This is a genomic window from Flavobacterium soyae (assembly GCF_021245985.1).
GTDB classification, from domain to species: domain Bacteria; phylum Bacteroidota; class Bacteroidia; order Flavobacteriales; family Flavobacteriaceae; genus Flavobacterium; species Flavobacterium soyae.
The window spans coordinates 57,672-115,342 of record NZ_JAJQXA010000011.1 but is presented as its reverse complement, the minus strand read 5'-3'; the positions used below and the strand labels follow the sequence as shown (position 1 = coordinate 115,342).

The window sequence follows — 57,671 nt, the reverse complement described above, 5'->3', positions numbered from 1 at the left end:
CAGATTATTTCGTAGTAAATAATCTGGAAACAAATTTAACTAGTATTTATCCTGATAAAGTTTTCAAAACAGTTTTTGTTCAAAACAATGATTTTAAAAAATTTAGAAAAGAAGAATTGTTACTAGAAATTTATAATGGAAATGAATATGAACAAACTAAGAATATAGATTTATTAATCCCCATCTCTGCATCTCTTGTAAAGACAAAAGGGAGTAAGATTCGGTTTAGTTTGCCAGTAGGGAAATATTATGTTGTAGTAAAATCAGCAAACAATCAGAGATTTAAATTTGACAATTTTGAGGTTAAGTAATGTCTGTTTTTTTTCATTTTATAAACAAGCAGATTTTAAGGATTGCGGTCCTACATGTTTAAAGATAAAATATTTGTCTTAATTTTCCGGACAGGGAATTTGGTGTTTTAAAAGGCAGAATTCAGAACATTTCTCTGGTTCCGGATAAAGACGGAAATCTATTGGTTGATGTTGCACTGCCAGACGGACTGCATACTTCTTATAACAAACAAATTTTGTTTCAGCAGGAAATGAAAGGAAGTGCCGAAATCGTAACCGAAGATTTACGCTTAATCGAAAGAATCTTGTATCAGTTTAAAAGTATTTTTGAGCAGATATAAATTCATCAGAAATTAAATATATTGTAAATGAAAATTAACCTATTTTAAATTTTATTATGAAAACTATTTTGACACGGATTGAAAATTATGTGAAAGTACAGCCAAATAAATTTATAATCTATGTTATAATTACAGCCTCTGTGCTTTTTTATTTCGGATTTATTTTTGGAAGATCTTTTGCAGATTTATCTTAAAGTTACAGGCCGAAAAAAGTTGTGTACAATACAACTTTTTTCGGCTTATCAAAAATCATTTTATTAAATAAAATAGCAAGTTTTTATTTTATTACTTTGGTTATATTTTGTTGCAAACATTATCAATAGAAATGAAAACTTATTAATGTTTTTATTACCAGATGGGCTAAAAATAGCGTACAAAAAGAAGATAATTGTATCTGGGAATATAATTATATTTGCAATTATTTTTTTATCAAATCAAAGCCTTTTGTCAGCAGTAAGGAGTTTATTAATTAAAGCCAGTACAGTTACTTTATACTTCCGCATATTATCTCATCCTTTATATAATTTGTTTTGTGACGAATAATTTCCGTTTTGTGTCATTTTTTTATAATTGATTTTCTGTCTCCAGTAATTTAGACTTATGGCAGTGCTTTTTTATATTGTTCTAAAAGTACGTCTGTTTTTTTGAATACCCGGATTTGCTAATTAAAAAAAAATAAAACTATGCTAAAACGAAAGAACCTTGCTGATGGGATAAATTTACCTCATATAGCTGAAAATTTAAATGTAAATAAAAAAGAACTATTATCTGGAACTGCAAAGGCAAAGGGCAGTAAAGGAATATTAGGGGATTTGATGGATGGATATACAAAAGTTCAAATTGAGGATCCAATCAGGGCTTTTCATGAAAATAATCTGCAGCAAATTGTAAACAATGTAGATTACGGTGTGCTGAAAGTATTACAAGGAACCTGGGTGAGCTACAATCATAACGGACAAAATGATAGAAAATTAACAGGAAGCGGTATACATACCACCATTATGCCGTCGCCGGGTACAAATGCAGGAACGATTCCCGGAAAATATAGTTTTGAATGTGAAGAGTATATAGAAAAACTAACATTTGATTTAGTGCCGGGAGGAGTTCGTAATCGCGGGGGTGCAAACGAACAATTTTGCGGAGCTGTTAAATATGAGCAAAGTATAAAAAGCGTCAATACTGTACCGGGTGATGAATCTTTAAAATATACTCCAATTCACGAAGAAAACGGTATGTACTTATGGTTAAGTGATATATTTAATTATGCAGCCACCGAAAAAACGATTAAAGAAGACCGCGGTGTACACGCTGTATCACCAAAAAATCCGAATAAAAATTTATATAAAAGCGGCTATCAGGACGAAACTCTTTTTTTGATTGTAAATGATCTGGGCAAGAAAGAATATGTAACGCTGGAAAATTTAAACGGAAGACAGTATTCTGAAATTATAGCATCTAAAGAACTTAAGCCCGGATCCGGTCAAACAGGGCCTTATTTTATACCTGATTATTCTATTTCACGAAGCGGCGTAATTCCGCATGGAAGTACCATAACTTTATTAGGAGATATAAGTCCGGACAATTCAGGTTATTTAATTGAAGGCGCTCCTCAATTTCCACATGGAAATGCAGCCTGGAAATACGATCATCTTTCCATTTCAAGAACTATGGGCGGAGCGGGTGCAAGCGAAGCCAAACCTATAAATTTAGATCAGCCGCCTCCTGCCTGGGTATTTGAAAAACTTAATGATAAAAATGATAAGGGAGAGAATAAAATCTATACACAGAGAATATTGGCCCATTCTTTATATCCTTATTCAGTAAGACCTGATTTACGTCTTCGTGATTCCATTAAAGGAGAAACTATAAAAAATCATGTACTTATTGAGTTATCATCCAAAAATAAAACAGGGGCGCAAGGGGGTATATTAAATGTTCCGTTTGTAAATCGTTTTGTTAGTACAGTTGAAATGAACATGAGAATGTGGATTGAAACAGTTGTAGAAAACGGAAAAGAAATCCTTCAGCTGCAATACGAACAGATTATATTTTTTGAATTTGATTTTGGAGATGACGGCGGTACTACAAGCTGGCCGCACATACAAGTAAATACGCTTCGCAAATTAGAAGATGTTTCTCCTGATCAAAAACGTTTAATCGAAGAGCAGTTTCCAAACCCTGCAATTAAATCTTCTGCTGTAAGTGGATCTTCTGCACCATCAGGATGTCCTTATCATAAAGAGTAATTTTAAAAAGCCACGGTATTTTGTATTGAAATGCCGTGGATTTTTTAATAGTTGTAAAATTACTTATGATGTCTTACTTACTATTGTTCAGTCAATTCTAACTCATCCAAAGTCCCTTTTACAGATTTTAGTTCCTCTAACTTTGTCTGGTTATTTTTAATTTCGTTATTAATTTGTTCTATACTTATTTTTGGCATCTCGATTTTTTTTCCATTAGGAGTTAAGGCCAGCACAGTAACGTTTAATACCAAATCATAATCGGATAGATTTGGATTATCAACGGGATATTTTTGAGCATTCCATAATTTAGGATTGGTTTCTTTGGTTTGCCCTAATAGAATATTTTCGGTTATTACCTCTCCATTTTCCAATATGCTTTCACTGTTTCCATTAACAATAATTTCAGATTTAAGAACTTCGTTATTTGATTTTTTTCTGATTTCAAACTGGATTGTTTTAGGACCGATGAGTTTATTTTTACCAATGTATTGATAACTGACTTCTAATTCGGGAACCATTTCATCAAAAAAACTGGTTTTATTTAATTTCGTCTCGCTGATTCTAAATAGATTTAGTGTCTTTTTAGTATTTGCGATTTCGTTTTTTTGAAGAGTTAAGTGATCAATTTCATTAGTTAATTTTTCAACTTCCTTTTTGTTCCGGGTTTTTAAAATATCTTCTGCTAAAGTTATAACCGAAGAAAATGATAAACCATCAATCATTTCCAAAGAAATTTTGTTGAAAGATTTATTATAGTACTTTTCAGGAGCTTCCCATTTTAATTTCATTGCTTCTAATGCGATCACGCGCAGCGCTTTTTCTAAATTAATTTTTTCACTTTGGCTGAGATTTTTTTCGATTTTCTCTCTCGAAGTTTTAAAATCCTGCTCATTTTTTCCGTTGAATTTTTCCTGGCAGCCATTAAAAATAAATGAAACGGATAGTAGCACAATAAAGCATTTTAACTGCATGAAGGCTGGTTTATTTGTCATTGTCAATTTTAATTTTACAGATTGGATTTAATCCTGTTTAGGATCTGAAATTTATAATATTTTACTGTTTATCGCCAAATTGTCTAAAAAGTTCATCCAGAAAAATTTTATAATCGAAACTTTCAAAAGTTGGCGGTGATTCTAATTTTATAGTATATGATTTTGTTGTTGACGGCATCTCATCTTCCATTGTATTAATAGTGGTTTCTTTAAGTATGCCGTTGGTTTGGTTTTTTGGAGTATAAATATATTCTGTATGTGAGCCTGCTCCCATAAAATAACCGGTAAATTCATGTAATTGTAAATCGTTATTTTGAAAAATAAATTCAAAAGAAATATGTCCGTTTGGACCAACGGCATATAAATCAAAAATTATTTTATTCTTTTCGATTTCGACATCTTCTGTATCAAATGCTTTATAATTATCATCATTATATTCAGGCGGCATTATGGTATAACTTTTTTTGTACAGTTCAAAACCTTGCTTTTTGCCTAATAAAATAATAGTAAGCCGCTGAAGGGATTTGCTTTCTTCATCGTTTTCCTGTAAGATCAAAACTTTGTCTTTAAAGTTGTCCTTATTTAGAAAACCAACAGCTTCATATTGAATCATATAATTGTTCTCTTCTAAAAATTGAGTTATTTCAGCATCTAAAGTATCTTTTTTTGGTACTGTTGATTCTAATTGTAACTGAGCCGCCTGTATATCTGTTGATTTTGACACAGGCATTTTTTTTATGGTGGCAGCTGATGATTTCCTGTTTTGACAAGCAGGTACCAATAAACTCAGGCAAACACCAAGTATAAAGTTTTTATAGATCATGATTTGTAATGAAAAGTAGAAATTACGGCATACAAATCTTAGAAAAAAAGTATTGTAAATTCAGGCAGATATAAATTCGCAGCAAGCTGCAGGAGATTCGGTGCTGTCTTTTTTAAATCCGTATCGATTTAAATAAAAAAAATCAGGCACAGCAGGGTTATTCAAAAGATTGAAATAAAAAATTATATATTCGTGCCTTAAATTTTATTCAAATGAAAGAAATCAATTCCTGAGTAATAATTTATTAACCACTATTCCATAATATGAACAAAATACGAACCCTGATTATTGAAGACGAGCCAGCGATAAGAAAAGAACTCCAATGGTTAGTTTCACAACAAGAATCCTTAAAGTTAGAAGCAATGGCGAGTTCAGTAAATGAATCATTGCAAATCATAAAAAATACAGAATTTGATTTGATTTTGATGGATATTCAGCTGACAGATGGTACGGCTTTCGATATTTTGAATCAGTTAGAACAGCCTTCTTTTCATATTATTTTTATCACAGCTTATAATCATTTTGCCATAAAAGCCATTAAGTACGGCGCACTGGATTATCTTTTAAAACCCATTGACAGTGATGAATTTGCAGCTGCAATACAAAAAGTCAGCAAAGTAAAACAGGTTGATTATATCACGCAGCTTAATTTTTTGAAAGAGTATAGTGCTGCAAAAACTATTGATATGAGTTCCAGTATTTGTATCACATCTTTAGACTGTATGCAGATAGTCCGGCTGAATGAAATTATATACCTTTCCGGCGAGGGGTCTTACACCCAAATTCACTTGGAAAATAAAAAAATAGTAACCGCTTCTAAACCTTTAAAATACTATGAAGATATCCTGCCAGGCGATTTTTTTATAAAAACACACCAGTCATATATTGTCAATAAAAACTTTATAGATAAATACATGAAAACAGGCATAATAGTTATGAGAAATCTTGCTGAAATTCCTGTTGCAACCCGCAGAAAAGATTTTGTTATAGATCATTTAAATCCTTTGAGATAATGAACAAAATTGTATTTTTTTTGCTGCTGTTTGTAATTTCCTGTCAGCAGAAACCGGGGAAAACAGTGATTAATCAGGAAAAAATGCTGGAGAATTTACAAGTAATGAGCGATAGCCTGGATCAAAATCCTCAAATCGACAAACTTGCTTTTTGGTCAGGTAAGCTCAAACAAAAAGATTTCTCAAAAACGGGTTCGGCTCTAGCTTATATACATTATAATCTGGCTAAAAATTTGGCAAAAAGCAATATAGACAGTTCCAAAAATCACATCAATATTGCTTTAAATTTAATAGAAAAAGAAAAAGGTTTCAATGCCCTTAAATTTACTGTTTACAATGGGGCCGGGTTAATTTCAGAACATGAAGGTAAGTTTTACCAATCGGTTTATTATTTTAATAAATCGGCAGCCATAATTATGAATGACGATTCGCTTAAATGCAAACCATTGGCAAAAGTGATCTGTTTACTTAATGCGGCTCAGGACAATAATAAAATCAGCCAGTACCCAAAGTCAATTGAACAAAACCAGCTTGCTTTAAAAATTTTAAAAAAAATGCCCGAAGATCATTATAAGTATAATTTCAGGGCATATTCGCAGTTGTTTACAGCCTGCGAAGAAAGTAATATTTACAAGGCAGATTCACTTCTTTTTTATCTCAAAAAGCTGAAACATATTTCTGTGAAAACTAATGATCCTATGCAGATTAGATTTACTAATGAGCATACGGCACACTATTATACATTGAGCAGTCAATATAATGAAGCGATACATTATTATAGTTTGGTAAAACAATACGATGCAGGAATTTTATCAGCCGATCCTGAAAGCCCGGTAGCGATTAAAAATCTTTACACGACTATAGCCAATCTTATTGACCTGCGTGTTCATGCTGAACAATTTCCTGAAGCAGAAGTCTTAATTAAACAGGCTGATAAAATTGAAGGCCGGCATTTACAGATATTATCTTATTATGAAAAATGCCTTAATAAACAGGCAAAACTGCACTATTATTTAGCTAAAGGAGATAATTTCAGAGCTCAGAACGAAACCAGCGAGGTATTGGAACTAAAAGATAATATCCTGCGAAATTCCGGTATTCAGGCTACAGAAGAAATGGCTACTATTTACGAACTCCAGGCCAAAGATAAATCTATTTACGGACTAAATAAAACTATTGATTATACTACAAATCGTCTGGAACGTAATAAGCTCTTGCTGTTTATTGTTGGTTTACTGGCACTGCTGGCAGTTTCATGGGTATTGCTGCTTTATTTTTTCCAAAGACAGAAAAGACAAAAACAGGAAAAAGAGAAAGTTTTATTGCAGCAGCAATTGCTGCGAACACAAATGGAACCCCATTTTATCTTTAATACTTTGTCGGCATTACAAAGTTTTATCAGGTTTGATGAAAAGGAAAAATCAATAAAATATTTAAGTCAATTCAGCAAATTGCTTCGAAGTTCTTTAGAATTGAGCCGAAAAAATTATGTTCCGCTCGATCAGGAGCTGGAGGCTATAGAAAATTATTTGAGCTTGCAGCAAATGCGCTTCGAATATGCATTCGCTTACGAAATAATAACACCAGATACAGATACTTCAGCATTATTAATTCCTCCTATGCTGATTCAGCCTTTTGTTGAAAATGCGATTATCCATGGTATTGGAAATCATTCTGATAAGGGGGCAATAATAATAGAAATCTTTTCGCAGGAAAACCAATTGCTGGTAAAAATCACGGATAATGGAAAAGGTTATGAGAGTACATCTAATGCAAAACCTAACCATCAGTCTTTGTCAGGAACTATAGCCAGAGAACGTTTGGCGATATTAGCGAAAGAAAACGCAATAAAGACAAATATAGAAATTATTTCTAATGAGAAGGGAACTGTTGTTTTACTTACACTCCCTGTAAGAAACCAGAGGTATTAATACGAATTTAAGAAGGATCTTTACGAATATCGATTTATCTCAGGCTAATCTATATCTACTTAAATTCACATTATCGTTTTTTTAAAATTTGTATTCTAAATATGATTATTAGGCTTATATATTTCTTTTTTAAAGATAAGTCTAAAAACGTAAAGAAGTATTTAAAAACAAATTAAGAAAACAAAAAATTTATGAACCCATTATTTTTAATTCCAGTTATATTGGTAATTGCAGGTGTATTTTTTATGATTTATATGAATAAAAAACACAAGGCTGCAAAATCAGAAATTGATTTAGATTTTGAACGAACTAAATATGACCAATACAAACAAGAACTGTTGACTCAGGATTTTTCACAATTAAAACAGTGGATGAAAGGTAAACCTATTGATGCGTTTACTTCTGCGTCTGTGCCTCAATCGACAAGTAGTAAAGTTCAGGAAATCGTAACTGATGGTATAAAAAATGCAGCATTATCTGCAATTGGTGTAAAACTTAGAAGAATAGAAACGGACTGTTTTTGGGCTTTGAGCGGAAACGATTTGCATTTCTTTAGTACTAATACAGCAGGCGAATTAGATGAACATATTGTTTTTGATAATTTCAGAATTGAAGATGCCAAACTTGAATATGGCGGTATCCTGAAATCGCAATTAGGTGTTTATTCCAAATCTTCGGAAGAATACTTACCAAAAACACATATTATCACTTTTAATATTGACGGTAGTCCGTTATCACTTGAAATTCACGACAGGCTTAATTATAGAACCGACCCGGCAGATATGTTAAATTTGAAGAAACAATTAGAAACAAGGGCTAAATATCAAGTAGTGGGCGAAAAATTTATAACCATTTTACAAAATAAAGTTCCTAATTTAAAATAGTGTAAATAGTTATGGGATTTTTTTCGAAAATTTTAAACTCATTTGAAGACATAAGATTAAACAAAAAAAATGAGGTAAGAGGTTATTTATTAGACCATTTACTTATAGGTTCAATGTATGCAGAACAACAATCGGCATACCTGAATTCTTATGAAACAGGTTTAAATAAATCTGATGTTGGTAAATTAGTCGAAACCTACTGGGGGATATATAATCAAAACCAAGCGATTGAAATTCTTCAAAGCCTGCACAACAGGAATCAAGATGAAAATATGAATATTGTTTACAAAGCATTTGAGGATAGAGAAAATTATGTTGACATTTTAAAATCAAACCTGCCAAACGAAAACGACATATTTGAATATTATTTGAACCTGTTTAGAAAGCTAAATAATATTGTTCCAGAATTAATCGAACAGAAAATTATCACAACTTTTTCCCAGCTAAAAAAGACAAAAGACAGCGGCTGGAATTATGGAAGAGGTGTTTTTTTAGCACGCTGTTGTTATGAATTGGGTTATCTTTCAGAAAATGAACTTAAAGAATATTTGGCAAAATCTTACTCCGATTTAAAAAAATACTGCAGCACCTGGCAGGAATACACAACGAGCTATATTTTTGGAAGAGCAATTTGGGGTGGTGCAAATAACAATGGAATGGTGCAAATTGCAAATGACTTGCTGCATAACGACAATAGTCCGCTTAAAAATAAAACGTACATCTAATATATCAAATTAAGAAATCATGAAAAATATTGACATTTATACAGATTATCATTGAGAAGATAAATATCAGTAACAAAATCCCAAACTTCGCAAAGCCGCAGGACGTTAGTGTCATTTTGAAAATACACACCATTATCAATGAAAAATATGAAAGAAAAATTATTTGAACACATATTTTGGAGAACAGTTACAGGGCTTATTCCTCTTTTTTTGTTTGCCATGATTATTTTTAGTGACAAACAAAGCGGAAATGATTTCTTAGGTTCAAACTTTGTGCAAATGATTTTAGGTTTTGGAAGTCTTATTCTTTGGAGTGCCTGGATTATTATTGAGGCAATTATATTATTTTTTAAAAAGCGAACACCTTTTGTTTATGCAAATATTATATTATTTGTCATAGTTATTTCAATCTATATTTTAGAACTCTATATCAACCATAATTACTGATTTAGGATGAATAAAATTTTATTACTGCTTGCAATTTTACCGTTTTTGATTTCTTGTCAAAATAAGAAAGAACAAAAGGATAATAATTTAGAAAAACTCCAAAAGCAAGTTCAGGAGTTAATGAAAAATCAAATTGATTTTTTTATGAATGGAACACCAAAATATTTTTCTGCGAAAACCGTAAACGGTAAGCTATTTAACTCTCAGGATTTTAAAAACAAAAATTTGGTGGTATTTATCTACGACAAATCCTATTTAAAAAAGAGTGACACATATGATATGACTAAAGAATTAAATGAAATTTATAATTCATATAAAGACAAAATCAAGTTTGTTGGTATAATTGAAGGCTATGTTGAAAACCAAAACGAACTGAATGAATATTTGAAAAAATCTAAAATTTTATTTGAGCAGATTGATAACACAAAATCGCATGACAAACCTGAAATCTTAAATTATAATATGTACTGCAGTCCGGCAAAAATTCTTATTAACTCAAACGGAAAAGTAATTCATTCTTCTTGTGGCGGCGGAAACAGTTATGAATTAATACAAAAATTAGACAGCATAAAAAACTTCCGCTAACAAAGGTTTGATATCAGGAGAGCTGAAGTGCAAAGCTTTTCAATTGAACTTTAGTTATAATATCATTTTTTAGGTTTTGATTTTCCATCTGAACGCAACGCACCAAAATGTTCCCTAAAGCTTTAAAACCAATATTTCAAAATGAAATATACAGTCTTTTTATTCGGCTTTGTTTTTTGTCTCTTTCCTTTCAAAGATTTTGATATACAATGGGTTGAAAATCTTGATGGTGATTTTTCTTTTTCACGAAAACATAGTTTGAAATGTGAAGCCTGGTGTTATGAGTATGCAGGTGCCGACGAAATGAAAGCAAAACGATTGAGCAAAGACACTATTGAATGTTATACTCTCGCAAATACAGCTACCCATTCTACGTTAAACTTTTATATTATTAATAATGTCGTCAGCAATCCAAGAATTGAACTGAATAGCATCGTTGATGGAAAACTAATATATGAATGTAATGAAGGCAATATAAAAATTGACAAAAAAGCGATGCAGAAAGGAATTTTAAAAGCTGAATTTGATATGAAGTTTGACCATCCTGAAAATCCGGCTAAATTAATGTTCTGGAAGGGGAAAATCTATACGAAGATAAATTAAGCCCAACTGATATACTATGGTTTTATTGACTCTTCTGGTAAAAAAAAAACAGAGCTATTAATACGGATTTAAAAAAGATCTTTACAAATATCGAATCATCTCAGGCGAATATATATCTACTTAAATTCACATTCTTTTTTTATTAAAATTTGTATTCTAAAGATTTAATTTTTCAGCCAAAGAATGCATAGTAAAAACGTCAGACTTAGCTCATAGATACTTACAGAACTGAATTATTTGAAAATTATAAATACATGAAAAAAAGACAAAATATCTTGTTACTCATTTTGTTAACATCTTTAAGCGTATTGGCTCAGGATGTACAGCCTTATCTTGGATGTTATCGTGGTTCAGGAAATGCCCGTTTGATTTTAGCAGAAAATAATGCTTTTTATATAATTGCCTATGCAACTTTTATACAAGGTTCCTGGCACAAAGAGAGCGATCAGATCATATTGAATCCCCAGAATCCTGAGCATTTTTTTGAATTATACGGGAGATATAACCCTAATATCAAGGAGGGCTGTAAAATAAAATTTGATGGTTTTGACGAAAAAGAAACCTTTATAGGAAAAGCTGATTCAGATGCAATGCAGCGGGTTTTCAACAAGAACCCAAATTGCTTTAAAAGTGAGTATGTACATTATTTTAGTAAAGGAACTGATGCAATTTCTTTTGTTGATATAGTTTCAGAGAATATCAGGGATTATGACAAAAGAAATACTTTTAGTTTTTTATTAAACAAAAACAATGATTTTATTGCTGTTTACAATGACCCGGAACGTTACTATTACGAAATGATTTTTTCTATTACTAAAACTACAGACGGAATAATTCTGAATGGCAGGCAAAGGTTTGAAAAAATGAAAATTGATGATAAACTAAAAAAAGAAATGAAAGAAATTATGGAGATGGGTGAAACGCTTAAAGAGAAAAACAGCTTTTACTGCAATCCGTCTTATGGTGTTTTTGACGAGTCATCAATGAGTATACCACAGAATTACTCATTTAACAAATCTAAAAATGCCTATATCTCAAAGTATAATTACGAAAAAAATGAAGAGCTGTATCCCGAAAAAAAACAAGATGCTTATCATAGTATTGGAATCTTATATAAATATGATAAAATTTCGCCTGGTAAAATTTTGGTTAAACCATTTACAATAATAGAAAAAAGTCTTTTTACTGCTAAATGTAATGGTGAGTAATAAATTAACGGTTATGAAATTAAAATACCAAATTGTATTAAACTGTACTTTTCTTATGTCCTGTAATCAGTAAAATAAAATAGTCAACAAAAAAGAAATCCATAGTGAGAGAGGCTAAAAAGGGGGTTTTTAGACAAGAAAGAAAACGTCTGGATATGTGGGGATATCCAGTATGCTGCAAATTTTTTTGAAGATATTTTTTCTGCGAAGGCATCTGTAACGAAAATAGATGCTGGAAAATCTCTTGCTATGGGTCTTATTAACAGATAGATAAGTTATTAAAAATGAAGGATAAGTTTACAAAAAACTAATACAGAAGATTATATCATTTATAAAAATGGAAAGGCTGAAAAAAAAATAATATTTTGAAAATTACAAGAAATTTAATCTGTATTGTATCATGTTTGCTATTATTGTCAGCATGTTCTAAAAAGCTAATTACCAATAGTCCAGAGCCTGATGCTGCGCTTTATGAGATTAATAATAAAGAAGAAGTAACCTTGGTTTTCTTTAGTTCCGGAGAGGTTAATGAGCCAGGAAAGCATTTAGAGATATATAAACGATTTGCAGAAGCTTTTGAATCAATAGAAGAGGTACATGTACTTCGTATTAATGAGAATTGTGCTCTGGAGTTTAGGAATTATGGTTATTACTATTTTAACAATAATAGCGTTAAACTCAAATTTGGAATGATATTATCCAACGGTGTCGATGAACCAATTATCGAAACCAATCCAAATAATTATATTAAAGCATACGAATCTTATTTTAAAGTTCTATTTAATGACAAAGTTTATTATACAAGTATGCGAAAAGCAGAGGCAGCAAAGCGTCAGAAAGAATCACGACAAAAATTAGAGGAAAAATTTAAAGTGAATGAGAATTATGCTACTCTTTTGATAAAAAACTCAAACACCTCATATTACCCTAAAAACTCATTCAATTTAAGCTGTCTTAAGGGAAAAGTAATTGCTGAAGTTTTTACAGATAGTACCAGAAATACAAAGAGTATTATGCAATTAGAAACCGTGTATGACAAAAACGGCTTAACAAAACAATACTCGACCTTTATCAATGATGCGCTGTACTCCGAAGATGTATATTATAGAAATTCGTATAATTTAATTGACAGCATTGTACATAGAAACGAAAAAGGTGTGAAGTCCAAAGCTGTTTTTAAGTATGAGAAAAATCAATTCGCCATCATTTCTGTAGATGAAAAAGATGTAATGATTTCTAATATTTTTCATCTAAATGACAAATTTCAGTGCATAAAGAGCGAAACGGTAAACGGGAGCGGAGATGTAGTCCTTACTAATTTTTTTGAATATGATAATTTGAGGAGGATTATAAAAGAGACCGGTTCGACCCAAAAGATTCTGTACGAATATAAAAATCAACAAGAAGTTTTTTATTCTAATTTGAAGGTTTACAGCCTAAAAGACAATGTATTACTTTCAGAAAACATAAGATATAAAGAAGGAAACAAGGACATTTTTATATCAAAAAATAAAGATAAGCTTTTATCAAAAACTATATCATTAAATAATTCTAATGACTGTACTAAGATGGTATACAATTATGATTCGAATAAAAAATTGATTAACGTTTTTGAATATTTCTATAAAAATTAATGAAAAATGAATGACAACAAGTGAAAAACTAAAATTACTTAAAGTTATTAAAATCATTTTACTGATATTTTACACTTCGGTTATTTTGTTCTATTTAGGACTTGTTTTACCTCAATATTTAGCTTGTTTAAATTGCAATTCTGGCGAAGCAATGGAAGTTGATATTTGGGGTAATGAAGTTTGGTGTTTTGGAGAAAGCAAAGAGTTTGTTGAGTTCTTCTTTCAATTTTCTTCAATGGTAACAGGCGGGCTCACATTTGCTCTTCTAATTTGCTGTTTCCTTATTCATTATTTAAAAAAGGTACCTGTATGAGTATTTTTATGAGAATTAATTTTTTGCAATCCGGGCAGTCAGCCAGAGTAAAGAAGATAGAATTGCAGCGTTTTTTAAACTATTTAACCAATCACATAACAGGAGTGATAATGCTTCTGTTTTTTTTGACAAGCTGCTCACGGATTAACACCACTAATACAAATGATATTTATAAATATTGGGAAGGAACAAATCCACCGTCAGATATTAAACTATTGCAAGGACAATATTGGCAGTCAGATCATTGGACGGGTGAATATATCATATACCTTAAGTTCAAATCAACAGATGAGTGGTGGGATAAGTTTTTAAAGAAAAACCACCTGTTAATAGACAAAACCAATTGGATTAAGCCTGCTGATGCTCCAAATTGGTTTAAACCTTCAAACAATTCCATTAGGTATGGTAATGCTGATGATTTTGATCAGGGTTCAGGATATTTTCGCGATCCACTTACACAAGTTTGCTGCATATATGAAATTCAATTATAAATAATACTACTTATGAGGCTTATATTTTTTATGTTTCTTGTCTTTACTTCCTTAACAGCTGCAGGACAAGATAAAATTCAAAAAGAAATCAATTATATCCGCAGTTTCCGCAAAGAACCCAATAGAATTGTTGTGGAGTTGGGAGTTAAGCCAAAACTATGTTTTATACCGGTAAAAAATAACCCTAATTATACCAAATACAGTACATTATTGCAGCCATACGATAAAAAAGAAAATTTATTCGAGATAGGAATTGAAGAACTTACGGGTAATATAAAATCACTCAAAGTTTTGACCAAAACGGAGGCAGTACAATACGATTACCTTAAACCATTTTATGATGCAGCTGTTGCAGCAGTTTCGGCCAGTGTGATACCTGAAAATTTTTATGATACTGCGCTTGAACTTTATAATCAGCAGCAATACGAAGATGCAATTTTAACAATCGATAAGGCGATAGTAATAAATACTCAGAATCCTGAATATCATCAGCTAAAAGCGCTTTGTCTGGCTCATCTAAAGCAATACAAAGAATCCTCGGATGAAGTAAAGTATGCACTTGAAATGGATAATGCCAATCCTGAATTGTATGAGTTGATGGCAAATAATTATTATTTTTTAAGAGATAATGAAAATGCTGTTAAGAACTATGAAATGGCTATTCAATATGACAGGAACATTATCATTAGAATTTACCATAATTACATAAAATGCCTAATTGAAATTCCCAATCCGCAAAGAGCTGTAGAAATTTACAAACTCTATCGATATCGCTTAGACAGCCCAAATAACTATGGAGATAATTCCGGTGATTTTGCTGATGACTTAGAATTCTATGCTGGCCAGGCTTATCAGCAAATAGAAGACTGGAAAACGGCTCTTGAAATTTACGACAGGTTAATTGTTATGCATCCAGATGTTTATGGTTATCGTGCACAGAGAGGAAGACTTTATCAGCAAAAAGAAGACTTTTTAGCAGCAATAAAGGATTTTGAAATAGCACTAAAACTAGATACAAACGAGGATATTTTATTGACAAATCTGGCACTCATATATCAGCAGCTTCATGATTATAAAAAGGCAGAAGCTGCTTATAAGGAATATCTAAGCAAAAACGCTGACGATGCTGTACAAATGAGTAACTATGGATATCTATTATTGGATGAAGAGCGTTACAAAGAGGCACAGGTTAAATTTGAAATGTCTTTTAAAATTGATGAAAAAAATATAGATACACATATCGGGCGGATACTTACAGCTTATCTGCTTGGCAATACCAAAGAAAAGAAACGGTTCATTGCCAATACAAAATCTCAATTTCCCGAAATTGAGATTAACACAGCAACCTTAAACGCACTTATAAGAACAGGTAATTATTACTATTCTGAAAAAATTATAACCATTTGGGAAGATGCAATTGATTAAAGTTTCTATATACTTATTTATAATTTTGGCTTTCTCTAAGCCCGAAGAAAAATCTATAGCAGTTATGCATTATAATACTGCTCAGGAAATTACCGGTGTCTATGTTCTGACTTCTTGTGAAAATTCCAGATTTAAAATTAAAATCGAAAAGAAAGCAGGAGCATATTTCTTTTTAATTTTCGACAGGGATAAAATAATTTCAAAAGGCAAACTTAAAGAACAAAAAAATGATGATGTTATCTATCTGGCTTTTGGAAAAATTGGGGGCGTATACAATGAAAATAAAATCCAAATCCAGAATTATGGAAATTCAATGAATGAATATGAACATTTTACGCAGTGCGATGAAAAATATTTATCATTTATAAAATCATAATAGTACAAGACATTTGTTTGTTTTTATTTTGTGATATTTTGTCTCTCTATTTCCCGATACAGAAATTAGCAGTCCTTATTTTAATAGTGTTTTCTACTTTAGTGATACAATTATGGTCCGTTTTAAAGCAAACTATCGCAAAACAAAACAAAGTATCCTTATTGAGATAAGAAAACTCATGGGAGTTGTTTAGCACAAAAACAGTACAAATTTTGATTTTTTTTGTAGAATATTTAGAAAGGTTACCAGGGTATTCCTATCAATATAAATCCATCGTAGAGCTTCTTTTTTAACAGCTTATTTGAGTAATAGATATAAACTTTAAATGCCAATTGTTGTTTTTAGTTTTAAAAAAACAAAGCTAGGTTCGCAGCAATACAATTGTCATAATGCAGCACAAGATTGTAACTTCTAGTGTGGGTGGTAAGATTATTTGTTTGTTAATTATTTGATTTTGTGTTTGTTATTAATTGTTGGTAGAATAATAGTTCCTCCTTCTGTTTAAAAGTAGATTATTTTAAGAACCTGGAAAAGCATAGGTACAGATCTGAGTAAAAAAGTTGTATTTTTTAGGTGAATAAATTCAATTTCATAGATGTAGATTTAGTAGTCTTTTTTTATCTTGGTATAAAATTGCTTTATGAATACATCTTTTAATATTCTTGTTAAGATACTTAAAATTCTCACACAAAATTATAATATGAGTTATACTTTAGTTGAATTGAAATTGACTAATGTTGTTACACCTGATTTTTATTTATCAGATGAAAGAAGAAACCAAGCAATGATTTTAGAAGCTTTGATATTGCTTAATGATATAAACTGGGTGGTTCTAAATTCAAATACTGACGAAATTTCCTTAAATATAAACAGTATAAACTAACTTTTTTTTATATTATAATGTGTTGTTTGTGTTTAAAAAATAAAACATGAATTATCCCCAAGCAGTTTTCCTAGTTCTTCTTGGTTTTTGGCAGTACCTAAACTTATTAAGATTTTAAAGATATTTTAATTCTTTGTAGTTCAGTCATTGTTGCTGTTTTTCTTCCTTACAAACTTCAATCTGTTTTTCTAAAATCATACTTTTTTCTATCTTTTTTTATTTATGGGATTTAAGTTTTTGTTTATCAACTTTTCTGACACCTGCTCTTATAAAATGGTCAGCTTTATCATTTTATAGTTATTTGAATTGTTTTTATATTTTAAAGAATTAGGTGTTCACTTTGTTCAGAATGTCCATAATGACCCACTGCATGGTTTAATTTTTTAATAATATGCGGTTGATAATATCATAAAAAATTATGATATTAAATGTTTTAATAAAATAAATATCAGTCTTTTTTTATTATAAATATGATAATAGTTACAATTAGACCCTTATTTTAATACAAACAGATCCTTAGTTTGGCTGGGTTTTATTGTTAATTTGCTTCGAGTCTCTGTGGATTTTCTGAAGTGATAAACTAGACATCCATAATGGGGTTAAAAAACAATAATAGTAACAGAAATAATGGTTTTTCTGACCGCTATGTAGAGAACGGCTCTATAAAAGATGACTTTAGACTATTCTTTTTCTAGTGAACTGATTCAAAAATTGCCTATAGTGTCACTATGGCTGTATGTGAATGTCAGCAATCCTTTTCCGATTACAAGCTATAAAGGTATGGATTCTGAGGTCGGTTCATGGAACTCTTTGCAGGCGGGAATTGATAATGGTTTTTATCCTCAGTTCCGAACATTTACATTTGGAATTAATGCAGGATTAACCAAAGTAAAAAATGAAAAGAAATAATATGAAGGCAATTTATAAAAATATCATTTTAAGCCTGCTGACCAGTGACAGTGATCCTGATTTTCCAGACAGTAGAGGCGTATATCCTATTTTAAACCCAGGGGTACTAAGCGCAGGAAACGATTCGGGGTGAGAAAATGGACAATGCATTAATATTGAGCTAGCTCAGCACTGAATCCAGCCCGATGCCTTAAAATTGGATCTTAGCCAGTTTGCCTTAAAATTTGAAATTAACATTGCAGGAACTTGGAAAGGCAGTTTTATTTTTATCGTAAAGGATTATAATTGGATGTATTTAGTGAGATATGAGTCGTGGAAAACTTCTGGAAGCAAAGGTATAACTGCTGAAGCGAAATGGACCACCGTGACAATTCCTTTAATAGAGTTCCGCATTAAAAAGGACAATAAGGATAGAAAAAGCGATTCCGCAGCAAGCTTAACAGAACTAGTTGGCAGTTCATATACAGGAGGCATAAAATTCTTTGTTATTAATGATGTCGTTACCGCAGCACCTGGGGATTTCAGAGCTGCAGTTGATAATATCATGGTGGTGAAGATCCTTGATAAGACAGGTCAGAATTAAAAAAATAAGAATCTCACTGCGGGACTTTGATGCCAGCACAGCTGTGTCCGCAGTTTTGATTGTAACCCTTAATCCTTAAAACAATTCAAATGAAACACAAATTTTTGTATCAGATGCTGTTGCTCTTTATTGTCAGCGCATCCTTCCTATGCTGCTCCAAAAGTGCAGAAGAGGAACCCTATTTAACAGTTTCGGTCCAATCAGTCTCTTTTATGCCCGATGGTGGAATATCTGAACCAATTACCATTGCGGCAAACAGTAAATGGACCATAACAAATTCTGCCTCATCCTGGCTGCAGTTAAGTAAATCAAGCGGGATTCAAGGCACAGAGAAAACAGCATTCACTGCCTCTGTTAACAACAGCGGGTTCAGCCGTTCGGCTGTGCTGACCGTCACAGCGGATAACGGACAAGCCAGGCTCATCACAATAACACAGACTGCCAATTTATATCCCAGCTACAACACATCTCCCAAAGCTCCAGACGCTGCTGGAATGGGCAGCACGGCTTCAGTACTGGCTGCCAAAATGACTTTAGGAATTAATATCGGCAATACTATGGAAGCGCTTGGCGGTGAAACTGCTTGGGGGAATGAAAAGATCACTGAAGATTATATAAAATTTTTAAAAAATAGTGGTTTTACTGCAGTTAGAATTCCCTGTTCCTGGGTTAACGGCTACCTAAGTGATGCTTCCAAAATGAAAATTGACCAGGCATGGCTCAGCAGGGTAAAGGATGTAGTGCAGTACTGTGTGAACAACGATATGTATGTGATACTCAATATTCACTGGGACGGTGGATGGCTGGACGAAAACATCACTCAGGCAAAAAAGGAAGTGACAAATGCAAAGCAGAAAGCGCTTTGGGAACAGATTGCCACCACGATGAGGGATTTTGATGAACATCTGATTTTTGCTGGGTCTAATGAACCACCAGCAGACGATGTTCAGGAAATGGAAATTCTAAACAGCTATCATGAGACTTTTATAAAAGCAGTTCGCGAAACAGGAGGAAAGAACAGTTATAGAACATTAGTGGTTCAGGGGCCGTCTACCAATGCGGGACTTTCTTATGAACTGATGAACAAAATTCCTTATGATCCTGTACCTAACCGGCTTATGGTAGAGGTTCACGAATACACACCATCCCAGTTCTGTTTTCTGGATGAAGATGTCAGCTGGGGAAAAATGGTTTTCTATTGGGGTTCAGGTAATCATTCCACTCTTGAACCAGACCGAAATCCTACCTATGGGGAGGAAGATGCCATCTTAGAATCGTTCCGAAAACTCAAAGATAAGTTTGTCAGTAAAGGAATTCCTGTTGTATTGGGAGAATATGCGGCAATGAGACGCACGGTAAATGGAAAACACCAGCCCAAGGATGTAGAGCTGCATAACAAATCGGTGGATTACTGGACTACTTTTGTGACAAGACAGTGTAAGATCAATGGTGTAGTGCCGTTCTATTGGGAAGTTGGAAATGTAATAGACAGAAAAAATAATTCAATACGGGATCAGGCTATGGTTACTGCGTTGAAAGAAGGTATTAAATAAGAATCACAAAGAATTTGTAAAGCATACTGCCGCATTTCTTGTGCGGCAGCTCTTATCATTGTCAAAGTGCTCATAACTTAGAAGCATTGGCTCAGGTAAGAATAGATTGTAAGGATGATAATAGTTTAAACTTTTAAAAACAAATCAAGATGAAAAAAGCTTACTTATTATATGTATTAATTTTATCGGTTTTCGTTTCCCAGGCCCAGAGCGTTTGGAAAAATGTTCAGATTGGGGGTGCAGGTTTTGTTACAGGTATTATTCCTAGTAAAACGGATGTTAATTTAAAATATGCCCGTACTGATGTGGGAGGAGCCTATCGATGGGATGCATCGGCAAACAGATGGGTACCATTGCTGGACTGGACCAGTGTTGACCAGCTGGGATATCAGGGCGTAGAATCGTTGGCTATCGACCCTCAGAATAATAATGTGGTTTATATGCTGGCGGGAACCGATTATTTTAATAATCAGAAAACAGCGATTTTAAAATCAACCGACAGAGGTGCTAATTTCACTGAAACTATAGTAACCTCACAATTTAAGGCACATGGAAACGGTATGGGAAGATCTAATGGCGAGCGATTGGCTGTAGATCCCAACAATTCTAATGTGCTTTTCTGTGGAACCAGACGTGATGGATTGTTTAAAAGCACTAATGGCGGTTCGACTTGGTCTAAGGTATCGTCATTTCCGGTTACGGCAACAGCAAATGATAACGGAATCTGTTTTGTAATTTTTGATTCTGCATCGGTTTCTGGAGGCATCACCCAGACTATTTATGCTGGCGTTTCCAGAACTGGAGCGTCTAATCTTTATAAAAGTTCGGATGCTGGAAATACCTGGACTGCTGTTTCGGGAGCAACAATAAATTATATGCCTCAGCGTGCAGTGCTGGATTCAAACAGGGCTTTACTAATCACTTATGCCGATAAAGAAGGGCCTTGGAATGCCTCTTCAGGACAGATTTGGAAGCTTTCAAATGCAGGGATTCTAACGAATATTACACCATCAGGTTTTTCGGGTTCTTTTGGCGGGATCGATGTTGATCCTTCCAATCCGCAGCGTCTTATAGCCTCATCTATGAATACCTATATGGCGCAGTATACTAATGCGGAGGGCAGGATAATTTATGCAGACCGCTTTTTTTTAAGTACCAATGGCGGGGTGTCATGGAGGGATCTGGTTGGAAATTCGGGAATCAATGTATTAGATAACGGCTGTACCTGGATTTCAGGATCATCAGCATCCATCCACTGGACTGGTGATATCAAGTTTAATCCGTTTAACACCAATCAGGCAAGTATAATATCGGGAAATGGTATTTTTACCTGTGATGATCTCAACGCTTCAAAGACCTCGTGGAAGTTCGATGCTATTGGCCTTGAAGAGAGCGTGCCGCTGAATTTAATCAGCATTCCTGGAGGGGCTTTAATGAGTGTCATTGGAGATTATGATGGATTTAAACATAGCGATGTTTCGGTATATGCGCCGCAATATAAGCCCACAATGGGAACCACATCAGGGCTTGCCTATGCATCAGGAAATACTAATAAAATTGTCAGACTTGGTGAGAAAATGTACTATTCAAACAATCAGGGTACTGACTGGATACAGACATCCGCAACCTTAGCAGGACCACGCGGAACGGTAGCACTTTCTTATGACGGAGCAACCATTTTGCATTGTCCAGAATCTTCCAGCTCATTATACCGTTCTACCAATAATGGTGCTAGCTGGACGACCGTAACAGGAATTAATTTTAACACGATTGCAGTATCTGATGCAGTTACGAACAATAAATTTTATGCCTACAATAGAGGTAACGGAGATTTAAAAGTAAGTACAGACGGAGGTGCCACTTTCAATACTGCTTCTAACGTTGGAGCAGGAGGATCCAGCCTAATTAGAACAGTTCCTGGGTATTCGGGACACTTGTGGATCGCTAAGAATTCTGGTGGACTGATTAGGTCTGTTGATGGCGGAGCCACCTTTACCGCGCCTTCAACAACTGTAAGTGCTGCTTCAGCAATCGGAATCGGCAAAATGAAAACTGGCACTTCTTATCCAACAATTTATATATGGGGTACTGTGAGCGGTGTTACGGGAGTTTTTCGTTCTGTTGATCAAGGCAGTAACTGGACTCGTGTTAACGATGATGCCCATGAGTATGGAGGTACCGGGAATGGAAACTTCATAGTGGGAGACATGAATATCTACGGACGTGTTTACATGAGTACAGTTGGAAGAGGGATTGTTTATGGGGATGATATTGCTGAAAGCGCAGCCTATTATACCATTGCAAATAGAAGTACTGGATTATTGATGGACGGAATGAGCAGAACTACACAAGGAAGTAACGCTGGGCAGTGGAACTACAGTGGAAGCAGTGCTCAACAATGGTCTCTCGAGTATAGTGGTAATGAGGTTATGATTAAAAACAGAGCTACTGGATTGTATATCGACGGAATGAGTAGAATAGCAAATCCATCGGTGGCAGGACAATGGGGCTATAGTGGAAGTGAAGCACAGAAATGGATACAGGAAGATGCCGGTTCGGGTTATTTCAAATTTAAAAATAAGGCAACCGGAATGTACTTGGATGGTTTAGGAAATGCAGCTAATGGAGCAGATTTAAGTCAGTGGAGTGTCAGCTCAAGCTATAACCAGCAATGGTCTCTAAATGCAGTATCTGGTGCACTACTAAAGCTGAGTGCTAATACAGAAAGTTTAGAAGAGCAAAATTTTAGTGTAATCTGTTCTCCAAATCCATTTACGAGCAGTTTTAAAATTGAAATAAATAATTATACTGAACCTATACGTGTGCATATTTTTGATATCAATGGTAAAAATGTTGAGTCTCTGCAGGTTTCAGACCCAGACCAGTTATCAATGGGAAGCACACTTGGGGCTGGATTTTATATTGTGCAGATAGAAGGAATTGGAGGTAATGTTCTCCAATCATTTAAAATGATTAAAAAAGCCAGATAGATTGATAGAAGTCCTAATAGGAGAATAGCTTCTGTTAGGACTTTCTATGGAATATGCACTTGCTCTAAAGAAATATAAGATTCCTTGTGAACTCCATAGCTGCAAAAAAGGAGGGCACGGTTAAGGACTTGGCAAATCTGGCGGAACAGAATCTGATTGGAGTCTGGCATGCGGCAGATGGCTCAAAGCAAAAGGTCTAATCAATTAAAAGAAGATATATTTAGTTTCAAAGCCACTATCTGTTTTTTGCAGCAGGATCTTTTTTGGAAAGTCATAGAGCAGATTCATCCTTATGCTTTTAAAATATGATGATTATAACAATTATTGCCCTTTTTTAATACAAAGCGTACCTTATTGAGATATTTTTTCTTGTCAAATTTGCCGTTGAAAAAAAACTTTGAAACTATAATTCAAAAAGCACCAATATTAATTGATGCAGTTGGATGCCAAAAACAGCCTTCTAAAAAGACACAACGCATACGCGAACTTTTTAACGTTTTTTTCAAAATATGCCGAAAACTTATAATTACTAATTACAATAACCAACACATCAAATGAACAGGATTTTATTACAGGCAGTTATTTTTATATTTTTATCAGTAAGCGGATGGGCGCAAGTGCTTCACCTCAAGTCTCCAAACGGAAAGATTGAGATGGACTTAGAAAACGGCACCAAAATCCGATGGTCTGTGAAACATAAAGATACAGAAGTCGTTGCTCCTTCTGCTATTTCATTAACCTTGGGCAGCGGAGAGGTTTTAGGAAACAATGCCAAAATTACAAGCACTAAAAAATCGGCTTCTAACACTACTTTTGAAACGCCTGTTTATAAGAAGAAATCGGTTGTGGACCAATACAATCAGTTGATTGTTAGTTTTAAAGGAGATTTTGGTTTGATATTAAGAGCTTATAATGATGGTGTAGCTTATCGTTTCTTTACAAACAAGAATAAAAAAATGGTCATTACATCTGAAGAAGCCAGTTTTAACTTCAGCCAAGATCATAAAGCTTTTGTACCCTATGTTCGCGATTTAAGAGAAAAAGACATGTACACTTCTGCTTTTGAAGCACTTTATGATGAAATTCCGCTTTCTAAATTTGTCAAAGATACGTTGGCTATTTCTCCGCTTCTTGTAGATTTAGGAAATGGAAAAAAAGCGGCTATCATTGAGGCCGAACTAGAGGACTATCCGGGTATGTTTTTAACACGCAATATTAAGGCACAATATGGTTTGCAGGGGGTATTTGCTTATTACCCAAAACAGGAGCGTTTAGGAGGCTATAATAAAATGAACTATATGGTGGCAGAGAGAGAAGGTTACATTGCAGAAACAAACGGCAGCCGTAGTTTTCCTTGGAGGGCAGTAATAATAAGTGAGAACGATAGCGATCTCTTGAATAATGACATGGTTCAAAAACTTTCTTCACCTTCACAGATTTCCGATATAAGCTGGATAAAACCCGGCAAAGTTGCTTGGGACTGGTGGAATGACTGGAATATATCGAAAGTCGATTTTAAGGCAGGAATCAATACGCAGACTTATAAATATTATATCGATTTTGCTTCTAAAAACAATATTGAATATGTAGTGATAGACGAGGGATGGAGTGAAGAAACCGATATCTTGAAGATTTCACCTGCTATGAACATTAAAGAACTTATCGAATACGGAAAACAAAAAAATGTCGGAATCATTCTTTGGGCTTCATGGTATGCTATAAATCAGGTTTTAGATGATGCGTTTACCAAGTATTCTAATATGGGAGTGAAAGGCTTTAAAATAGATTTCATAGACCGCGATGATCAAAAAATGGTAAATTCTCTTTATAATATTGCTAAAAAAGCAGCTTCTTACAAACTTCTTATTGACTATCACGGAATGTATAAGCCAACTGGCATTCAAAGAACCTATCCTAATATCGTAAATTTTGAAGGAGTTAAAGGATTGGAAAATGCCAAATGGACGCCAAATGATGATATGCCGCATTATGAAACAAGCATACCTTTTATAAGAATGCTGGCCGGCCCTATGGATTATACACCGGGAGCGATGCGCAATGCGACAAAAGCAGATTTTCGTCCAAGCAATTCCCTGCCTATGAGCCAAGGCACAAGATGCCATCAGCTGGGAATGTATGTTCTTTATGAGGCACCGCTGCAAATGATGGCCGATAGTCCTACGGCTTATATGAAAGAGCAGGAAAGCACGACTTTTATATCTCAAATTCCTACCACTTTTGATGAGACTGCTGCGTTGGATGGAAAAGTTGGAGAATATGCCGCCATTGCCAGAAAAAAAGGCAGTACATGGTTTATAGGCGGTTTAACCAATTGGTCGGCTAGGGAAATAGAACTCGATTTATCTTTCCTTGAAAAAGGAGCCTTTACAGCAGAAATTTTTAAAGACGGGATGAATGCCGAAAAAGATCCAACAGATTACAAGCGCGAAATAATTAAAGTAACCAATACCAGTAAACTGAAAGTGCAAATGGCTCCTGGAGGCGGTTTTGCAATTATAATTAATCCAGAAAAGTAGTTAAAATTTCTCAGAATGATTCTTTTGTCATTGGAGCAAATATTATTCTGTAACCCGATAATTAATTAGAAAGTATACAATAATGAAAAAAAGAAATATCACCGTTTTACTGTTACTATATTTTTTTCTGCTGCCGTTTTTTGGATGGGCACAATCTCCTCTTTATTTAGATGAAAGCCAGCCAATAGAGGTTCGTATAAAGGATGCTTTATCGAGAATGACAGTAGAAGAAAAAGTGGCACTATGCCATGCTCAGTCAAAGTTCAGCTCTAAAGGAGTTCCGCGTCTGGGAATACCAGATGTATGGTCATCAGACGGATCGCACGGAGTGAGTGATGAAAAACTATGGGATGAATGGAACTCAGCACAATGGACGAATGACTCATGTTCTGCTTTTCCGGCCTTAACATGTCTGGCGGCAACATTTAACCCAAAGATAGCACAGCTTTACGGCACATCTATTGGAGAAGAAGCCCGATACCGAAATAAAACCATGCTGTTAGGGCCTGGAGTCAATATTTACCGTACGCCGCTCAATGGCCGAAATTTCGAATATATGGGCGAAGATCCTTTTTTGGCTTCGCAATTGGTAGTTCCGTATGTGCAGGGCGTGCAGTCTAATGGAGTCGCGGCGTGCGTAAAACATTTCGCCCTGAACAATCAGGAAATTGCTCGTGGTGAAATTAATGTCAACATAAGCGACCGCGCCTTGCACGAGATTTATCTTCCAGCCTTCAAAGCTGCAGTTCAGGAAGGAAACGTATGGTCTATTATGGGAGCATATAACAAAATATGGGGTGTACACTGCTGCCATAACGACATTTTGCTCAACCAAATCTTAAAAACCGACTGGAAATTTGATGGTGTGGTGGTTAGTGATTGGGGAGGTGTCCACAATACTGACGAAGCGGTCAATGGCGGACTTGATATTGAAATGGGCACTTATACGAACGGATTGACTACACAAGGGCATTTTCCTTTTTCAAGCTATTATTTAGCCGATCCTTTTCTGAAAGGAATTAAATCAGGCAAATACGACATGTCAAAACTTGACGATAAAGCAAGCCGAATTCTACGAATGATTTTCCGCACTACGATGAGCGCTAACCGTCCTTATGGCCGTTTTGTTTCGCCCGAGCATAGCGACGCAGCTCGAAAAATAGCACAGGAAGGAATCGTATTGCTTAAAAATGAGAAACAATTTTTACCTATTCCCGAAGGCAGATACAAAAAAATTGCTGTGATAGGTGAAAACGCCGTAAAAAGCTTGATCGTTGGCGGCGGTTCTACGTCATTGAAAGCGGCTTACGAAATTTCTCCTTTACAGGGATTAAAAAATAAATACGGCGAAAATAATATTGTTTACAGTATGGGATATGCTTCGGGGCGACCGCTTTATGGTGCCGAAGAACCATCTAAATTAAATCTTGATTCTTTGCAAAATGCAGCAATTGAGACTGCCCGCCATGCAGATATAGTTGTCTTTGTTGGAGGGTTGAATAAAAATTATTTTCAGGATTGTGAAAGCGGAGACCGTAAATCACTTAGTCTGCCGTTCGGACAAGATAAGCTTATTGAAGAAATACAGAAAGTAAATAAAAATGTTGCAGTTGTTTTATTGAGCGGAAATGCAGTTTTGATGCCTTGGCTTAATAAAGCAAAAGCCGTTCTACAAGGGTGGTATCTTGGTTCGGAGGCAGGAAATGCTTTGACCGATATTATTTCTGGTGAGGTAAATCCATCAGGAAAGCTCCCTATTTCATTTCCAAAAAAACTTGAAGACGTGGGAGCACATGCTTTTGACAAGCTTTGTTATCCAGGAGATGGAAACAATGTATATTATAAAGAGGACATTTTAGTAGGATACCGTTGGTATGATACTAAAAATATCTCTGTGCTTTTCCCATTCGGATATGGACTAAGTTATACAACATTTCAATATGGGAAACCAGCCGTTTCATCAAAAACCATTACGGCTGGCGAGTCATTATTGGTGACAGTTTCAGTAAAAAATACAGGAAAAACTGCAGGAAAAGAAATCGTTCAGATGTATGTTAATGATGAAGTATCAAGCCTGCCGCGTCCTTTCAAAGAATTAAAAGGGTTTGAAAAAATTTCGCTTGAACCGGGAGAAGAAAAAACAGTGCGTTTTACCTTAACAAAAGAAGATCTTTCTTATTACGATGATAGTAAAAAGGAATGGATTGCAGAACCGGGCAAATTCAAAATAATGATTGGAGCTTCAGCTTCCGATATTAGAGGAGTAGTAGATTTTAATTTGAAATAAAGCATTGCAATAATTTAAAATATGAAAAGAATAATTATCCTATTAATCAGTATCATTGGATGCTGCCATTTCTTGAATGCACAAGGATACAAAAATCCGGTTATTTCTGGATTTCATCCCGATCCAAGTGTTTGCAGGGTAGGAGATGACTATTATCTGGTTACCTCCAGCTTTGAGTACTTTCCTGGAGTTCCGGTCTTTCATAGTAAAGATTTAATCAATTGGACCAAAATTGGGCATTGCCTCACACGCGCTTCTCAGCTCAAATTAGACAAATGCGCTCCTTCGGCTGGTATTTATGCTCCCACAATCCGTTATCATGAAGGCCGTTTTTATATGGTCACCACTAATGTATCAGGTGGAGGAAATTTCTATGTATATACCGATAATCCTGCGGGTGAATGGTCAGAACCGGTTTTTGTAGATCAGGGAGGTATAGACCCTTCCTTATATTTTGAAGATGGAAAATCATATTTTGTATCAAATTATAGCGGCATTACTATCTGCGAAATTGATATTAAAACAGGTAAAAAGCTCACCAAGGGACAAACAGTGTGGAATGGGACAGGAGGGCGCTATCCTGAAGCGCCCCATATTTATAAAAAAGACGGCTGGTATTATCTGCTTATTTCAGAAGGAGGCACAGAATACGGCCATAAAATAACCATAGCGCGAAGCAGAAATATCTACGGACCCTATGAATCCAACCCAGCCAACCCCATTTTGACCCATATCAATGAAATCGCTCAAAATAATCCCATTCAGGGTACCGGACATGGTGATTTTGTTCAGGCACATGATGGTTCCTGGTGGATTGTCTTTCTGGGTTTCCGTCCGCAGAGTCTGCTGCACCATGTGCTAGGTCGGGAAACATTTTTGGCTCCTGTAAGATGGGATGCAGATGCTTGGCCGGTAATAAATGGCAATGGCACAGTAAATATAGATATGAATGTGTCTACTTTACCTTTACAGGCTGTAAAGTCGCATGATTTCTCTACTAATTTTGATGAAATGAAGCTGGGTGTCGATTGGAACTATCTCAGAAATCCTTTCATGGATAATTATTCTTTATCAGAAAAGAAAGGTTCATTGCGATTAAAAGCCACTTCGGTATTTTTAGATGACAATGATTCGCCAACCTTTGCAGGGCGTAGACAGGAACATATTGATTTTTCAGCTTCCACTGTGATGTTATTAAATAATGCAAAAACGGGAGACGAAGCTGGAATGACAATCTTCTATTCGAGTCAGGCGCATTACAACCTTTGTTTGAAAAACACAGGAAAAGGTAGAAATAAATTGCTGCTGCGTTATAAAATGGGTGTACTGAACCATACCGTATCCGAAGTGGAAATTCCTGCTGATAAGATTTATTTGAAAGTTGAAGGCAACAAGGATTTTTACAGCTTCTATTATTCTTTGGATGGTAAGGAATTTAAAATTTTAGATAAAATCAATATTTGGTATCTAAGTTCTGAAACCAATGGGGGCTTCACAGGAGTATATATTGGACTATATGCCGTATCTGAAAATAAAAATACCAAAGCATCTGCTGATTTTGATAGTTTTATATATAAGCCGGGTAAAATGGAATAAAAAAATGAATCGACAGCCAAAAATTTAGAAAGCAAATATCGATACTTTTGCCTTCATTGGCGGTTTTTTTTCTGTTCCCAATGCAAATGAAGCTGGAGGTCTTTCTAACCTTAAGCTTTTACCTGAATTAAAGGCAGCCAGGAAAAATCTTAAAGTATTGTAGGTATCTCGTACTAATAAAAACTGGATTTTCTCCGTGAGCCAGCGTATTCATGACTGCCTCAAAGCAAACAAAGTGCTTCATGTATGGCATGTGGATGGCAATGCACATGATGATACGGAATGGACGGACAATCTATATTTTTTCTCGCAGCATATTTTCTGTCCGATAAAAATTTCCTTGAGCAGTTTATTGCCATCTTTGAAACGCTTTCAAAATAGAACTGACAATTGCAGTCTGTGAATAGATGGCAGTCTTAATCTTATGACTAAGACTGCTTTTTTTATTACTGATTTGCCCACACCATGGATGACAATTAGCTGCATAATTTTAGAAGCCGATAAAAAAGTAAAAGTCCTAAATTTTGTTTTATAGTTTTTTATGAAGTTTTAAGTACTCAGAAGGGGACAGGCCAAATTCTTCACGGAAATATTTTGAAAATCTTTTTGGAGAATTAAACCCTACTTCATAGGCTATCTGAGAAATCTGCAGCTGGCTTTTATCCAGAAGCTGGCGTCCCCTTTTCAATCGGATGGTCCGGATGAATTCGGCAGGCCCTTTGCCTGTTATGCACATCAGTTTTTTATAGAGATGCCCTCGGCTCAAGCCAAGAATGTCTCCCAAATTCTCTACAGAGAATTCCGTACTGTTGATATGCTGCTCTACAGCTTTTATCGCTTTTTCGATAAAAATCTCATCTAAAGAGGTAATGGTGATCTCCTGGGGGGTAATATCTATTTTTTGTTTAAACGCAGCATGGCTCTTTCTGGTCCATTCAATAAATTTATTAATTCGAAGTTTGAGAATATGAATATTAAAGGGTTTGGTAATATAATCATCTGCCCCATATTTTAACCCGTCTATCTGGTATTCCTCTGCAGTGCGTGCCGTGAGCAGAATTATCGGAATGTGTGACCAGTAGATGTTGGTTTTAACCAGTCTGCAGAGCTCGATTCCATCCATAACCGGCATCATTACATCACTTACAATAACAGTAACATTGTGCTTTTGCAGCAGTTCGGCAGCCTCTTGTCCATTATGGGCCGTAAGCACCGAAAAGTCATCTTTCAGATTATCCTCTATAAAAGAGCACAGGTCTTTGTTGTCATCCACAAAAAGGACTAGCTGCTGGGCAGGATTTTCTATTTTTTGATCATCATTGCTTTCAGTTCCAGCATGGGCAGGACTGATCATTAGATTCTTTTCATTGCTTTCTCTAATTGGGATCTTAAATGTAAATACACTGCCATTAGGCATATTATCTTCAATGGTTATGTTGCCTCCGTGAAGATGTATATATTCATTTGCAATATGTAACCCAATACCGCTGCCGGTTTCATTTTGACTCTGTTCCCCTTGATAAAATCTTTCAAACACATGCAGTTTATCCTTATCGCTGATTCCTGATCCTGTGTCGCGAACCCTGACACAAACCTGATTGTGGTCAGTACTAACCTCTACCTGAATTTTTCCTCTGTCAGGGGTATATTTAAAAGCATTGGAAAGCAGGTTGGTAAGTGTTTTTTGCATCTTATCTTTATCAAATTCCATAAGCAGACTATCAGTTTCACTTTGAAAAGATAAGCGGATATTACGTTCAGCGGCATAAACATTGAACGAACTGCAGATATCCTCGGCGAAACTAACAAATTCTGCCGCCTTTAAGTTTAAGCCGACGAATCCCGCATCCAGTTTACGAAAATCAAGCAGTGTGTTGATTAAGGAAAGCAGCTGCTGTGCATTTTTATGAATAACATTTATTTTATTTCTCATGACCTCATCCATGGGATCATTCAGAAGCACCTGAAGAGGAGTTATAATAAGGGTTAAGGGAGTTCTCAGATCATGGCTTATGTTGGTGAAGAAATTAAGTTTCATTTCGTTTATCTGTTCTTTTAATTTTAAATGCTGGCGGATTTTTGACCTGCGCACGGTATACCATATAATCATTATGATTAGTATACCATAAATTAAATAGGCCCATAGGGTCAGATAAAAGGGAGGCAGTACACGCAGCGCCAATACTTTAATATTCTCGTTCCATCCTGAAGCATTATCATATGCTTTTACTAAAAGTTTGTAATTGCCTGCAGGTAGTGCAGAAATTATAATTTTGTTGTTCTGAATAGGAATCCATTCCAAATTAAAACCTTCGATCTTGTAAAAATACCTTACTTTATCAGCATTTAATAAATCTGTACTGGTAAACTTAAGGGTAATGAGCTTGTCATCGTGCCTTAAGGTAAGCTCGGAGAGAAGCTCTGTCGAATGCTGCAGCAATTTATGTCCATTATACAGAGAATCCACTTTTATGTCCTGATTTCCCAAGGTTAATCCGGTAAAAATAATTTTTGAAACAGGCTTGTTTTCTTTTAACAGCTTGTTTGGATTGATAATGGTATATCCGTCGAGATTTCCAAGTAGGATATCTCCGTTTCTTAATTGCAATATAGAGTGCTTATTAAAATAATTATCCAGCAGACCATCTCTAACGGAATAATTTTTACTGCTTATGGATAATTTGTCATCTTTATCATAGTTAACAGTTAAAATCGAAAGCCCATTGGTGGTGGTAACCCAGATGTTATTTTGATTGTCTTCTACGATGCCGCTTACAGAATTCTCACAAAGGCCGTTTGACTTGTTAAAGTAATAAATGGTGTCTTTTTTAGGATCCCATATATTGAGTCCATCATTGTGAGCGATCCATAGAATATCATGTTTATCCTTGTAGACAGTAGAGATCTGAAAGTTTTTGAATTTTTGTGTCCCTTTTTTATTGCCATAAGATACGACACTTTTATTGTTGGTAATATCGATGCTTAAAAGTCCATAACCGGTGCCCAGCAGGAGCTCATCGCCTGAATCATAAAACATGTCAAGGGTAAAAATTTCATTTTTAAAAGGGGAGAGCAGGGAATCAAAATCAGCAGAGCCAAAGGGAAGCTGCTGTACTTCTCCCCCCAAGGACCCTATCCAGATATTTCCATAGCGGTCCTGCTTTAAATTCCAGATATTATTGCTGCTTAACTTACTGTTTTTCTTGGTATACTGGCTTATAATGCCATTTTGCCAACAAAAAAGCCCCTTTTGATAAGTGCCTATCCAGACGCGGTTGCTGCGGTCTTCCATCAGACAGGTAATAGCTGCTTTTGGAAAAGGGATTTGAGTAGTATTTCCTGATTTTTTTTCTTTTCGAAAAAGCCCCTTCCCATCTGTGGCAATCCAGAGGTCCTCGTTGTGGTCCTCCATTAGGGTGCTTATATCGGAATATTCAGGATGTCTATAGCTGATGAAATTTTTAAAGCTTTCATTAAAAAAGGAAAGTCCTTTCTTACTGTGCCCAATCCAGATGGTGCTGTCGATGTCACGATAGAGGCAAGTTATGTTGTTGGAGGATAAGGAATTATCTTTGCCTGGGGATTGAATACAATTTGTTGTACTGTTTTTTGATTTGTCAAAAATAAACAGCCCTTTATGGTCTGTACCTATCCATATTTCTCCAGGTTTATTTTCAGTAATGCTCGTAACAAAATTGATTCCGCTATCTATGCTGGATTTTAAAAGTACTGCGCTCCATTTCTTTGTCTGATGATTCAGGTACGAAACTTCATTGGGAAAATTACTGAAATAGACCCATAATCCGCTGTTACTGTCCAGAAAAATTTTGTGCCACTCATCGGCTCCATTCGTCCTGCTGAAATCCGGCAGCTTTATGGCTGTAAAACGGCCTGTAGCACTGTTTAACTGCCAGCATTTTTTAGAATTTTCAATGCAATATATTGACTGGCCGTTATCTGTTATATTTATAGAGAAAGGGTCTTCAATTCGGATGCCGGTAAAGATTGAGGTATGCTTTTTTTTCACATCATAGAAAAATATTTTTTTCTTATTTAATACCCATAAATTCTTTTTTTTATCCACGTAAATTTTACAGTTGCTATCAGCTCGGATACGTAATCTGTTTAACAGAAAAGTTATATCGTTTATAAAGCAGTCTTTATCTCTGTTGTATATAGCATTATGATATCCAAAATTAACCCAGATGTTACCCATGCCGTCTTCCTGCAGGCCTAAAATATCATTGGAAATTAAACTGTTTGGGTTTTTAGAATCTGTGGTGTAAAGCTTGAATTCGTAACCATCATAACGATTAAGCCCCGATTCCGTACCAATCCATAAAAATCCGTAACTGTCCCTGAGAAATGTCTTGACATTGGTGCTGGAGAATCCTTCGCTGGTTTTTAACTGGTGAAAAATATAATTGGACTGCGCTAGAATGCCCTGGAGAGAAATTATTCCAAATACAGCAAGAAACAATAGGAGGATTTTATGCTTTTTCATCCGGTCTAAATTAATCATTTATCTGCAGCTGCGGTATATGCTGCACTATTTTTTATCTGAGATCAGAGTTGTTTATATTGAGCCTTTATTTTTACATTTTAAATTGATGGGACATCTTTGTGCTATTTTCTCAGGATAGAAGTAGAAAACGCCTTTATGTAAAGATCTTTCAAACCAATATCGATTCTATTTTTTTAGAATCGATATTGACAATTGAATTGTGCGTTAGAACTTGGCTATTTTTATAATTACTTATTTCTCAAAACTGTATTTTATGCCAGTTGAAATGCTTTTCCAGTTATCGGTTCTAAAAGGGATTGCTGGAAAATTCTCGACATTATACAAATTGCAGTCGCTGGCGTCATCTGCCCAGCCGTAGCGGACCGCTTCAGGGTTTTGTACTTGATCGCTCCACACCAAAAGCTGACTGCCTTTTATTTGGGCTTTGGCGTAATGAAAAACGTGATCGGGTCCTGCAATTTCAAATCCTTTTACATATTGGTATTTATCGTGAACTGTTAATCCGCTTGTGGCATTGTCAAATGTTAAGAGTACCTGATTGTCTCTTATCTCCATGGATTTGTACTCTGGTCCACTGAAAACATTTCCTTTATCATAAACTTTATTTAATGCCACAGCAGCCAGTCTATATCCTACATCCTGTTTGTTTTTTGGATGAATATCTTTTGGGTCTCCAATATCGGCAGTAACACACATACCAGTATTAACAACATTGTGCAGGGTAAAAGTTTGAGCCTCTCTTAATTCTGCCCAATAGCTCCCAATGCTGCTGGTGCCGCCAAATTCATTAAAAGAAGAAAGCTGCACAAAAAAGAAAGGAAAATCACCTTGATTCCATTTGCTTCTCCAATCACTAATCAATAAAGGAAAAGCTTTTTTATATTGTTCAGCACGGCCGGCATTGGCTTCTCCCTGATACCATAGCACGCCTTGAAAGGAATAAGGAATCAAGGGATTGATCATAGCATTGTAAAGCAGGGCAGGATAGCTGTTGGGAGACAGGTCTGTTTTGATTTCTGTAACCTGAAATTTCCATTCTCCTGCAAGCGGTACTTGGGTATTGCCTACAGTTAATTTTAAATCAGCCGCATCGCCAAAAATTCCGCCTCCTCCACTGTAATCCGTCACTCGTACTGCAATAGCATTAATACCTTCTTTAAGCGTTCCGGCAGGTATTTTGTATATTCTTTTTTTGTTCCATTGGGTATTCTTTCCCACTTCAATTCCATTTACATAAGAAAGATCTGAATCGTCTATTTTGCCTAGTTCCAGTAAAGCTTCTTTGCTAGCATCTTCTTTTGAAACTATAAAAGATTTGCGCATCCATACTGTGCCGTCTAAATTGCCTAATTGGTTTTCCCAAAGCTGCGGCGTATGGATTTCAGGCCACGAGCTGTCATCAAAGCCTGCAGTTTTATACTGGCTTTCCAAGTCTGAAGTGATTTTAGATCCTTGAATATTCTCAATATTTTTTTTCAGTGCCTCCAGTTTATTTTTCAGCAGTGAATCCATTGGAACTTTTGGCAGATCGGAAAACATGGGACTGAATTCAGGGCTTTTTTCAAAGGCTTCTCTGCTGGTCCAGGTTTCTGAGCAGGTACCTCCCCAAGTGGCATTTATTATTCCTACAGGGATTTTTAATTCACTGTATATTTTTTTTGCGAAAAAATAGCCTGCCGCTGTAAAGGCTCCTGTATTATTTTTACTGCTTTCTTTCCAATTTCCAGCTTTCAGATCTTTTTTAGGCGTCGAACTTAAATCTTTTTCCACTAAAAACTGGCGTATCCAAGGATTATCTGCCTGACTGATTTCATAATCAGCATTCTGTGACTGACCTACAGTCCATTCCATATTGGACTGTCCGCTGCATATCCAGACTTCTCCAACTAGGATGTTCTCAATGGTAATGCTATTGTTTCCTTTAATAGACATTTTAAAAGGACCGCCTGCCTTTTCAGGTTTCAGCTGGAGAAGCCATTTTCCATTTTTGTCTGCTTTAGTTCTCTGGATCTGCTTATTAAAAGCAACTTCAATTTTTTCTCCTGAATCGGCCCAGCCCCATACAGATATAGGCTTATTACGCTGCAAGACCATTCCATCGCTAAAAAGCAGCGGCATTTTTACATTTGCGTTTGCACATAAGCTCAAGGCAAAAAGCAAAGTGATTAATTTTTTTTTCATTTTTGATTGGTTTAAATTTTATAGTTAGTTAGTGTCGAAACCTGCAGCAGAAGCTGCAGAAATCTTATAGCATCATAGCCTCTTAGAAAAAGATATTTTATTGCCGCCAAACCGTTACGCCTCCTGGCGGTACAATTTTGCTGCCAATTAAAACATTTTTGCAGTGCTGGATATTTTTTCTATCTGGTAATCTTCTGAAGAATAATTTACAGCGATCTGCAAACCGTCATGCCATATGAAAATGGCAGAAGCAGATAAAAGATGTAATTTTTTAATTTCAAGAACGTTTTTTTAATCGCATCCAGGGCTGCTCTATAGTTTATCCTGAAGACAGGTGCAGGATACGATTATTTTCAGAGGATTAAATTTTAATAATTTGAAACTCTCCGTTATAGTTGATTTCTTTTCCGGAAGTATTAGATAGAAATGCTTTTGGATTGGACTTGTCCACGGCTACTATTATAAATTTCCTGTTTTTTAGCATGCCTTTGAAATCTCCTTTGCGATCGCTAATGGTTAAGGTCTCATTTTTTTGATTGTAATTGAAGCTTATGGCAGTATAATGGCCTTTTTCATAATTATAGTTAACACCTTCATCTTCATACAGGGTAAAGCTTCCGTCGCGTCCTTTGTAAATATGCAGTATCAGAGTATCAGCAGGTTTTTGATCGGTGTATTGGATCTCGGGACCGACAGGAATTATAGCTCCTTCAGGAATAAATAGGGGAATAAAACCGTAGGGTGCATCTGCCTGTAGGGTCTGTCCTCCCGTGACATGCTTCCCTGTATAGAAATCATACCAGTTTGTGTCTGCAGGAAAATATACTTCTCTTTTTCGGACTCCATATTGGTAAACTGGACAAACCATAAAACCAGATCCAAACATGAATTGGTCGCTGATATTAAGGACATTTTTATCGTTCTGAAAGTCCATTACCAAAGGACGCATAATGGTGTAATCGTTAAAATGCGTCATACCTGCCATCGTATAAATGTAAGGCATCAATCTGTAACGCAGACGGTCATAAAATACAATAGATTCGTATGCGGGATGACCTTCAGGAGCAATGTTCCAAGGTTCGCGAAAAGGAAATTGTCCATGAGAGCGGTATAACGGAGCAAATACCCCAAACTGATGCCAGCGCGTATTTAATTCACGCCATTCTTTGCTGTCAGAATTTTCCTTTCCACTTTTGTCGTATTGCTGCTGTGCGCTCACATAACGGTCTTCAACGCAAAAGCCTCCAATATCCATCGTCCAGTATGGAATACCGCTTGCAGCAAAGTTAAGACCCGCCGAAATTTGTGCTTTTAAATCTTCCCATCTCGTTGCGATATCGCCGCTCCATGTTGCTGTTGAGTAACGCTGCAGTCCTGCAAAACCGGATCTTGTTAAAAGAAATACACGCTTATTTGGATCTATAGCTCTTTGTCCATCGTATATTGCTTCTGCATTCATTAGGGCATAGGTGTTAAAATATTGGGCTGCAGGCCCTAGAGCTGTTGGTCCCTGCAGTTTTTTGCGGTATTCCATATCTGTACAGTCCAGCACATTGGGTTCGCTGGCATCCATCCACCATGCATCGACACCTATAGGGTATAAATTTTCGTAGATCTGTTTCCAAAATAGTTTGCGCGCACCGCTCGCATAAGCATCATAGAATGAGCCTGTATAACCTGGACCTACCCAGTCACGGACATTGTCTTTAATAGCCTGCTGATACATCCATCCCTTTTGGTCAAACTCTTTGAAGTGTTCTGTGGTTTTATAAAATTTAGGCCAGACTGAGATCATCATTTTTGCATTCATCGAATGAATGGAGTCTGTCATGGCTTTTGGATCAGGAAAACGTGCAGGATCAAATTTGTGGCTTCCCCATGCATCATCTTCCCAGTAATTCCAGTCCAGCACTATATTATCAATTGGAATCTGGCGGGTTCTGAATTCTTTTAAAGTACTTAGTATTTCCTCCTGGGTTTTGTATCGTTCACGGCTCTGCCAATAACCCATCGCCCATCGGGGCATGATTTGGGATTTTCCCGTCAAGGTTCGGTATCCCTTAATTATGCTGTCCATAGAAGTGCCATGAATAAAGTAGTAATCAATTTTTTTGTTCATTTCGCTCCACCAGACCTGGCTGTTTTTTTCTTCGGCTAATTGTGGTGTTCTAACCCTTAATCCGCAATAGGATGTTGAACCGTCTGGTTTCCATTCAATTTTTAGAGCAGTACGTCTGCCTGCTTTCATATTCATAGAGAATTTGTAGCTGTTAGGGTTCCAGGCCGTTCTCCATCGTTCGGGAACAACTAATTGATTGTCTAAGTAGACTTTTACATAACCGGAATAGTATAAAGTAAATTTATATTCTCCATCCTGTGGAGCTTCAAGTTCTCCTTCATAAATAACATTAGCATTCTTTAAAGGTAAATCCGCTGGCAGATTTTTAATGCTTTTTATGTCTTCAAAGAAAATAGACTGCTCTTCACGAATCAGCGGCATATTTTTATTATCCGGCGTACTGTAGGTTCCCGTCAGGAAGCTCGGCTCACCATTTTTTCCATATAATTTGAAGACCTTGTTTAACTGCTCATAAGGACGGCTGTCACCAAAGCGGCTTAAGGAATAGCTGTCCCACAAAAGCCCGTAGTTTTTATTTGATACAATAAATGGAACTGAGACCTTTGTATTATATTGGAAAAGTTCTTCGCTTTTATTTTTGTAATTAAACTCATCAGACTGATGCTGTCCCAGTCCGTAAAAAGCTTCATCCTGAGGTGATTCAAATATCTGACGCACAGTATAGCCTTTTGTCTGTTCGGCTTCTATAGGAAGAAAAGTTCTTCCGCCGCCTGCTTTTTCAGCCAGCAGTATTTTGCCGTTTTTATCTTTGAATCTAATGCCGCCGTCCTTAGCTGAAACCATGACATTCAGAGTCTTGGTTGAGAGTTTAATGGAATCATTTATTTCATTGATGCGGAATGGAACACTTTTCTGGTTTGGAACAATAATTAGACTGGAATCTTTTTGAAATTCTTTGGCTGAAACAGCAACATGTATCAAATCATTGCCTAAAACCTGCAGACGCAGCCCGCTTAATTGGTTTTCCATATCTGGGTTCAAGTCTATGAACACACCGTCAGCTGTTTTGGTGTAATTTTTAACAGCGCATGATGCCAAGAGCAATCCGGCAGAGAGACCTAAAGCTATTGTGGTTTTTTTCATGTTTTTTGGTTAAGGATAGTTTATATGATAATTAGAAGTTTTGTGATTTTGTAGTTTTTTGAGATCTATACAATGTACTATCCCTTTGGACTGATTTTTAAGTTTCTTTAAAATTATTACTGCTGTTTTCTGCTGTTGTAAATAGGCAAATAGCAATCTGCATTTTTTGTGATTGCAAGTGGCTCATTGAGGGCCGTATTGCTAACTAATTAAGCTGGGGGTAAAAGTATCCTTTAATGTAAAAGAACATAGGGTCTAAATGTGTCATTTGAGAGGCTTTTATGTATCGTTGCAGTTTTTAGCCGCTACAAAGGGGAGTAGAATATATTCTATGGCTAAAGAGCCAGCGTGTGTTTTTGAAAAAGTGACTCAACTGGCGAAAATCGAAGCTGAGATTCTAAAAAAAACTGAACTAAACTTAAAATGTTGAATAAGTATGTCGAAAACAGTGAAAGGTGATATGTTTTTCAATAGCTGCATCTTTTACCCAGATAGGTATCAAGCGGTCAAAATCCCATTTTTTTAAATTGTGAAAGATTTTTTCTTTGTCCATTCTTTTTTTCAGCTAAGAATTCAAGCACTTCCTCAGAAATGCTAAGGTCAAGAGCCTGTCAGTTTTCTTCTGGTTCCCTAAAGCCCTCAATAACTGTAAATAAAATTATATGAACAGAAACATAAATCCCAGTTAAAATTTTGTTTTATAATGTTTTAACGGGGATTCTTTGTTTTGTGATGTTTTGTGAAGCCTACTTGCCGATACAGAAATTAGCAACTCAGTATTTGTAAGGGATTACAAAGGGTGGGGTACAATAGAGGTACAAAATTTAACAAAATAATACTTAGTAAAAACAAAAAAACGTATATAAATTTTGAATTACAAGCTAAGGTCATGTCAATTTTTGTACTGTATTTTTAAGAACACATTAACCCAATGGTTGAAGCAAATTTAAAAAATATATTTATAGAGTAAAACATTTATTGAAGTTTTATATACTATCTTATTCTTTACGTTTTATTTGGAAAAAGTATCGCTTGAAGTTGATAATTAATTTGCAAGAATTTTATTTGTTATTATAAAAGTTGTTAAGAGTTTGAACTGCGGATTTTTTACTATATCTAGTTTAAAAGTATGCTTAATAATGAAATAGGCTCAGCATACTTGATTTTATAGTAATTTAAATTTGAAAGTGATAATTTTAGTTTCAATGAATTAATATCCTAAAATTTGAAAAAGGGAATATTGATACTCTAGAAAAAACAGGTATAATTGCGTGTAACTATAAACTATTGATTTTATATATTTGATAAATAGTGTGTTAAGATGGAAAACCCAAAACTTCCCAATAGACCTTTTAAGAAAATAGCACTAAGTTGCTCTGGAGGAGGGTATAGGGCAGCAGCGTTTCACTTGGGTTCTGTTTCTTATTTAAATAGAATTTGTTATGCTGGTATACCACTACTTAAGAACATTGAGATGTTGTCCACCGTTTCTGGAGGGACTATTTTTGGTGTTTTTTATGCAATTGGTATTAATGAGAATAAAGATTTTGAAGTAATTTATACTGAACTTAGGGATAAACTTTCAAAATTAGATTTATTAAAAACGGGTTTTTCAATGTTGAACGCAGAATATAACTGGCCAAACCCTTATAAATCAAAGAACCTGATTAATGCTTTTGCTCTACAATATGATAAAGAATTTACAAATGGAAAAACTATAGGAGATCTAGAAAAAAAAGAGATCCATCTTAAACAAATGGTTTTCAATAGTACAGAATTTAACAACGGAGTCAACTTCAGATTTAAGATAGGAACAAGTAAACATATAAATAAAAATCAAGACTACTCAGGGAACTATTATATCAGAATTCCTAAGAACCTTCATACTGCTATTAAATTATCTGATGTCATGGCTTCATCCTCTTGTTTCCCAGGAGGATTTGAACCACTTTTATGGCCAAAAGATTTTAATTATTCTGTTTCGGATCAAAAAATACTTCAAAGCGATAATGCAAGAGATATAGGATTAATGGATGGAGGTATTTACGATAATCAAGGTATTGAAAGCATTCTTAACTATAAAAAAGGAAAAGGGATATATTTTGATTTAGTTATTATTTCAGATGTAGCCTCTCCTTATATGAAGCCATTTGAGGCTTCAATCCTTGATGTAAACCCTAAAAATTGGAAGCTACTAACATTAAAAAAAATTAAGCATAGAATTAATAGTGTTAATAATTGTATTACATATATCCTTTCGATAGTAATTTTATTATGTGGTATCTATCCAGTTCTTTATAATTTCCCAAATACAATATGGACAGGGGTTTCTATAACTCTTTTTATAGTATTTACGTTATTACTTTTTTTAAAAGTGACAATAGTATCTTTCTTAAAAAATGAATACAGAAGTTATCTCAGTAAACTAATAAGCGGTCCATTTAAATTTTATGCTGAGAAACTAAAAGGTTTTAAGATAGAGGAACTTTCTATACAAATGCTTGAGCCACTTTTGATTAATAGAATTAAATCTTTGACTATTTTACTAATGGATGTCTTTTTAAAAGTAACAAGAAGATTGAATTATGACAAGTTATATGAAAACGATCAATATAAGTACCGAAGAATATCAAATTTGGTAAGGGAGTTAACTGAATTTGATTATAACAATAGGTTAACACGAGAAAAAATTAAAGCTTCAACCAGGCCTCATTTACTAAGTGTATCTGGGAACTATAATGATTTGATTGGAAAAAATATAAAATCCATTGCGGAATCAGCTGCAAATTTTGGCACTACGCTTTGGTTTACCGAGGAGAATAAGACAGAAAAAATGCTGGATAAACTAATAGCTTCAGGTCAATTTACAATGTGCCATAACTTGATTGTTTATTTAGAAAAGCTAATTTACACTAAAGACAGCGGATTTGATGAACTAGAATCTAATATAAAAGAAGAAATTAAAGATCTATATAATACTTGCCTTAAGGATTGGCAAAAATTTAAAGACCATCCGATGATCATGGTGGATGACTTAATATTTCAACATTAAATGGGTTCTAAGAAGTTTAAAATAAGTTGAATATTTGGAGTACTTAATTAAATTAGAGAGATAAAATATTATAAGATTATGCAATTTTAAATTGATAAGAGCATAGTTTTTGAAAGTTGAAATTTAGATTTTATATCACTTTGACAATTATAAGAGATAAGATAGTGAATTAATTAATTTGCAAATGTTGCATAATTAATTCTAAAATTATTTCGATTTCGAAATAATACAAATGAGATATTTAGTTTGTATTTATGTAATATACTTAAATCCTACTACTAATGAAACATAGACATACGCATTCAAAGAATGAGAATTCTACAATTAATGATGCTGCTAAGCTTTGGAAATTTTTAGTAGATATGGGCGGGATTGATAGTAATTATTATGACAAAGAAATTTTCAATGCTGAAGACCCCGAGCTAAATCTTTATGCTTTACTGGGGATACCAAATAAGTTTGAGAGCATTGAACAAAATTTAGCTGCAGGCGGTGTAACTATAGAAACTTTTCTGCAAGTACTTCTTAAAGCATTGCATCCGTACAGCCAGATGATGAGCGAAATATGTATTTTCTTTGAAAAGTACCAGTTAAAATATGCAAAAAATAATATTCAGATTAAGTTTAATTTCGATATTTCTGATAATGAGAGTTTTAAGTTTAATCTCGAAAATTTCCGTGAGAGCTTAAAGCAAATAGAGACAGTGGAACAGAACATATTTTATTATGAGATTACAATCAATAAACTGTCTGTTCTTTATGAGATATTAAATTCAGATAGTAAAAATGTATCAAGCAATGAAGCTCGGTTATGGATTGAAGCATATTTTATTGATAATGAGAAAGGAATTTTTAGCTTGCCAAATGTACCTGCACCGATAACCGGACATGTTAGGTTGGATAATAATTTAAATGCTCTAATGGATATATGGAGGTCTTTTGTGGGGTCTTGTCGTATGTATGGGACTACTGTAAAAGATTTTAGGAATGCAGTGCGAAGTTCTCCCAAAAGTTCTATAAATAGAGACGATAATTTGTTAGCTGATAAATGGCTACTGTATTATGCTGAGTTAGATTACTGGCCTAAAATTTTTCTTGAACAATTGTTTGGTAAGATACAAGAAATTAAAAATTTACATATTGCAGAACATAATGCAGCTTTTGATAAGTTTTCAGAAAAGCTTGATGAGTTTTTGTCTAGTCTTAATCAAAACAGAAAGACAGTAAAAAGAAAGCAATTAACAGAAAAACTTCTTGACTTACTGAGTCTTCCAATATGGAAGTATCGCTATGAGCTTTACGCAGTGTGGATTTTGACAGTTATTGATAGAGTTTTTACAGATTATGAGGTGGATCTTCATCATGAGGAAGGTAAACTCGCTCTTCTTTTTAAAGAAACACATATTGCGACAATTAAAACCGCACGAGGATTACTTGAACTGTGGTCTGAGGTAAGAAGTCCATTAAAAAATCCAAGTAGCAAAAAAAGAGTCAGTGGGATACAGCCTGATTACAGAATTTTTTACAGTGGAGATCTTTCTGTACCCCAAGAACATTTGACTGCTATTGAAGTAAAACAGTATAGAAGGTCTAGTAATAAAAATTTTAGAGAGGCTTTGAATGACTATGCTGCTGGACTGCCTAAAGCATTTATCTTTTTGGTAAACTACGGTCCTGTTAGCAAAAACATTTCTCTAGATTACCCTGAAAGAAGTATTTTTCTTGGACAAATAAAACCTTCAGGAGTGGAAGTTGATAATTTTGTGAAACAACTTTCAATAATAATGCCTAAAATCGATGAGCATACCGCAGATGCTAAAGATTATTTGAAAACACCAGAGCTTGTTATATTTTATGATTGTCCCATAGATTTGATATATGTGGATGTTTCGGGTTCACTAAATACAATAGAATACAAAACTTTCTTGCAAACCATTTTAAATGATTTAGTCAGATCAGGACAGATTCAAAGATTGATTGCAGTGGATTCCTCTATTCAGAAGGAGTGGTTAAATCCTGATTTAAATTCTGTTAAAGAGCTAATTAAAATGGATTATAATGGTGGTACCGATTTTGGACGTATTGTCCGAGCACATTCACAAAAAACTCTGATTATAACTGATTCTGAGGGCTATAAGGATTGTGTTAAAAGCTGGGTTATTTTAGGGTGCTGTATTGTATATGAGGTCGGAGAAGTAAAATTTTTTAAAATCAATCCCCATGCATGGGAGAATGTCAAAACATGATTATCTTTTTAAAATGATCTGGGGATAAAATATCTTAATTAAGATATAGGCCCATAATTATTTAATATAAATAATTATGTTTTAGTCATTTATTTTGTCTTTATGGTACTGACTAAGCCATTTTTCCATTTTCTGGAGCAGCTGAATTTCTTTAGGATCACCTGTCGGGTCTGAAAGTCCGTTTATTGTTCTGCTGTAATTGAATTTTTTATTTTCAAAAAGGCAGGTAAATTTTGGCACTTCATTATGGTAAACCATCCAGTTATCTTCAGATATCTTTTTTATTTCAAATTTCTTCATTCTCAGTGATCATGAATTGCATAGTCTCTTAGATTCTTAAAACTGTAAACTAATATTTTAGAAGGTTATTTTACAAAATACAAAATTTTGGTAAAATAACAATATGATAAAAATGTCTTCAATTTGTCGAGTCATCTTCTTTCTTAATCCTACTTTTATAAACATCTGTATTTGTAGTCAGCAGCGGGATTCATTTTTTAAATAATCTATGATGCGCTTAAGAAAATATTGTTATAAATTAATGTTTTTAACACTTATATTGTGGTAAATTTATTTTAATAGGTTTAAAATGAGTTATTTGTATTGTTATTTGATAAAATAAGATGTGTTTTATCTTACTTAAAACTAAATATTTGTATCGAAGTTTTTTTAAGGCCTTAAACTCTTCATTAACTTAACAACTATCTTATGAAAAAACCACATTTTATTAAACAGAGTATTAAAACAGTAAATGTTTTATTTTTAGCTTTAAGTATTTCATTATTGACAGGCTGCGAAGAATCTGAAACAGATCAGACAGCTGCAGCTGCGAAAACAGAAACTACGGAAGCACCATCAGTATTAAATTCAGGTTTAACTTCGAAAACGGGGTCTACCTTTGGAGATATTGGAAATGGAGTAAATTTACAGCCTTCTTATTATAATAGCGGAAATTGCGATTTGGGCTGGAATTTAATGAAGCAGAATACTAAAATAAAAACTGTTCGTATTGAAGTAGAGCCAGGCCAGGAAACCAATGCAAAAAGATGGATATCTGAGGCAAAATCAAACGGTTTTACTGTAATTGTTTCTTATCACAAATCCAGTGTGCTGGGGTCCGATAGTACATCTGAATTGAATGCAGCGGCTACCTGGTGGAAAAATTATTACAGCTATCTGGGAGGAAATTTTATAATTAACCTGACAAACGAGTGGGGAAGCCACAATATTACCCCATCTGCTTATGCATCGGCCTATAATACAGCAATTACAGAAGTTCGTAAAGTGTACAGCGGAACTATTATTATTGATATCCCGGGCTGGGGGCAGGAAACAGCTACAGCAGCCTGCGCCGTAAAAGGATGTTCGACGGGACAAACGAAAATAAATGACACCAAAATTATTCTCTCTGCCCATATTTATCCAGGGGCATATAATCAGGCAAAAGGTAGATATATGAATACTTCTGATATTGATGACCTTGCTTCGTCGGGCAGACAATGCATGATTGGGGAATTCGGGAACAGCGGCGGTTCTGGTGCAGATTGGTCAGGTATTGTGGACTATGCTAAAAATAAAGGCTGGACGGTTTTAGGCTGGGCGTGGAATGGAGATGGAGGCTCTATGAATATGATAACACCTCAATTTCAGTCATATACCAGCGGGAGTGCAAAAACATATTACAAGAGTTCTTATTTCGATATTGTGTATAACAAATTATAAGTAAGATTTTATGCCGCAGATTTTAACTGCTGAAATCTGCGGCTGTAAAATCGACAGTATTTAAACATTTTTGAAAAAATAATCGTTTTGTCAAATGAATAAAAAGCCTTTGACAACATTTGTTTAAAGGCTTTTTCTATTATATTTATAACAGAATTACCTCCTTATTTAAATTTGTCCAGAGCTTATTGAAGTCTGTAAAAAATAATCCGATGAAATCTAAAATTTTAAACTATGCTTTTAAGCCGGGGCTCCCGCAGGAGTTTGAAATTATTGAGATGGACCAGCTTTACAGGGAGTTCTCGGAAACACTTACAAAACCGCACCGCACCGGTTTTTACCACATCTTATGGTTCCAAAGCGGAAATCCTGTGCATCTGGTGGATTTTAATCCAGTTCAGGTAGAACCTGATACCGTTATATTTCTTAATAAGGATACTGTTCATAAATTTGATGACCAGGGGAACTTCAACGGCAAAGTGATTTTATTCACTGAAAATTTTTTTATAAGAACCGAAGCCGATGTAAAATACCTTCGCAGCAATGTTTTGTTCAATGATTTATTTGCTGAGTCACGGATTAGCCTTAAAGATGTAAAATCGATGTTTGAACAGACCATAAAGCTTATTGAGGCAGAACTCTTAAATCCTGGAAGTCTTCTGCAGTCAGAGATTATAAAAAACCTGCTTCATACATTATTGCTGCTATCGGAGCGTGAACGAAAAGAGCAAAACCTTGAAGAAGAGAAAAGGGGAGCTGATCTGGATTATGTGATATTATTTAAAGATCAGGTGCAGCAAAATTATAAGAAACTGAAAACGGTCAGCAGTTATGCTGAAAATCTCAGCGTTACGGAAAGAAGACTTAATACAGCCACATCTAAAGTCTTGGGAAAAACCCCTAAGCAGCTCATTGATGACAGGGTAATGCTGGAGGCGAAACGATTACTTGCCCATACCTCAAATAGTGTAAAAGAAATAGGTTTTGATCTTGGTTTTGATGAACCTACCAATTTCATAAAATACTTTAAGAAACATCATGATGTTACACCTGTTGAATTTCGTGAATCTTTTAATTCCCGCAGTAAAATTAACCTTTAGAGATTTTACAGCCATCAGATACAGGCGGCATATTTTTATAATTTCTATTTAACTCCTAACTGCTGGCAAGCAAAACAATTTGTTTACTATTTCTAAGATACGCCGTACTTACATCAAAAAAAGGATTCAATAAAACCCGTAATTCAGCTGGCGGCTGTACCTCAATAATACAGTATCCTTAGACATGCTTTTTATTTAAGCATTGTCGAAAAGTATCACTTAAAAGCTTATTTCTACCTTTTCTCAGCTCTAGTGCCCCGCTAACTTTGCCCTTATCAAAACAAATTTTATAATATGAAAAAAACATTTATTACACTGCTGATCCTGACAGCTGCTGTAACAGGGGGGAACGCACAAAAGAAAAAAGGGACGAACACTAAAAAAACAAATAATATGGAAATTTCAAATAAGGAAAAAGTAACAGCACTTTTAAAAAGCATTGAAACTGGTGCAGCCGAACCGGCGGGATATATTAATCCAAATAAATATATTCAGCACAATCTGGGTGCTGCTGACGGGCTGGCCGGTTTTGGGGCATTATTACAGGCACTTCCGCCAAATTCTGCAAAGGTGACTACCGTTCGTGTATTTGAGGATGGAAATTTCGTGTTTGCCCATACGGATTATAATTTTTTTGGGCCTAAAATCGGATTTGATATTTTCAGATTTGAAGGTGGTAAAATAGTGGAGCATTGGGATAATCTTCAAGAAACGGCTAAGCCTAATCCCAGCGGGCATACAATGACTGACGGTCCGGCAGAAGTGAAAGATGCAGAAAGTACAAATGCTAATAAGGCCCTTGTTGAAGCTTTTGTAAATGATATTTTAGTTAATGGAAAAATGGATAAACTAGCCGGGTATTTTGATGGAGATAACTACATTCAGCACAATCCGCAGATTGCAGACCAGCTTTCAGGCCTTGGCAAGGCGCTGCAGTATTTAGCAGCACAAGGTATTACCATGAAATATGATAAAATTCACAAAGTTTTAGGGGAAGGTAATTTTGTACTGACTGTCAGTGAAGGTTCATTTGGAGGACAGCACACTTCTTTCTATGACTTATTTAGAGTAGAGAATGGGAAAATAGCTGAACACTGGGATGTTATTGAAACGATTGCCGGGAAAGAATCTTGGAAAAATAATAACGGAAAATTTAATTTTGTAAAATAACAGATAAATTTTCAGAATAATTTTGACAGTCATCCTTGTGATGACTGTTTTTGTTTTCACAGCCAGAATAAATAAGCCATCAAAAGTACTGCTTATAAAGCCGTTTGAGACCAAAAACACAATAACTCTTATTTTTTCTGCAGGCGATAAAGAAGTATTGTTTCTAATATCTCAATTATATCATCCACATTGTTATCAGATGTTTCAATAGGCATGCTGTTACTGTTATAAGGTCCGTATTTTAGAGGGTCTGTAAGATTGAACAAGCCAATAACGGGGACTCTGGCAGCACTCGCCAAGTGCATTATTCCACTGTCAGCCCCTATAAAAACAGATGTATTGGCAATTACTGATCCCATCTCCCGAATGTCGTGACTGTAAAATGTCATAGCCTTAAATCCTATTTTTGAAACATTTGCAAAGGGAAGGATTTCAATAACAGTATAATCGAAGAAATTAAGCCGTATTTTTTCATAAAATTCTTCCCACCATTCAGAGGAATGGCATTTATCTCCATAGGTAAATAAACTGATTACCTTTTTTTCTTCCGGTACAATTTTGCTCAGAATTCTGCGTCCGTTAGATAATTCTGAAAGATCCAGTTTTAGGTCCAGATACGGAACTCGATCAGTCAAATCGAAAATATTATCCTCAGTTATGGCAAAACGAAAATCATAAACAGGAGCTTTGGCTGCATGCTTAAAATCAAAATATATCTGCGCTATAGATTCACTTAATGAATTGCCAAAAAACTTAAATCTAGAATGTGCAAATTTAACGGATAATCTTCCCAAGGAAGATTTCTTATCCACATTAATAGCCAGATCATAATCTCTCTGCCTGATCAGCATCCAGGATTTTAGATATCGAAAAGGCTGTGTGAAAGGCTTTTTAGGAAGCTGGATAATTTGTTCTATATTGTTGTAGTTTCTAAATATTTCGGGTGCCAGATTTCCTTTTACAAAAAGGTCAATTTTACATCTAGGATATGTTGCGGTAACTTCCTGCAGAAGCGGAGTCATCAATAAAAGATCTCCAAGTTTTTTGCTGGGCCTGCAGATTAGCACCCTTCTGATATTTGTGACAGGACCTCTGCCTATGTAAGTGGTGTTTCTGTAGATGATGTTTTGTTTACATGGCCGAATTACAGATATTCTTGCTGAATTTACGCTGCTTTTAAATTTCATTTTCATATGACTGTCAAAGTTATTTACTGAGAAAACTTTTAATTAGAGAAAAGTCAAACGGGCTGATATAGAAAATTATAGGCTTTATTTTAATCCGCTGTTAAAATAAGCAATCATCTAAAATACAGCGTTTTAAAATCGACGCAATACGGAAAGTTATAGACGAATGCCCAGGTTTTATGTTATTATATAAGAATAATAAGCTTTTTTAAGTAGATTAATTCTATGAAGTATGCACCAGATAATAAGCGAATTACAGTAGATACAGACCGAGTCAGCATCAAAGTTTTAACAAAATCAACACAGCTGGTCTTTTTTTAAGAAACTCAATTAGCTTTTTTATGCAGCTAATTTTTAATATTTTACCATCAGGCAAAATAATAAGAATTAGCAATATTAGAATACTGCCGCAGCTATAAATAATTTTTTGTTTAAGTTTTAGCAATTATTTAATAGACTTCTAAGGGGCGCTATCCTAATAATAACCGGATAACTATTTAGCCGTATTAATTTCCCGAAGATGCGGCAGAACCTAATGTTTAAAATTTCAATTCTTTTTTTTACCTGAGCTGCCTAAGGCACTTGGGTTGATTGTTGCTGAAATCCCTAAATTTATTCCCATAGCAAATGTGTTAACGCTGTTGTCTGATTTATTAATGAAATAACGCAGGGGTACAGAACCGTTGACTTTTACAACAGGAGAAAGGCGGTATTCGAGTCCTGCATCCAAAACAGGCGTGTAATAGCTGTTTTCGTTTGTTTTTGCCGATACCCCCGTTGATTTTATTTTTATACGGATATTGGTCATGGAATACATCCCAAAGCCAAGGGAGGTAAACAATCGTAAAGGTTTATCAGGATTGTCATAATATCGGAACATCAGTTCCCCTCCAAACAAAACAAAGGAATAGATGTTTCCTTTTTGATTGGATTGAACCTGCTGCATAATAGCACTCTTGTCCGGTTTTTTAGATCCCATATTAAAATTAAGGAGCACTGCAGTTTGTGATGAGAGAGATTTTCTAAAACTAAGGCCGTAAGTCCCCACAACATCACTGGTACTATTTAGTTTTGGCCCAAAAAAAACTAAAGGGGAATAAAAGAATGAGGCATCAAAATTTCGTTTATAGTTTAACATTTTTTTTGCCTGAATCTCTTCACTGGTATAAACCTTAGGGTTTTTGTAAGCTTTGCTGATCAGTGCGGCATCGAGTTCGGTTTTTAATTTTTCTAAACTGCTTTGGCTATTATTGATAATGTTAAAGGGATAGCTGCTGTTTTTAATGAAAAAAGGAGCATCCGGATTTGTCAGGCCTGAGGCACTGACCAAAAAGAAAACCGATTCATTAACATCATGAATATAGGCTACGGTGTAAATGATTACGTTATAGCAGTTTAAAGGGATTTCGTTTTCTTTACTTAAGATGTTGATATATAAAAAGTTATAATCTTTGAAGAGGCCTGAGTTTAAATACGGGTTGCTTTCATTATACGCTTTTAAATCTGCCCCCTTTGCATCTATAACCAGCACCCCTTTTGGAAGCGGTGTATTTTCTTTAAATAAGTACTGACTGTAGCAGTTTGCTCCAGGGGAATTGTATTCGTATATTTTTTGTGAAAAAATCAGTTGTGCTGAGAGCAGGCTCAGTATCATCATGGCTTTCTTTTCAGAGAGCAGCGCAGTTATTAAATTAGGCATATGGATTTTAGATTTATGTGGTGTAAGAGGGTTTTATATATGAATCAGGAAATAATTTTTACTTAAAAGAGCAGTATTTTAAATTCACTTTTGCATTTATCATCTTTAGGTATATATCGCGATTTCTTTATAAGTTATCTAATCAAATAAGAGTTTTCGATGGTTTGTTATATGTCCGTCTTCGAGTTCAATTGTCCTGTCGCTTGCTTTGGCAAAATCATTATCATGGGTAACTGCAATTATGGTCTGGTGTGTCTCATGGGAGAGCTGCTTGAAAATATCATATACAATCTGCGTATTCTTGCTGTCCAGATTCCCCGTCGGTTCGTCACACATTATTATTGCGGGGTCGTTTATCAGTGCTCGGGCTATTGATACTCTCTGCTGCTGGCCGCCGCTGAGTTTAGAAGCCTGTTTTAATGCCAGATCTTTCAATCCTAAAGCTTCCAGTTTCTGATATGCTTTTTCTTCAATTTCCTTATAACTGTACGTTCCCAGTTTCAGGGCCGGGATCATGATATTTTTCAGGCATGTAAATTCGGGCAGCAGGTAATGGAACTGAAAGACAAATCCGATATGCCTGTTTCTGATTGCAGCGAGTTCATCGGGTTTTTTCCCTGTAATTTTATTTCCCAGAATATGAAGCTCACCGTCGTAATCAGTATCCATTGTGCTGAGGCAGTAGAGAAGGGTGGACTTTCCTGAACCGCTTTTCCCTACTAAGGTCAGAAACTCGCCTTTATAGGCCTGAATGCTTATATCATTTAATACTTTGAATTTGGAAGGTTCATAAAAGTATTTGCCTAAATTGTTTGTGCTGAGCACCAGTTCTTTGTTATCCATCACTTTATTTTCTAAAAATTGATACCGGGTCTACATTGGCTGCTTTTTTTGCCGGGAAATAACCGGCGCAGATTGTGATAATTAATCCCAGCAGAAAACTCTGGGCAAAAAGCTTTGCTTCAAAGTAAATCGGGAAGGTGGAATTTGTTCCGCTGAGCTGAATATGTGATAAGACATAGATTAAAGCACCTCCAAAACACAATCCTAAAAAGTTGCCTATTATACCCATTATAATGGCTTCTGTTATAAAAATCCGAATAACATCTTTTCCTTTAAATCCCAAAGCTTTTAAGATGGCAATGTCATTTATTTTTTGGGTTATTGTAGCACTCAGGATATTGTATATCCCGAATGCCGCAACAAGAAGAATGGAAAGGGAAATGGAAGTCATTAGTGTTTTTCTGGTCACATCGCTGCTTAATATGTCAGCATTGCTGGTTTTCCAGTCTTCGACCGTATAAGGGGTCAGCGCCTGTAATTTTTGAGCGTACTGGGTTGAATTATCCGAATTGACTGTATTGGCATAAATAGTGGTGACGTAAGAAGATCCTTCTTTTAAAAACTGCTGGGCAGTGCTGATATTCATAAATGATTTTGAATCGTCAGTCAGACTGTTTCCCATGCTGAAAATCCCAACAACTTTAAGGACTTTACTCACACCATAGGAAGAGGTGACTGTAATGTTATCATCCATATTTAAACTGAATTTTTCAGCTATGCCTTTGCCTATAATGATCCCGTTTAAATTCTGTTTTAAATTTTTTACATCCCCGGCCAGCATATAGGCACTGGTATTGTACATCTGGGCATATTCAATCATATTGACACCGTCACTTGTGCCTTTGAGCTGGGTTTTGCCTTTGTTGTAAAAAACAGAGACATCCACAACTTCAATTGCATTTGTGATATAGGGTTCTTTCCTGACAGTATTGAGCAGGGACTGGGGATTGATTATTGTTTTGGATAAGGTTGTTACCTGCGGATTTACAATAACATTTAAAGTGGATTTATCGCTGCTCAGGACGCTGCTTGTTTCATCTTTTTTATAAATTTTAATATGCGCATTATTTTTGAATATTTCCGCTGTCCCGTATTTATTAAATCCCGAACCCAGGGAATTCATGAAAAGATAAATAGCTACCCCTATGGTTACTCCCAGAGCAGCTACTAAAGTCTGCTTTTTTCGGGTAAGAATATGGGTGAGGGCAATGTCGTAATTGATGTTTTTCATAACACGTTTATTTTAATTGAGAACCTGCTTCTGAAGTCTTGATATTGTTCTCCGGAAGGTTTTCGGTTATTAAAGTGGTGTTCTGGTCAATGCCCGAGAGAACCTGAACCCAGTCATTGCTGATGAAATTAGTGACTACTTTCGTTTTTTCTTTTTGTCCCTTAATTTGGACGTAGTTAGAAAAGTCAAGGTAGTTTCTTGGGATCAGCAGGGCATTTTTCTGGACCCCAATAATAATATTTGCCTGAAGCTGGGTATTGACAATATTAAAGCCGATATTATCTTCAAAATAAATTTTACAGATAAAAGACTGTGTGGCATCATCAAAGGACGAGTAAATCTCAGAAACCACACCCCTGTAGTTTTTACTTTTATTGATGTTGAGCTGGACAACAGCATGCTGTCCGATTTTTATTTTAGAAATATTGGTTTCATCAATATTTACTTTTGCATAAATGGTATCAGCATTGCCAATAGTAGCAATAACATCCCCCTTTTTTACAAAGTCGCCCTGCTGTTTTAATTTTTTGTACACCCTTCCAGGAACGACAGCTTTAATTTCGTTTTTACTTAAAATAATTTTATTTATTTCCTTTGCAGCTTTGTTTGTAATGAGCTGCTGCTGGGCTTCCTGTTTTAATTTTTTGTAATTCTCGACTGCCGTCTGATAATTACTTTCGGAAGTATTGTAGGTATAGAGTACATTTTCATAATCTACTTTGGCAATGCTGTTTCTCTCTGAGAGTGATTTGTAGCGGCGTTCCTGCAGGGAATCCAATTCTAACTTTTGTTTCGCAAGAGTAATAGCGCTCTTGGCCTGTATAAGTGCCGGAGCATTTGAGGACGTATTGAACTGCGAAATCCTGAACAAATCACTTGCACTCTGCGTATTGAAATCGCTTTCCCTGTTGTCAAGCTCTGCCAGTATCTGCCCCTTATAAATTAAATCTCCCTGTTCAAAATTTATGCTTAACAGATAACCATCTGACTGGGCTGTTAAATCATAGGTGCCTTTTGCTTCAAGGATACCCGATGCAAACACAGACTGCGTAACATCTTTTCTAATAGGTTTGGTTTCGGCTGTTTTTTTCCCGCAGGATGCTGCCAGCAGCGATAAAACAATAATGATTAAAGACTTTTTCATATTATCTGATTTTATTATTGATGTCAATTTTTGCAAGTGTTAAGTCAACATTGATTCGTGATGAGATAAGGCTGTATTCTGCGTTTACCATTGAATTATAACTGTTTAAAGTGTTCTCCAGAGACTGCAGCCCCTCGGCATACAGATTCTTGTTTTTTGCATAGGTATCTTTTCTCAGGGCAAAAACCTCTTTATTGGACAGAAACTGGGATTTATTTTTACTGTATTCGTTTTCCAGTTTTTTAACTTCCAAAGCAGATTTGATTTCAGCCTGCTGAGAAGAATTTTTTGCCAGTTCATATTCATATTTCGCATTATACTTTTTAGAGGTCATCGTATAGTCAGGAAACGGCATAGAGAGTTTTAGTCCCATATAACTGCTTTTATACCAGGTTCCTTCGAAGAGTTTAAATGTATCATTGTACTGCTGGGAAGAAGAATTAGTTATAAATGACAAACTTGGCAGTATGGATCTTTTTATCTGCTTCAGGGATCTCAGGGCATATTTTTCCTGCAGCATTGAATTCTCGACATTGAGTTTGTTTTCTTCTACTGTAGGTACAAAAAGTTCTGAAAAATCCTCTTTTTTGTTCTCTATTGTAATTTCTTTTTCTTCGGGAATGTCGCAGAGTATTTTCAGGCTTAAATAATTCTGTTCAATAAGGTATTGAATCTGATTTGTGTTTTCCTGTGCATTTAGAAAAGCAGACTTAGAATCATTTACATCCTGCTGTTTTACCTGTCCCTGAAGGTATTTATTTGAGGCGATCTGATAGAGTGTATCTGCTACAGCCTGATTCTGTACTGCACTTACTTTCTGCGCCTGCAGCGAAACAATATTGTAATAATTGGCGGCAATGTTTTCCTGAAGCTCTTTTAATGTTATCATTGAATTTGAGCTGGTCAGGTCAATATTAATTTTAGCCAGTTTGAGTCTTTCCCAGCCCTCAAAGTTGATCAGTTTGATGTCTAAAGTCTGATCAATTGATGTATTATACTGCTGTCCAAGCTTAATTTCATTATATTTTCCCGGATTGTTTTCATCGGGAAATAATGTTACTCCCAGTTTGGTGTTATTTTTAAAGGTTAAGGTCTGAGTGCCTGTGGGATCCAATATACTTATAACAGCGGCAAGTTTTGCCTTTTTTGCCTTTGTGAGCTTAATAGTATTGCTCTGCAGCGTTAAACTGTTTTTGGAAGCATATACTAAAAGGCCCTCCAGGTCCGTAAATTTTTCCTGCGCACGGGTATGGGACACTATAAGCAGTATTACAATTAAAATGATTTTTTTCATGACTGCTTCGTTTTTGAAAAATAAACCACTCTGGTTATCATGAATTTTTTAGCGATCACTTTTATCCTGCTGCTGTTTTCAAAGCTCACCGTCACACTAAGGGTAATGTCTTTGTCGGCCGGAATTAGGGTCCCTGTGAAGTTCTTTTCTTTCGGGTTGTATATAATTTTCTTAAAGACAATTTTTCCGTAATTTTTATCGGTTTTGTCATTTAGTTTTCCGTAATATGCGCCGTCAGTGGCTAAATAAAATTCTACAGAAATACCCGGTTCACCTTCACCTTTCCAGTCTCCAATTAAGGTATTTGGATCATAGGCAGCAGTTTGAAAACTCATAAGAGCTATAGCACTAAGGCTGATAATAATTTTTTTTGCGTTCATAATTTGAAATTTTATACTGCAAAAATGTTCATCTGTGATCAGGTATGAAACTGTATTGGATGTGAACTGGACAAATAATGTTTAAAGTGGACAGAACCCCGTTTTTAGCTGCTGTACGGCCTTAAAATGAAGTATTTAGCTGAGGATGGGTTTGTTTTTAGAAGAAATTCATGAAATTGGGTTTAATTATAATCCCTGCCCTGATCATACTCACTTTTTTATCATACTGCAGAAGATTCTCCCCATAGCCATGAAATCCCTGCAGCATCAGATATAAGTTGGAAGATTCCTTGGGCTTGATGATCAATTGGGTTTCTATAGAGCCTTTCCATGACCAGGATGCACCGGTCTTGAGGTTGATTTTGGCATAGAGCCTCTGAGGTTTGAAAATATAGGTTAATCCCAGATCGCTGTATCCAATGTATTTTAAAAGATCGGGATTGTCTGATTTAGAGCCGAAAGGAAGGACAATTTTCGTCTCCAGAAGTACTCTGCGGCTGATTTCCTCGCTCCAGTTCAGCGATACAAAATTCCAGCTTCTGGAAGAAAGACTGTCTTTACCATTGGATTCGTGTTCTACCATTAAGGAATAATACCCCAGTCTGCCTTTTTTAGTCATAAAAGGCCTTATCATTCCGATACCGGGATTAAAATTAATATCCCTGAAAGGAAACGATTCTTTGTAAATGTCCCAGAATGCTTTTTGAGTATAAGTCAAAAAGCCGTATACGTTGTCAAATACAGGGTTTTTAGACAGCCTGTATTTAATGCTGATTTGAAATTTGGCATCGGAATTATCCGAAGAAGGCAGTTCCCTTAAGGTGGTACCGGTGGAGAAATAATTGTCTTTATAAGTACTGAAGGCTGGCTGGCTTAGAAATATTTCAGTTGCCGTTAACTTGTTGGCTGCTTCTAACTTGGTTATGGAGTCGTTCTGTGCTTTCACATTGAATATAATAAAACAGAACAGAATTATTAGGCTGATTTTTGTCTTTGGATAATCCATGGC

The 57,671-nt window shown here is 35.2% G+C and carries 43 protein-coding genes and 1 pseudogene (1 of these 44 only partly in view); 30 read left to right on the top strand and 14 right to left on the bottom strand.

The window, feature by feature from the left end:
• From LUU93_RS14975 to LUU93_RS14965, 3 genes and pseudogenes are all read left to right on the top strand, one after another.
• On the top strand, positions 1 to 311 hold the end of the coding sequence (locus LUU93_RS14975; RefSeq protein ID WP_232681968.1) for a hypothetical protein. 1,354 nt of this gene lie to the left of the window's left edge; the window shows 311 of its 1,665 coding nt (coding positions 1,355-1,665); its start codon lies beyond the left edge, outside the window; its stop codon occupies positions 309 to 311.
• Between the two features lie 80 nt (positions 312 to 391).
• Positions 392 to 631: pseudogene (locus LUU93_RS14970) on the top strand (HlyD family secretion protein); the annotation flags it as partial.
• Between the two features lie 683 nt (positions 632 to 1,314).
• Positions 1,315 to 2,877, top strand: coding sequence for a peroxidase, FMP-type (locus tag LUU93_RS14965; RefSeq protein ID WP_232681967.1), 1,563 nt, complete (start codon positions 1,315 to 1,317; stop codon positions 2,875 to 2,877).
• Positions 2,878 to 2,957: 80 nt separating this feature from the next.
• On the opposite strand, the gene LUU93_RS14960 is transcribed toward LUU93_RS14965, so the two are convergent.
• Positions 2,958 to 3,869 (bottom strand): DUF6694 family lipoprotein, encoded by a 912-nt coding sequence (locus LUU93_RS14960; RefSeq protein ID WP_232681966.1) that lies wholly within the window; start codon positions 3,867 to 3,869, stop codon positions 2,958 to 2,960.
• Positions 3,870 to 3,930: 61 nt separating this feature from the next.
• Positions 3,931 to 4,593, bottom strand: a complete 663-nt coding sequence (locus tag LUU93_RS14955) for a hypothetical protein (RefSeq protein WP_232681965.1) — start codon at positions 4,591 to 4,593, stop codon at positions 3,931 to 3,933.
• 362 nt (positions 4,594 to 4,955) lie between these two features.
• Here LUU93_RS14955 and LUU93_RS14950 point away from each other — a divergent pair, with 362 nt between their 5' ends.
• The 22 genes from LUU93_RS14950 to LUU93_RS14845 all read left to right on the top strand — a co-directional run bounded on the left by LUU93_RS14950 (position 4,956) and on the right by LUU93_RS14845 (position 29,665).
• Entirely contained in the window at positions 4,956 to 5,705 is a 750-nt protein-coding gene (locus LUU93_RS14950) for a LytR/AlgR family response regulator transcription factor (RefSeq protein WP_232681964.1), read from the top strand.
• Positions 5,705 to 7,636, top strand: coding sequence for a sensor histidine kinase (locus tag LUU93_RS14945; RefSeq protein WP_232681963.1), 1,932 nt, complete (start codon positions 5,705 to 5,707; stop codon positions 7,634 to 7,636). The genes LUU93_RS14950 and LUU93_RS14945 overlap by 1 nt, the downstream gene beginning before the upstream one ends.
• A 191-nt stretch (positions 7,637 to 7,827) precedes the next feature.
• Positions 7,828 to 8,520 carry a hypothetical protein gene (locus tag LUU93_RS14940; RefSeq protein WP_232681962.1) on the top strand — a complete coding sequence of 231 codons (693 nt, stop codon included), beginning with the start codon at positions 7,828 to 7,830 and terminating at the stop codon, positions 8,518 to 8,520.
• An 11-nt stretch (positions 8,521 to 8,531) separates the two neighbouring features.
• A complete protein-coding gene (locus LUU93_RS14935; RefSeq protein ID WP_232681960.1) occupies positions 8,532 to 9,245 on the top strand; it encodes a DUF1266 domain-containing protein in 714 nt (237 codons plus the stop codon).
• A gap of 147 nt (positions 9,246 to 9,392) precedes the next feature.
• Complete coding sequence (locus tag LUU93_RS14930) at positions 9,393 to 9,692, top strand: hypothetical protein (RefSeq protein WP_232681958.1); 300 nt, start codon at positions 9,393 to 9,395, stop codon at positions 9,690 to 9,692.
• A gap of 6 nt (positions 9,693 to 9,698) precedes the next feature.
• Complete coding sequence (locus tag LUU93_RS14925; protein WP_232681956.1) at positions 9,699 to 10,277, top strand: peroxiredoxin family protein; 579 nt, start codon at positions 9,699 to 9,701, stop codon at positions 10,275 to 10,277.
• Positions 10,278 to 10,418: 141 nt separating this feature from the next.
• Positions 10,419 to 10,880, top strand: a complete 462-nt coding sequence (locus LUU93_RS14920) for a hypothetical protein (RefSeq protein ID WP_232681955.1) — start codon at positions 10,419 to 10,421, stop codon at positions 10,878 to 10,880.
• A gap of 254 nt (positions 10,881 to 11,134) precedes the next feature.
• Positions 11,135 to 12,088 (top strand): hypothetical protein, encoded by a 954-nt coding sequence (locus LUU93_RS14915; RefSeq protein ID WP_232681954.1) that lies wholly within the window; start codon positions 11,135 to 11,137, stop codon positions 12,086 to 12,088.
• A gap of 365 nt (positions 12,089 to 12,453) precedes the next feature.
• The gene (locus LUU93_RS14910) at positions 12,454 to 13,722 is read left to right on the top strand and encodes a hypothetical protein (protein WP_232681953.1); all 1,269 of its coding nucleotides are present in this window, start codon (positions 12,454 to 12,456) and stop codon (positions 13,720 to 13,722) included.
• Positions 13,723 to 13,732: 10 nt separating this feature from the next.
• Positions 13,733 to 14,035 carry a hypothetical protein gene (locus LUU93_RS14905; RefSeq protein ID WP_232681952.1) on the top strand — a complete coding sequence of 101 codons (303 nt, stop codon included), beginning with the start codon at positions 13,733 to 13,735 and terminating at the stop codon, positions 14,033 to 14,035.
• Positions 14,032 to 14,526, top strand: coding sequence for a hypothetical protein (locus LUU93_RS14900; RefSeq protein ID WP_232681951.1), 495 nt, complete (start codon positions 14,032 to 14,034; stop codon positions 14,524 to 14,526). Before LUU93_RS14905 ends, LUU93_RS14900 begins: the two co-directional genes overlap by 4 nt.
• 12 nt (positions 14,527 to 14,538) lie before the next feature.
• Positions 14,539 to 15,951: a tetratricopeptide repeat protein gene (locus LUU93_RS14895; RefSeq protein WP_232681950.1), complete on the top strand. Its 1,413-nt coding sequence runs from the start codon at positions 14,539 to 14,541 to the stop codon at positions 15,949 to 15,951.
• Positions 15,938 to 16,327, top strand: coding sequence for a hypothetical protein (locus tag LUU93_RS14890; RefSeq protein WP_232681949.1), 390 nt, complete (start codon positions 15,938 to 15,940; stop codon positions 16,325 to 16,327). The genes LUU93_RS14895 and LUU93_RS14890 overlap by 14 nt, the downstream gene beginning before the upstream one ends.
• Positions 16,328 to 17,027: 700 nt before the next feature.
• Positions 17,028 to 17,210, top strand: coding sequence for a hypothetical protein (locus tag LUU93_RS14885; RefSeq protein ID WP_232681947.1), 183 nt, complete (start codon positions 17,028 to 17,030; stop codon positions 17,208 to 17,210).
• A 720-nt stretch (positions 17,211 to 17,930) separates the two neighbouring features.
• The gene (locus tag LUU93_RS14880; protein WP_232681945.1) at positions 17,931 to 18,119 is read left to right on the top strand and encodes a hypothetical protein; all 189 of its coding nucleotides are present in this window, start codon (positions 17,931 to 17,933) and stop codon (positions 18,117 to 18,119) included.
• Positions 18,106 to 18,252, top strand: a complete 147-nt coding sequence (locus LUU93_RS14875; RefSeq protein ID WP_232681943.1) for a hypothetical protein — start codon at positions 18,106 to 18,108, stop codon at positions 18,250 to 18,252. Before LUU93_RS14880 ends, LUU93_RS14875 begins: the two co-directional genes overlap by 14 nt.
• 63 nt (positions 18,253 to 18,315) lie before the next feature.
• Positions 18,316 to 18,702 (top strand): glycan-binding surface protein, encoded by a 387-nt coding sequence (locus LUU93_RS14870; RefSeq protein WP_232681941.1) that lies wholly within the window; start codon positions 18,316 to 18,318, stop codon positions 18,700 to 18,702.
• Between the two features lie 89 nt (positions 18,703 to 18,791).
• Positions 18,792 to 20,255 carry a cellulase family glycosylhydrolase gene (locus LUU93_RS14865; RefSeq protein WP_232681940.1) on the top strand — a complete coding sequence of 488 codons (1,464 nt, stop codon included), beginning with the start codon at positions 18,792 to 18,794 and terminating at the stop codon, positions 20,253 to 20,255.
• 149 nt (positions 20,256 to 20,404) lie between these two features.
• On the top strand, positions 20,405 to 23,245 hold the full coding sequence (locus LUU93_RS14860; RefSeq protein WP_232681939.1) for an RICIN domain-containing protein: 2,841 nt from the start codon (positions 20,405 to 20,407) through the stop codon (positions 23,243 to 23,245).
• Between the two features lie 554 nt (positions 23,246 to 23,799).
• A complete protein-coding gene (locus LUU93_RS14855; RefSeq protein WP_232681938.1) occupies positions 23,800 to 25,782 on the top strand; it encodes a retaining alpha-galactosidase in 1,983 nt (660 codons plus the stop codon).
• Positions 25,783 to 25,864: 82 nt separating this feature from the next.
• Positions 25,865 to 28,069 (top strand): glycoside hydrolase family 3 C-terminal domain-containing protein, encoded by a 2,205-nt coding sequence (locus tag LUU93_RS14850; RefSeq protein ID WP_232681937.1) that lies wholly within the window; start codon positions 25,865 to 25,867, stop codon positions 28,067 to 28,069.
• Between the two features lie 21 nt (positions 28,070 to 28,090).
• Positions 28,091 to 29,665 (top strand): glycoside hydrolase family 43 protein, encoded by a 1,575-nt coding sequence (locus tag LUU93_RS14845; RefSeq protein WP_232681936.1) that lies wholly within the window; start codon positions 28,091 to 28,093, stop codon positions 29,663 to 29,665.
• Between the two features lie 529 nt (positions 29,666 to 30,194).
• On the opposite strand, the gene LUU93_RS14840 is transcribed toward LUU93_RS14845, so the two are convergent.
• From LUU93_RS14840 to LUU93_RS14830, 3 genes are all read right to left on the bottom strand, one after another.
• Entirely contained in the window at positions 30,195 to 34,169 is a 3,975-nt protein-coding gene (locus LUU93_RS14840; protein ID WP_232681935.1) for a hybrid sensor histidine kinase/response regulator, read from the bottom strand.
• A gap of 252 nt (positions 34,170 to 34,421) precedes the next feature.
• Positions 34,422 to 36,371 carry a sialate O-acetylesterase gene (locus tag LUU93_RS14835; RefSeq protein ID WP_232681934.1) on the bottom strand — a complete coding sequence of 650 codons (1,950 nt, stop codon included), beginning with the start codon at positions 36,369 to 36,371 and terminating at the stop codon, positions 34,422 to 34,424.
• Between the two features lie 361 nt (positions 36,372 to 36,732).
• Positions 36,733 to 39,594, bottom strand: coding sequence for a TIM-barrel domain-containing protein (locus LUU93_RS14830; protein ID WP_232681933.1), 2,862 nt, complete (start codon positions 39,592 to 39,594; stop codon positions 36,733 to 36,735).
• 1,321 nt (positions 39,595 to 40,915) lie between these two features.
• On the opposite strand from LUU93_RS14830, the gene LUU93_RS14825 reads away from it, so the two are divergent.
• Positions 40,916 to 42,646 (top strand): patatin-like phospholipase family protein, encoded by a 1,731-nt coding sequence (locus LUU93_RS14825; protein ID WP_232681931.1) that lies wholly within the window; start codon positions 40,916 to 40,918, stop codon positions 42,644 to 42,646.
• Positions 42,647 to 42,927: 281 nt separating this feature from the next.
• Entirely contained in the window at positions 42,928 to 44,892 is a 1,965-nt protein-coding gene (locus LUU93_RS14820; protein WP_232681929.1) for a DUF8600 domain-containing protein, read from the top strand.
• Between the two features lie 81 nt (positions 44,893 to 44,973).
• Here the strand turns inward: LUU93_RS14820 and LUU93_RS14815 are convergent, their stop codons facing one another.
• Positions 44,974 to 45,192 (bottom strand): hypothetical protein, encoded by a 219-nt coding sequence (locus LUU93_RS14815; protein ID WP_232681928.1) that lies wholly within the window; start codon positions 45,190 to 45,192, stop codon positions 44,974 to 44,976.
• Between the two features lie 408 nt (positions 45,193 to 45,600).
• Between LUU93_RS14815 and LUU93_RS14810 the strand changes: the two genes are divergently transcribed.
• The 3 genes from LUU93_RS14810 (at position 45,601) to LUU93_RS14800 (ending at position 48,884) form a co-directional block, all read left to right on the top strand.
• The gene (locus LUU93_RS14810) at positions 45,601 to 46,614 is read left to right on the top strand and encodes a glycoside hydrolase family protein (RefSeq protein WP_232681927.1); all 1,014 of its coding nucleotides are present in this window, start codon (positions 45,601 to 45,603) and stop codon (positions 46,612 to 46,614) included.
• 212 nt (positions 46,615 to 46,826) lie between these two features.
• The gene (locus LUU93_RS14805) at positions 46,827 to 47,714 is read left to right on the top strand and encodes an AraC family transcriptional regulator (RefSeq protein ID WP_232681926.1); all 888 of its coding nucleotides are present in this window, start codon (positions 46,827 to 46,829) and stop codon (positions 47,712 to 47,714) included.
• Positions 47,715 to 48,008: 294 nt separating this feature from the next.
• Positions 48,009 to 48,884, top strand: coding sequence for a nuclear transport factor 2 family protein (locus LUU93_RS14800; RefSeq protein ID WP_232681925.1), 876 nt, complete (start codon positions 48,009 to 48,011; stop codon positions 48,882 to 48,884).
• A 128-nt stretch (positions 48,885 to 49,012) separates the two neighbouring features.
• Here the strand turns inward: LUU93_RS14800 and LUU93_RS14795 are convergent, their stop codons facing one another.
• The 8 genes from LUU93_RS14795 to LUU93_RS14760 all read right to left on the bottom strand — a co-directional run bounded on the left by LUU93_RS14795 (position 49,013) and on the right by LUU93_RS14760 (position 57,668).
• A complete protein-coding gene (locus tag LUU93_RS14795; protein ID WP_232681924.1) occupies positions 49,013 to 50,071 on the bottom strand; it encodes a glycosyltransferase family 9 protein in 1,059 nt (352 codons plus the stop codon).
• A 547-nt stretch (positions 50,072 to 50,618) separates the two neighbouring features.
• Positions 50,619 to 51,770: a hypothetical protein gene (locus LUU93_RS14790; RefSeq protein ID WP_232681923.1), complete on the bottom strand. Its 1,152-nt coding sequence runs from the start codon at positions 51,768 to 51,770 to the stop codon at positions 50,619 to 50,621.
• A 138-nt stretch (positions 51,771 to 51,908) separates the two neighbouring features.
• Positions 51,909 to 52,613 (bottom strand): ABC transporter ATP-binding protein, encoded by a 705-nt coding sequence (locus tag LUU93_RS14785; RefSeq protein WP_163407143.1) that lies wholly within the window; start codon positions 52,611 to 52,613, stop codon positions 51,909 to 51,911.
• 4 nt (positions 52,614 to 52,617) lie between these two features.
• Complete coding sequence (locus tag LUU93_RS14780) at positions 52,618 to 53,844, bottom strand: ABC transporter permease (RefSeq protein ID WP_232681922.1); 1,227 nt, start codon at positions 53,842 to 53,844, stop codon at positions 52,618 to 52,620.
• Positions 53,845 to 53,851: 7 nt separating this feature from the next.
• Positions 53,852 to 54,988, bottom strand: a complete 1,137-nt coding sequence (locus LUU93_RS14775; RefSeq protein WP_232681921.1) for an efflux RND transporter periplasmic adaptor subunit — start codon at positions 54,986 to 54,988, stop codon at positions 53,852 to 53,854.
• A 1-nt stretch (position 54,989) separates the two neighbouring features.
• Complete coding sequence (locus LUU93_RS14770; protein ID WP_232681920.1) at positions 54,990 to 56,282, bottom strand: TolC family protein; 1,293 nt, start codon at positions 56,280 to 56,282, stop codon at positions 54,990 to 54,992.
• Complete coding sequence (locus LUU93_RS14765) at positions 56,279 to 56,662, bottom strand: hypothetical protein (protein ID WP_232681919.1); 384 nt, start codon at positions 56,660 to 56,662, stop codon at positions 56,279 to 56,281. Before LUU93_RS14765 ends, LUU93_RS14770 begins: the two co-directional genes overlap by 4 nt.
• A 157-nt stretch (positions 56,663 to 56,819) precedes the next feature.
• On the bottom strand, positions 56,820 to 57,668 hold the full coding sequence (locus LUU93_RS14760; RefSeq protein ID WP_232681918.1) for a phospholipase A: 849 nt from the start codon (positions 57,666 to 57,668) through the stop codon (positions 56,820 to 56,822).
• Positions 57,669 to 57,671 lie beyond the last annotated feature (3 nt).

Excerpts from the sequence above, each read along its gene's own strand:
- LUU93_RS14965 (WP_232681967.1), top strand. The coding sequence starts at position 1,315 with ATGCTAAAACGAAAGAACCTTGCTGATGGGATAAATTTACCTCATATA.
- LUU93_RS14960 (WP_232681966.1), bottom strand. The coding sequence starts at position 3,869 with ATGACAAATAAACCAGCCTTCATGCAGTTAAAATGCTTTATTGTGCTA.
- LUU93_RS14950 (WP_232681964.1), top strand. The coding sequence starts at position 4,956 with ATGAACAAAATACGAACCCTGATTATTGAAGACGAGCCAGCGATAAGA.
- LUU93_RS14945 (WP_232681963.1), top strand. The coding sequence starts at position 5,705 with ATGAACAAAATTGTATTTTTTTTGCTGCTGTTTGTAATTTCCTGTCAG.
- LUU93_RS14940 (WP_232681962.1), top strand. The coding sequence starts at position 7,828 with ATGAACCCATTATTTTTAATTCCAGTTATATTGGTAATTGCAGGTGTA.
- LUU93_RS14935 (WP_232681960.1), top strand. The coding sequence starts at position 8,532 with ATGGGATTTTTTTCGAAAATTTTAAACTCATTTGAAGACATAAGATTA.
- LUU93_RS14930 (WP_232681958.1), top strand. The coding sequence starts at position 9,393 with ATGAAAGAAAAATTATTTGAACACATATTTTGGAGAACAGTTACAGGG.
- LUU93_RS14925 (WP_232681956.1), top strand. The coding sequence starts at position 9,699 with ATGAATAAAATTTTATTACTGCTTGCAATTTTACCGTTTTTGATTTCT.
- LUU93_RS14920 (WP_232681955.1), top strand. The coding sequence starts at position 10,419 with ATGAAATATACAGTCTTTTTATTCGGCTTTGTTTTTTGTCTCTTTCCT.
- LUU93_RS14915 (WP_232681954.1), top strand. The coding sequence starts at position 11,135 with ATGAAAAAAAGACAAAATATCTTGTTACTCATTTTGTTAACATCTTTA.
- LUU93_RS14905 (WP_232681952.1), top strand. The coding sequence starts at position 13,733 with ATGACAACAAGTGAAAAACTAAAATTACTTAAAGTTATTAAAATCATT.
- LUU93_RS14900 (WP_232681951.1), top strand. The coding sequence starts at position 14,032 with ATGAGTATTTTTATGAGAATTAATTTTTTGCAATCCGGGCAGTCAGCC.
- LUU93_RS14895 (WP_232681950.1), top strand. The coding sequence starts at position 14,539 with ATGAGGCTTATATTTTTTATGTTTCTTGTCTTTACTTCCTTAACAGCT.
- LUU93_RS14890 (WP_232681949.1), top strand. The coding sequence starts at position 15,938 with ATGCAATTGATTAAAGTTTCTATATACTTATTTATAATTTTGGCTTTC.
- LUU93_RS14885 (WP_232681947.1), top strand. The coding sequence starts at position 17,028 with ATGAGTTATACTTTAGTTGAATTGAAATTGACTAATGTTGTTACACCT.
- LUU93_RS14875 (WP_232681943.1), top strand. The coding sequence starts at position 18,106 with ATGAAAAGAAATAATATGAAGGCAATTTATAAAAATATCATTTTAAGC.
- LUU93_RS14865 (WP_232681940.1), top strand. The coding sequence starts at position 18,792 with ATGAAACACAAATTTTTGTATCAGATGCTGTTGCTCTTTATTGTCAGC.
- LUU93_RS14860 (WP_232681939.1), top strand. The coding sequence starts at position 20,405 with ATGAAAAAAGCTTACTTATTATATGTATTAATTTTATCGGTTTTCGTT.
- LUU93_RS14855 (WP_232681938.1), top strand. The coding sequence starts at position 23,800 with ATGAACAGGATTTTATTACAGGCAGTTATTTTTATATTTTTATCAGTA.
- LUU93_RS14850 (WP_232681937.1), top strand. The coding sequence starts at position 25,865 with ATGAAAAAAAGAAATATCACCGTTTTACTGTTACTATATTTTTTTCTG.
- LUU93_RS14845 (WP_232681936.1), top strand. The coding sequence starts at position 28,091 with ATGAAAAGAATAATTATCCTATTAATCAGTATCATTGGATGCTGCCAT.
- LUU93_RS14840 (WP_232681935.1), bottom strand. The coding sequence starts at position 34,169 with ATGAAAAAGCATAAAATCCTCCTATTGTTTCTTGCTGTATTTGGAATA.
- LUU93_RS14835 (WP_232681934.1), bottom strand. The coding sequence starts at position 36,371 with ATGAAAAAAAAATTAATCACTTTGCTTTTTGCCTTGAGCTTATGTGCA.
- LUU93_RS14830 (WP_232681933.1), bottom strand. The coding sequence starts at position 39,594 with ATGAAAAAAACCACAATAGCTTTAGGTCTCTCTGCCGGATTGCTCTTG.
- LUU93_RS14825 (WP_232681931.1), top strand. The coding sequence starts at position 40,916 with ATGGAAAACCCAAAACTTCCCAATAGACCTTTTAAGAAAATAGCACTA.
- LUU93_RS14820 (WP_232681929.1), top strand. The coding sequence starts at position 42,928 with ATGAAACATAGACATACGCATTCAAAGAATGAGAATTCTACAATTAAT.
- LUU93_RS14815 (WP_232681928.1), bottom strand. The coding sequence starts at position 45,192 with ATGAAGAAATTTGAAATAAAAAAGATATCTGAAGATAACTGGATGGTT.
- LUU93_RS14810 (WP_232681927.1), top strand. The coding sequence starts at position 45,601 with ATGAAAAAACCACATTTTATTAAACAGAGTATTAAAACAGTAAATGTT.
- LUU93_RS14805 (WP_232681926.1), top strand. The coding sequence starts at position 46,827 with ATGAAATCTAAAATTTTAAACTATGCTTTTAAGCCGGGGCTCCCGCAG.
- LUU93_RS14800 (WP_232681925.1), top strand. The coding sequence starts at position 48,009 with ATGAAAAAAACATTTATTACACTGCTGATCCTGACAGCTGCTGTAACA.
- LUU93_RS14795 (WP_232681924.1), bottom strand. The coding sequence starts at position 50,071 with ATGAAATTTAAAAGCAGCGTAAATTCAGCAAGAATATCTGTAATTCGG.
- LUU93_RS14790 (WP_232681923.1), bottom strand. The coding sequence starts at position 51,770 with ATGCCTAATTTAATAACTGCGCTGCTCTCTGAAAAGAAAGCCATGATG.
- LUU93_RS14785 (WP_163407143.1), bottom strand. The coding sequence starts at position 52,613 with ATGGATAACAAAGAACTGGTGCTCAGCACAAACAATTTAGGCAAATAC.
- LUU93_RS14780 (WP_232681922.1), bottom strand. The coding sequence starts at position 53,844 with ATGAAAAACATCAATTACGACATTGCCCTCACCCATATTCTTACCCGA.
- LUU93_RS14775 (WP_232681921.1), bottom strand. The coding sequence starts at position 54,988 with ATGAAAAAGTCTTTAATCATTATTGTTTTATCGCTGCTGGCAGCATCC.
- LUU93_RS14770 (WP_232681920.1), bottom strand. The coding sequence starts at position 56,282 with ATGAAAAAAATCATTTTAATTGTAATACTGCTTATAGTGTCCCATACC.
- LUU93_RS14765 (WP_232681919.1), bottom strand. The coding sequence starts at position 56,662 with ATGAACGCAAAAAAAATTATTATCAGCCTTAGTGCTATAGCTCTTATG.
- LUU93_RS14760 (WP_232681918.1), bottom strand. The coding sequence starts at position 57,668 with ATGGATTATCCAAAGACAAAAATCAGCCTAATAATTCTGTTCTGTTTT.